Source organism: Clostridium sp., from assembly GCF_016650035.1.
Classification (GTDB): domain Bacteria; phylum Bacillota; class Clostridia; order Clostridiales; family Clostridiaceae; genus Clostridium_AD.
In genome coordinates this window covers 1-57,671 of the sequence record NZ_JAENWM010000005.1, presented here as the reverse complement: position 1 = coordinate 57,671, position 57,671 = coordinate 1, and the positions used below count along the sequence as shown (strand labels likewise).

63 protein-coding genes and 1 pseudogene are annotated in these 57,671 nt (G+C 30.8%); 47 read left to right on the top strand and 17 right to left on the bottom strand.

From position 1 onward, the window contains the following. Window positions 1-226: 226 nt before the first annotated feature. The 4 genes from JJD95_RS02270 (at window position 227) to JJD95_RS02255 (ending at window position 2,579) form a co-directional block, all read left to right on the top strand. Window positions 227-412, top strand: coding sequence for an alpha/beta-type small acid-soluble spore protein (locus tag JJD95_RS02270; RefSeq protein WP_291639935.1), 186 nt, complete (start codon window positions 227-229; stop codon window positions 410-412). A 302-nt stretch (window positions 413-714) separates the two neighbouring features. Continuing rightward, window positions 715-1,536, top strand: a complete 822-nt coding sequence (locus JJD95_RS02265; RefSeq protein WP_291639932.1) for a 4Fe-4S binding protein — start codon at window positions 715-717, stop codon at window positions 1,534-1,536. 3 nt (window positions 1,537-1,539) lie between these two features. Beyond that, on the top strand, window positions 1,540-2,031 hold the full coding sequence (locus tag JJD95_RS02260) for a hypothetical protein (protein ID WP_291639930.1): 492 nt from the start codon (window positions 1,540-1,542) through the stop codon (window positions 2,029-2,031). 128 nt (window positions 2,032-2,159) lie between these two features. Continuing rightward, entirely contained in the window at window positions 2,160-2,579 is a 420-nt protein-coding gene (locus tag JJD95_RS02255) for a hypothetical protein (protein ID WP_291639928.1), read from the top strand. Window positions 2,580-2,642: 63 nt separating this feature from the next. Here JJD95_RS02255 and JJD95_RS02250 read toward each other — a convergent pair whose 3' ends face one another. Beyond that, window positions 2,643-4,022 (bottom strand): APC family permease, encoded by a 1,380-nt coding sequence (locus tag JJD95_RS02250; protein WP_291639926.1) that lies wholly within the window; start codon window positions 4,020-4,022, stop codon window positions 2,643-2,645. Between the two features lie 262 nt (window positions 4,023-4,284). Between JJD95_RS02250 and JJD95_RS02245 the strand changes: the two genes are divergently transcribed. Beyond that, window positions 4,285-4,725 (top strand): hypothetical protein, encoded by a 441-nt coding sequence (locus JJD95_RS02245; RefSeq protein ID WP_291639924.1) that lies wholly within the window; start codon window positions 4,285-4,287, stop codon window positions 4,723-4,725. Between the two features lie 110 nt (window positions 4,726-4,835). On the opposite strand, the gene JJD95_RS02240 is transcribed toward JJD95_RS02245, so the two are convergent. Further along, window positions 4,836-5,048, bottom strand: a complete 213-nt coding sequence (locus JJD95_RS02240) for a hypothetical protein (protein WP_291639923.1) — start codon at window positions 5,046-5,048, stop codon at window positions 4,836-4,838. Between the two features lie 43 nt (window positions 5,049-5,091). Continuing rightward, on the bottom strand, window positions 5,092-6,588 hold the full coding sequence (hydG, locus tag JJD95_RS02235) for a [FeFe] hydrogenase H-cluster radical SAM maturase HydG (protein WP_291639922.1): 1,497 nt from the start codon (window positions 6,586-6,588) through the stop codon (window positions 5,092-5,094). A 375-nt stretch (window positions 6,589-6,963) separates the two neighbouring features. Here hydG and JJD95_RS02230 point away from each other — a divergent pair, with 375 nt between their 5' ends. From JJD95_RS02230 to JJD95_RS02215, 4 genes are all read left to right on the top strand, one after another. Then, a complete protein-coding gene (locus tag JJD95_RS02230) occupies window positions 6,964-7,212 on the top strand; it encodes a TM1266 family iron-only hydrogenase system putative regulator (protein ID WP_291639920.1) in 249 nt (82 codons plus the stop codon). Window positions 7,213-7,363: 151 nt separating this feature from the next. Then, entirely contained in the window at window positions 7,364-7,534 is a 171-nt protein-coding gene (locus JJD95_RS02225) for a hypothetical protein (RefSeq protein ID WP_291639918.1), read from the top strand. Between the two features lie 97 nt (window positions 7,535-7,631). Next, window positions 7,632-9,059, top strand: coding sequence for a cation:proton antiporter (locus tag JJD95_RS02220; protein WP_291639916.1), 1,428 nt, complete (start codon window positions 7,632-7,634; stop codon window positions 9,057-9,059). 17 nt (window positions 9,060-9,076) lie between these two features. Beyond that, window positions 9,077-10,777 carry an ABC-ATPase domain-containing protein gene (locus JJD95_RS02215; protein WP_291639914.1) on the top strand — a complete coding sequence of 567 codons (1,701 nt, stop codon included), beginning with the start codon at window positions 9,077-9,079 and terminating at the stop codon, window positions 10,775-10,777. 89 nt (window positions 10,778-10,866) lie between these two features. Here the strand turns inward: JJD95_RS02215 and JJD95_RS02210 are convergent, their stop codons facing one another. Then, window positions 10,867-11,376 carry a hypothetical protein gene (locus JJD95_RS02210; protein WP_291639913.1) on the bottom strand — a complete coding sequence of 170 codons (510 nt, stop codon included), beginning with the start codon at window positions 11,374-11,376 and terminating at the stop codon, window positions 10,867-10,869. Window positions 11,377-11,519: 143 nt separating this feature from the next. Between JJD95_RS02210 and JJD95_RS02205 the strand changes: the two genes are divergently transcribed. Beyond that, complete coding sequence (locus JJD95_RS02205) at window positions 11,520-11,942, top strand: thioesterase family protein (RefSeq protein ID WP_291639911.1); 423 nt, start codon at window positions 11,520-11,522, stop codon at window positions 11,940-11,942. 103 nt (window positions 11,943-12,045) lie between these two features. On the opposite strand, the gene JJD95_RS02200 is transcribed toward JJD95_RS02205, so the two are convergent. After that, window positions 12,046-12,927: an aldose 1-epimerase family protein gene (locus JJD95_RS02200; protein WP_291639909.1), complete on the bottom strand. Its 882-nt coding sequence runs from the start codon at window positions 12,925-12,927 to the stop codon at window positions 12,046-12,048. A 277-nt stretch (window positions 12,928-13,204) separates the two neighbouring features. On the opposite strand from JJD95_RS02200, the gene JJD95_RS02195 reads away from it, so the two are divergent. The 11 genes and pseudogenes from JJD95_RS02195 (at window position 13,205) to JJD95_RS02145 (ending at window position 20,871) form a co-directional block, all read left to right on the top strand. Continuing rightward, window positions 13,205-13,336 carry a hypothetical protein gene (locus JJD95_RS02195; protein ID WP_291639907.1) on the top strand — a complete coding sequence of 44 codons (132 nt, stop codon included), beginning with the start codon at window positions 13,205-13,207 and terminating at the stop codon, window positions 13,334-13,336. 20 nt (window positions 13,337-13,356) lie between these two features. After that, a complete protein-coding gene (locus JJD95_RS02190) occupies window positions 13,357-14,175 on the top strand; it encodes a Cof-type HAD-IIB family hydrolase (protein WP_291639905.1) in 819 nt (272 codons plus the stop codon). A 153-nt stretch (window positions 14,176-14,328) separates the two neighbouring features. Beyond that, window positions 14,329-14,598 carry a hypothetical protein gene (locus JJD95_RS02185; RefSeq protein WP_291639903.1) on the top strand — a complete coding sequence of 90 codons (270 nt, stop codon included), beginning with the start codon at window positions 14,329-14,331 and terminating at the stop codon, window positions 14,596-14,598. A gap of 189 nt (window positions 14,599-14,787) precedes the next feature. Continuing rightward, window positions 14,788-15,084: a metallophosphoesterase gene (locus JJD95_RS02180; protein WP_291639901.1), complete on the top strand. Its 297-nt coding sequence runs from the start codon at window positions 14,788-14,790 to the stop codon at window positions 15,082-15,084. Window positions 15,085-15,106: 22 nt separating this feature from the next. Continuing rightward, the gene (locus tag JJD95_RS02175) at window positions 15,107-15,628 is read left to right on the top strand and encodes a metallophosphoesterase (RefSeq protein ID WP_367114771.1); all 522 of its coding nucleotides are present in this window, start codon (window positions 15,107-15,109) and stop codon (window positions 15,626-15,628) included. Between the two features lie 65 nt (window positions 15,629-15,693). Further along, window positions 15,694-16,740, top strand: coding sequence for an inorganic phosphate transporter (locus tag JJD95_RS02170; RefSeq protein WP_291639897.1), 1,047 nt, complete (start codon window positions 15,694-15,696; stop codon window positions 16,738-16,740). A gap of 12 nt (window positions 16,741-16,752) precedes the next feature. After that, a complete protein-coding gene (locus JJD95_RS02165) occupies window positions 16,753-17,376 on the top strand; it encodes a DUF47 domain-containing protein (protein WP_291639895.1) in 624 nt (207 codons plus the stop codon). Window positions 17,377-17,547: 171 nt separating this feature from the next. After that, on the top strand, window positions 17,548-19,080 hold the full coding sequence (locus JJD95_RS02160) for an MBL fold metallo-hydrolase (RefSeq protein ID WP_291639893.1): 1,533 nt from the start codon (window positions 17,548-17,550) through the stop codon (window positions 19,078-19,080). Between the two features lie 184 nt (window positions 19,081-19,264). Continuing rightward, the gene (locus tag JJD95_RS02155) at window positions 19,265-19,960 is read left to right on the top strand and encodes a LysM peptidoglycan-binding domain-containing protein (protein WP_291639891.1); all 696 of its coding nucleotides are present in this window, start codon (window positions 19,265-19,267) and stop codon (window positions 19,958-19,960) included. Window positions 19,961-19,989: 29 nt separating this feature from the next. Then, window positions 19,990-20,517: pseudogene (locus tag JJD95_RS02150) on the top strand (LysM peptidoglycan-binding domain-containing protein); the annotation flags it as partial. Next, entirely contained in the window at window positions 20,518-20,871 is a 354-nt protein-coding gene (locus JJD95_RS02145) for a L,D-transpeptidase (RefSeq protein ID WP_291639973.1), read from the top strand. Window positions 20,872-20,953: 82 nt separating this feature from the next. On the opposite strand, the gene JJD95_RS02140 is transcribed toward JJD95_RS02145, so the two are convergent. Next, window positions 20,954-21,640, bottom strand: coding sequence for a HesA/MoeB/ThiF family protein (locus JJD95_RS02140; protein WP_291639889.1), 687 nt, complete (start codon window positions 21,638-21,640; stop codon window positions 20,954-20,956). Between the two features lie 246 nt (window positions 21,641-21,886). Here JJD95_RS02140 and JJD95_RS02135 point away from each other — a divergent pair, with 246 nt between their 5' ends. The 9 genes from JJD95_RS02135 (at window position 21,887) to JJD95_RS02095 (ending at window position 26,707) form a co-directional block, all read left to right on the top strand. Further along, window positions 21,887-22,459 (top strand): sigma-70 family RNA polymerase sigma factor, encoded by a 573-nt coding sequence (locus JJD95_RS02135; protein WP_291639887.1) that lies wholly within the window; start codon window positions 21,887-21,889, stop codon window positions 22,457-22,459. Next, window positions 22,449-22,754 carry a hypothetical protein gene (locus tag JJD95_RS02130; protein ID WP_291639885.1) on the top strand — a complete coding sequence of 102 codons (306 nt, stop codon included), beginning with the start codon at window positions 22,449-22,451 and terminating at the stop codon, window positions 22,752-22,754. Before JJD95_RS02135 ends, JJD95_RS02130 begins: the two co-directional genes overlap by 11 nt. Window positions 22,755-22,767: 13 nt before the next feature. Further along, entirely contained in the window at window positions 22,768-23,244 is a 477-nt protein-coding gene (locus tag JJD95_RS02125) for a zinc ribbon domain-containing protein (RefSeq protein ID WP_291639883.1), read from the top strand. 88 nt (window positions 23,245-23,332) lie between these two features. Next, window positions 23,333-23,488 carry a lmo0937 family membrane protein gene (locus tag JJD95_RS02120; RefSeq protein ID WP_291639881.1) on the top strand — a complete coding sequence of 52 codons (156 nt, stop codon included), beginning with the start codon at window positions 23,333-23,335 and terminating at the stop codon, window positions 23,486-23,488. Window positions 23,489-23,670: 182 nt separating this feature from the next. Beyond that, on the top strand, window positions 23,671-23,997 hold the full coding sequence (locus JJD95_RS02115) for a hypothetical protein (protein ID WP_291639879.1): 327 nt from the start codon (window positions 23,671-23,673) through the stop codon (window positions 23,995-23,997). Window positions 23,998-24,318: 321 nt separating this feature from the next. Beyond that, a complete protein-coding gene (locus JJD95_RS02110) occupies window positions 24,319-24,849 on the top strand; it encodes a YbhB/YbcL family Raf kinase inhibitor-like protein (RefSeq protein WP_291639877.1) in 531 nt (176 codons plus the stop codon). Between the two features lie 166 nt (window positions 24,850-25,015). Continuing rightward, window positions 25,016-25,369, top strand: a complete 354-nt coding sequence (locus JJD95_RS02105) for a hypothetical protein (protein WP_291639875.1) — start codon at window positions 25,016-25,018, stop codon at window positions 25,367-25,369. Between the two features lie 44 nt (window positions 25,370-25,413). Further along, window positions 25,414-26,085 carry a DUF421 domain-containing protein gene (locus JJD95_RS02100; protein WP_291639873.1) on the top strand — a complete coding sequence of 224 codons (672 nt, stop codon included), beginning with the start codon at window positions 25,414-25,416 and terminating at the stop codon, window positions 26,083-26,085. 157 nt (window positions 26,086-26,242) lie between these two features. Next, a complete protein-coding gene (locus JJD95_RS02095) occupies window positions 26,243-26,707 on the top strand; it encodes an Lrp/AsnC ligand binding domain-containing protein (RefSeq protein WP_291639872.1) in 465 nt (154 codons plus the stop codon). A gap of 78 nt (window positions 26,708-26,785) precedes the next feature. Here the strand turns inward: JJD95_RS02095 and JJD95_RS02090 are convergent, their stop codons facing one another. Further along, a complete protein-coding gene (locus tag JJD95_RS02090; protein WP_291639870.1) occupies window positions 26,786-28,429 on the bottom strand; it encodes an ammonium transporter in 1,644 nt (547 codons plus the stop codon). A gap of 327 nt (window positions 28,430-28,756) precedes the next feature. Between JJD95_RS02090 and JJD95_RS02085 the strand changes: the two genes are divergently transcribed. The 4 genes from JJD95_RS02085 (at window position 28,757) to JJD95_RS02070 (ending at window position 33,421) form a co-directional block, all read left to right on the top strand. Continuing rightward, complete coding sequence (locus JJD95_RS02085) at window positions 28,757-29,677, top strand: DMT family transporter (RefSeq protein ID WP_291639868.1); 921 nt, start codon at window positions 28,757-28,759, stop codon at window positions 29,675-29,677. A 138-nt stretch (window positions 29,678-29,815) separates the two neighbouring features. Further along, on the top strand, window positions 29,816-30,505 hold the full coding sequence (locus JJD95_RS02080) for a response regulator transcription factor (protein ID WP_291639866.1): 690 nt from the start codon (window positions 29,816-29,818) through the stop codon (window positions 30,503-30,505). Between the two features lie 4 nt (window positions 30,506-30,509). Continuing rightward, a complete protein-coding gene (locus JJD95_RS02075) occupies window positions 30,510-31,898 on the top strand; it encodes an ATP-binding protein (protein WP_291639864.1) in 1,389 nt (462 codons plus the stop codon). Window positions 31,899-31,936: 38 nt separating this feature from the next. Then, window positions 31,937-33,421, top strand: a complete 1,485-nt coding sequence (locus JJD95_RS02070; RefSeq protein ID WP_291639862.1) for a hypothetical protein — start codon at window positions 31,937-31,939, stop codon at window positions 33,419-33,421. Window positions 33,422-33,456: 35 nt separating this feature from the next. On the opposite strand, the gene JJD95_RS02065 is transcribed toward JJD95_RS02070, so the two are convergent. Then, entirely contained in the window at window positions 33,457-34,392 is a 936-nt protein-coding gene (locus JJD95_RS02065; RefSeq protein WP_291639860.1) for a polysaccharide deacetylase family protein, read from the bottom strand. 350 nt (window positions 34,393-34,742) lie between these two features. On the opposite strand from JJD95_RS02065, the gene JJD95_RS02060 reads away from it, so the two are divergent. The 4 genes from JJD95_RS02060 (at window position 34,743) to JJD95_RS02045 (ending at window position 37,963) form a co-directional block, all read left to right on the top strand. Further along, a complete protein-coding gene (locus JJD95_RS02060; protein ID WP_291639858.1) occupies window positions 34,743-36,089 on the top strand; it encodes an MATE family efflux transporter in 1,347 nt (448 codons plus the stop codon). Window positions 36,090-36,183: 94 nt separating this feature from the next. Next, window positions 36,184-36,672 (top strand): RNA polymerase sigma factor, encoded by a 489-nt coding sequence (locus tag JJD95_RS02055; RefSeq protein ID WP_291639856.1) that lies wholly within the window; start codon window positions 36,184-36,186, stop codon window positions 36,670-36,672. Continuing rightward, window positions 36,669-37,199 carry a zf-HC2 domain-containing protein gene (locus tag JJD95_RS02050; protein ID WP_291639854.1) on the top strand — a complete coding sequence of 177 codons (531 nt, stop codon included), beginning with the start codon at window positions 36,669-36,671 and terminating at the stop codon, window positions 37,197-37,199. Before JJD95_RS02055 ends, JJD95_RS02050 begins: the two co-directional genes overlap by 4 nt. A 5-nt stretch (window positions 37,200-37,204) precedes the next feature. Continuing rightward, on the top strand, window positions 37,205-37,963 hold the full coding sequence (locus tag JJD95_RS02045; protein WP_291639852.1) for a hypothetical protein: 759 nt from the start codon (window positions 37,205-37,207) through the stop codon (window positions 37,961-37,963). Between the two features lie 124 nt (window positions 37,964-38,087). On the opposite strand, the gene JJD95_RS02040 is transcribed toward JJD95_RS02045, so the two are convergent. The 3 genes from JJD95_RS02040 to JJD95_RS02030 all read right to left on the bottom strand — a co-directional run bounded on the left by JJD95_RS02040 (window position 38,088) and on the right by JJD95_RS02030 (window position 40,826). Further along, window positions 38,088-38,618, bottom strand: coding sequence for a GNAT family N-acetyltransferase (locus tag JJD95_RS02040; protein ID WP_291639850.1), 531 nt, complete (start codon window positions 38,616-38,618; stop codon window positions 38,088-38,090). Between the two features lie 45 nt (window positions 38,619-38,663). Beyond that, the gene (locus JJD95_RS02035; protein ID WP_291639848.1) at window positions 38,664-39,428 is read right to left on the bottom strand and encodes a DUF975 family protein; all 765 of its coding nucleotides are present in this window, start codon (window positions 39,426-39,428) and stop codon (window positions 38,664-38,666) included. Window positions 39,429-39,539: 111 nt separating this feature from the next. Continuing rightward, window positions 39,540-40,826: a L,D-transpeptidase family protein gene (locus tag JJD95_RS02030; RefSeq protein WP_291639847.1), complete on the bottom strand. Its 1,287-nt coding sequence runs from the start codon at window positions 40,824-40,826 to the stop codon at window positions 39,540-39,542. Window positions 40,827-41,314: 488 nt separating this feature from the next. Here JJD95_RS02030 and JJD95_RS02025 point away from each other — a divergent pair, with 488 nt between their 5' ends. From JJD95_RS02025 to JJD95_RS01995, 7 genes are all read left to right on the top strand, one after another. Continuing rightward, window positions 41,315-42,094, top strand: coding sequence for a hypothetical protein (locus JJD95_RS02025; RefSeq protein WP_291639845.1), 780 nt, complete (start codon window positions 41,315-41,317; stop codon window positions 42,092-42,094). A 17-nt stretch (window positions 42,095-42,111) separates the two neighbouring features. Beyond that, complete coding sequence (locus JJD95_RS02020; RefSeq protein WP_291639843.1) at window positions 42,112-42,588, top strand: YbaK/EbsC family protein; 477 nt, start codon at window positions 42,112-42,114, stop codon at window positions 42,586-42,588. Between the two features lie 222 nt (window positions 42,589-42,810). Then, the gene (locus JJD95_RS02015; protein ID WP_291639971.1) at window positions 42,811-44,109 is read left to right on the top strand and encodes an FAD-dependent oxidoreductase; all 1,299 of its coding nucleotides are present in this window, start codon (window positions 42,811-42,813) and stop codon (window positions 44,107-44,109) included. Window positions 44,110-44,254: 145 nt separating this feature from the next. Continuing rightward, window positions 44,255-44,941, top strand: a complete 687-nt coding sequence (locus JJD95_RS02010) for an ABC transporter ATP-binding protein (protein WP_291639841.1) — start codon at window positions 44,255-44,257, stop codon at window positions 44,939-44,941. A gap of 15 nt (window positions 44,942-44,956) precedes the next feature. Continuing rightward, the gene (locus JJD95_RS02005; RefSeq protein ID WP_291639839.1) at window positions 44,957-47,461 is read left to right on the top strand and encodes an ABC transporter permease; all 2,505 of its coding nucleotides are present in this window, start codon (window positions 44,957-44,959) and stop codon (window positions 47,459-47,461) included. 115 nt (window positions 47,462-47,576) lie between these two features. Beyond that, window positions 47,577-48,287 carry a response regulator transcription factor gene (locus tag JJD95_RS02000; protein ID WP_291639837.1) on the top strand — a complete coding sequence of 237 codons (711 nt, stop codon included), beginning with the start codon at window positions 47,577-47,579 and terminating at the stop codon, window positions 48,285-48,287. Next, window positions 48,284-49,525: a HAMP domain-containing sensor histidine kinase gene (locus tag JJD95_RS01995; protein ID WP_291639835.1), complete on the top strand. Its 1,242-nt coding sequence runs from the start codon at window positions 48,284-48,286 to the stop codon at window positions 49,523-49,525. Before JJD95_RS02000 ends, JJD95_RS01995 begins: the two co-directional genes overlap by 4 nt. A gap of 33 nt (window positions 49,526-49,558) precedes the next feature. On the opposite strand, the gene JJD95_RS01990 is transcribed toward JJD95_RS01995, so the two are convergent. Further along, window positions 49,559-50,812: an MFS transporter gene (locus tag JJD95_RS01990; protein ID WP_291639833.1), complete on the bottom strand. Its 1,254-nt coding sequence runs from the start codon at window positions 50,810-50,812 to the stop codon at window positions 49,559-49,561. Window positions 50,813-51,002: 190 nt separating this feature from the next. Here JJD95_RS01990 and JJD95_RS01985 point away from each other — a divergent pair, with 190 nt between their 5' ends. After that, the gene (locus tag JJD95_RS01985; protein ID WP_291639832.1) at window positions 51,003-51,821 is read left to right on the top strand and encodes an EFR1 family ferrodoxin; all 819 of its coding nucleotides are present in this window, start codon (window positions 51,003-51,005) and stop codon (window positions 51,819-51,821) included. Here the strand turns inward: JJD95_RS01985 and JJD95_RS01980 are convergent. Beyond that, the gene (locus tag JJD95_RS01980) at window positions 51,814-53,418 is read right to left on the bottom strand and encodes an amidohydrolase family protein (RefSeq protein ID WP_291639830.1); all 1,605 of its coding nucleotides are present in this window, start codon (window positions 53,416-53,418) and stop codon (window positions 51,814-51,816) included. The genes JJD95_RS01985 and JJD95_RS01980 overlap by 8 nt on opposite strands. 161 nt (window positions 53,419-53,579) lie before the next feature. Here JJD95_RS01980 and JJD95_RS01975 point away from each other — a divergent pair, with 161 nt between their 5' ends. Further along, window positions 53,580-55,145 carry a tetratricopeptide repeat protein gene (locus JJD95_RS01975; RefSeq protein ID WP_291639828.1) on the top strand — a complete coding sequence of 522 codons (1,566 nt, stop codon included), beginning with the start codon at window positions 53,580-53,582 and terminating at the stop codon, window positions 55,143-55,145. A gap of 1 nt (window position 55,146) precedes the next feature. Here the strand turns inward: JJD95_RS01975 and JJD95_RS01970 are convergent, their stop codons facing one another. The 4 genes from JJD95_RS01970 to JJD95_RS01955 form a co-directional block, all read right to left on the bottom strand. Continuing rightward, window positions 55,147-55,875, bottom strand: a complete 729-nt coding sequence (locus JJD95_RS01970; RefSeq protein WP_291639826.1) for a flavodoxin family protein — start codon at window positions 55,873-55,875, stop codon at window positions 55,147-55,149. 43 nt (window positions 55,876-55,918) lie between these two features. Further along, on the bottom strand, window positions 55,919-56,560 hold the full coding sequence (locus JJD95_RS01965; RefSeq protein ID WP_291639824.1) for a hypothetical protein: 642 nt from the start codon (window positions 56,558-56,560) through the stop codon (window positions 55,919-55,921). 97 nt (window positions 56,561-56,657) lie between these two features. Next, entirely contained in the window at window positions 56,658-57,335 is a 678-nt protein-coding gene (locus JJD95_RS01960) for a DUF1048 domain-containing protein (protein WP_291639822.1), read from the bottom strand. Further along, window positions 57,328-57,546: a PadR family transcriptional regulator gene (locus JJD95_RS01955; protein WP_291639820.1), complete on the bottom strand. Its 219-nt coding sequence runs from the start codon at window positions 57,544-57,546 to the stop codon at window positions 57,328-57,330. Before JJD95_RS01955 ends, JJD95_RS01960 begins: the two co-directional genes overlap by 8 nt. Window positions 57,547-57,671: the final 125 nt, after the last annotated feature.

The following is a 57,671-nucleotide window of genomic DNA, read 5'->3' as shown; positions in this document are numbered from 1 at the left end:
TTTTACCATTAGCAATCATTAATCTAATATTAGCACTAAAAATAAGAAATATAAAGAATAGTGATGGCGAAAATATAACCTTTATTTTTTTATAGAAATAATTAGGGATATATTATAAAAATGAACTATTAAACCAAAAATAAGCCAGCATAGTTATCTTGAATTTGAACATCATAATAAAGCAAGGATATATTACACAAACAAAATAAAAAAGGAGGAATTTATTATGGCAAATAAAACTTTAGTTCCACAAGCAAAAGAAGGTTTAAACAAATTCAAAATGGAATCTGCTAAAGAAGTAGGAGTTAATCTTAAAGATGGTTATAATGGAGATCTAACTTCAAGAGAAGCAGGTTCAATAGGTGGAAATATGGTTAAGAAAATGGTAGAAAGTTACGAAAAAAACTTATAATAAATATAATAGAAATAGAGGGCACAGTACATACTGTGTCCTTTAGCTATTTATAGGATTTTGTTTTTTGTCATCTTACCATTCCATGGTGAACAGGGTTACGTGAGAAGGATAATTATAAAAAATCGTAAAAGGGATTCCTATAAAAGGGAATCCCTTAAAACATATCTTGGTTAAAATAGTTTACCAAGGATATTCTTCAAAGAGTTAATATCACAATTTTATCACAAATATATCATATATCCAACAAATATGCTTGTTATAATGAACCCATAAGAATTAAAGGAAAGGAGACCACGTATATGAAAAACAAAACATTTAAGGTTAGAAAATGGGTTCAAATATTTTTCTTCGCACTTATTGCTTTTATCGCTATTAATCATACCCTTATTGAGAATGGAGGAGGTATAGCTTTACTCTCCAGCGCTTCACTACATGCACTATGTCCATTTGGTGGAGTTGTAACAATATATCAATACTTTAGTGATGGAACTTTTATAAAGAAAATTCATGAGTCCTCATTTATTCTAATGATCATTGGATTTATTCTTGCTGTAGGGTTTGGTCCTTTGTTTTGCGGATGGATATGTCCATTTGGAACTTTCCAAGAATGGATAGCAAAAATAGGAAAGAAACTTTTTGGTAAAAAATATAACAAATTTATACCATACAAATACGATAAATATTTAAGATATTTAAGATATATAGTTTTAGCTCGTGTGCTTTATATGACTGCAATATCAGCCGAAATAGTTTTTGCAGATGTGGATCCATATTTTGCATTATTTAATTTCTGGACAAGCGAAGTTTCAGTAGCTAGTATAATTATTCTATTATTAGTTATGATTTCTTCCCTATTTGTTGAAAGACCTTGGTGTAAATATGTTTGTCCTTATGGTGCTTTACTTGGAATAACTAATCTATTTAGAAGCTTTAAAATTAGAACAAACAAGAATACCTGTATATCCTGCAAGGCTTGCGACAATATTTGTCCGATGAATATTAAAGTATCGGAACATGAAGTTATCCTTGATCATCAATGTATTTCATGTATGCAATGTAGCTCTGAAAATGCTTGTCCTATAGCAGATACAGTAAATTTATCTACAAAGGGAGGTAAATAAGTTATGAAGATAAAAACTTATGTTTTACCTTTAGTAATTATTGTTGTATTATTTGGTGGAATAGCAGTAACCAAGGCTTTTGGATTATGGAAAACAGAATCCACAAAGGTTCCGAGTACTATAAAATCTGGAGAAGCTATGGGTGAATATAATCCTTCTGACATTAGAGGTTCTTATACATTTAAAGATATTAGTAGCTCTTTCAAGATTCCAGTAGAGATACTTGGGGAAGCTTTTGCTATTAAATCTTCAGATTTAAACAGTTTTAAAGTAAAAGATCTTGAAACAATCTACGGAAGTTTAAAAGATTCTGGTACAGAAATAGGCACATCCTCAGTAAGGATGTTCGTTGCTTATTATCTAAGCATTCCCTATGAGATTACAGGAGAGGAATCATACCTTCCAAAAGCTGCGGTAGATATTCTAAAATCAAAGGTGAAACTTAGTGATGAGAGGCTAAAATATTTAGATAGTCATTCAGTAGAAATAAAATAAATAGAAAACCAACCTCATTTATAGCAACAATAGTAAGAATTATTGCACGATTTGTAAAATAGTAATACAATAATATTAAATTAATCTATTTAAAGATTAGAGAAATATTTTTAGAAAGGTGTGATATTATGTGTAATAAGCCAATAAGTCCTAAGTTAATAGGTTTTTTTCTACTTATCCCATCTGTATTGATTTTTATAGGGGTGCTTTTAGCAACTTTTATTCTACCGTCTTTTGGTTTTGTCTCAGGTGTTAGTTTTATTAATATGATTCCTTTTCTTATTTTGATGCTTTTTTTCTTTGCTTTTTCCAGTGTTTGTATATATATTTCTATTTTATATTTCAAAAATAAGCCATATAAAGAAAATAAATCATTAGGCTTAATTTTTGTTGTTTTTGGTATAGGATATTTTATTTATAGTAGCCTATCTTGTTTGATTAGTAATCTTACTGGTAATGTAGGGGGTTATGCAGGTGTTGTTATTGCTTTTTTAATTTTATTAATCATAGTACCTATTGGGTTAGGTTTGAAAAACGGTTACAAATAAATCTTAGATTTTTATAATAATAAAAGGGATTCCCTGGCATGGGAATCCCTTAAAACATATTAATTATTGTACAACCTCAGTTGTGGTAACAGAAACTTTAAATTTTTGTTTGTTAATCATAGCACCAATAGCCATAACAATTGCAAAGATAATTAGATATGCAACAACTGCCATTCCATGTGAAAAACAAGCAGCAATTATCATAAATACGCATCCTACTAATGAAATAATAGGCATTACGAATCTTTTAAATGAACTTAAATCCTTTTCTTTTTTCATTACCATAATAAAAATAGGAATATATAATGCATAAATAGTAACTATAGGTAATTCTGATGAATCAAAACAAAAGAATCCAAACCATGGTGTTGTTAAGTTAGCGCCATAGAAGAATAATAACCATATACCACAAAGAAGTAGTCCAAGTATAGATGAATTTGTTGGCATATTAGTCTCACTATCTATTTGTTTGAATATTTTTGGTTTTGGTCCAAAACCCCTTGCTGCTAGTGAATAGATACCACGGGTACATCCCAGCATTAATCCATTTAGTGTTCCGAGGCAAGAAATAATAACAAATACAAATATTAGAGACCCACCTGCAGAGGAGAATATTTTTTGAAATGCTAATTTAGCACCAGATTCTCCACCTTTCATCATAACTTCATTTGTTACAGCTCCAGCTAGCCCTATATAGTATAAAATATAAACAGTCATGATTATAAAAGTTCCTCCAACAAGGGCAAGTGGAAGATTTTTCTTTGCATCTTTTAATTCAGCATTGATACTTGTAGCAATAATCCAACCCTCATAGGCAAAGGCTGTTGCAACAACTGCTTTAAATAATGCATTGCCAGTAGGTACTTTTTCTACTACTGTTGTAAAATTAATCATAGTCATACCACTATTGATACCAGCGATTGTCCCAATTATAGCCATTGAAATCAGTGGGACAAGTTTTATAATAGTTGTACTAACTTGAAATTTACCAGCTAAAACTGGTGATAATGCGTTTAAAGCATAGCTACCTATTAAGTATAGACAGGCAATAGTCATACACTCTCCACCTGTAATTGAAAATCCCAATAATACGCAGGTATATCTAGCTGAAACCCATGCTAAAACAGCTGTCAATGTTGGATAGTAAATTGTTGCCATAAACCAGCCCACATAATATCCATATTTCTCACCCATAGCAGCTTCTGCATAATCTACTATGCCATTTACTTTCTCGTATTTAGTTGCCATTACAGCAAAAGTATAGGCACAAGAAATCATAATAATACCGCCAATAACCCAAGCTAAAATACCCAGTTTAAGATCCCCACCAGTTACAGTTAACACTTTTTCTGCCTTGAAAAAAACGCCGCTGCCTATTACGATGCCAACAACCATTGCTATTGCAGTAATTAGCCCGTACTTTTTTTCTAATTCTGTTTTCATAATAATACCATTCCTTTCATAATTTATAGAAAACTTATTACACTATTATACTTTACTGCTTTAAAATGATAAAATCAATGCTTTTATTACAAAATATATATTTTGTAATAGATCACTATAAAAACCAGTAATATATTGAATATAATGGTATAATTTACTTATGAGATTTTTTTTATGGATATAAATGAAATTAATATTAAGTTAAATAATAAAGGCTTTATCACTAGAACTTCCAAAATAAGTGTAAGAGGTGGAATAGAATATGGTATTAAACTGTATTGAAAGAAAAATGACATTACACGAATTCAAAGTTTTAAATAAACAGGTATTATGGGAAAAAGGACGAATATTTATTAAACAAGATAGAGGTAATGATTTAAATAAAAGTCCCTATTTTAATTTTAATATTGAGATATTTAACTGTGTTTTTAATTCGGATGGACTTAAATTTCAAATTCAAGGTGGTTGTCCAGGTGTTTATATAGATATCGTATTTGATATTTTGAAAGGAGTTAAATTGCCTAGTTTAAAAGCACCAGAATTTAATTTTAAATTTATATTTAATGCCAATCCAGATTCTTTTTCATACTCATTATACTTTGATGACATGTGTATCATATATAATATAGACCCAAGTAAATTTGAAAAGATTTTGGATGATTTAAAATCTAGTGTTATTAAAGAAAGACAAATGGTGTACTGATTTCATAAAACAACTTAAGATATTTTAAAACCAGAAGAAGAAAAATGTACAAAAAAATTTGTTGGAAAAGGAGGATAGAAGAAACTGTTTTCAATTTCTTCTATCCTTCTTTACATTGAAATTTTGACTTGCGCTGCAGTATCATCATCACAATCGATAATTAATCCATAATTATCGTTAATTTTTATTTTTTGATTACCATGTATAAAATTTCCAACTTCATATACATAAGACCATCTTTGCCCAGTTATCTTACATAGAGTTAGATTAACATTGAATTTCTTATGAATTTTATCAGTGAGATCTTTATAATTATTAAGCATATATATTCTCCTTAATTACTATAATATAAGTCTAAAATATTTTTTATATAAATAAATCTCTTTCACCTTTTGAAATTCTTTTGTAATAATCTGTCATTATATTAGTTAAATTATGTTTTTTGTAAAAATCCATAGTGCTTATTTCTTCTAATTCCTTTAATATAAGTTTTTCACCTATTATTTTAGTTTCTTCACTTGCATAATCATCTAAATATTCTCTGAAAGTAAGGACGGCATTCAGTTTACAGAACTTGCCTTCTTCAGTTTTTTTAAGAAGTGTCATTATCTTTTGGCCAGTTCTACCACATCTATATCCAGATGTACAGAATGAAGTTATTTTTCCCATTTCGGCTAATTCTCGAACAACTTCATCAAGACTTCTAGGATCGCCTATTGTAAATTGTTGTTTTCTTTCTAATTCTTCTTTAGTATCGGCACTATATTCACCAATTCCAATTTTTGTTGAAGCATCTGTTTGAGTACAACCTATTTGTATTACTTCTTTTTTAATTTTAGCTTCTTCTCTAGCAGTGATTATTAAACCAGTATAAGGTACAGAAAGTCTTAAAACAGCAACAAGTTTTTTAAAATCTTTATCACTTACTGCATATTTTGAATTTCTACTAAGATCTGATCCGGCTGCGGGTGTCATTCGTGGGAAAGATATAGTATGTGGGCCAATTCCAAATCTTTTCTCTAAATCTGCAGTATGATATAAAAGACCCATAACTTCAAATTTCCAATCATAAATACCAAATAATGCACCTATTGCAATATCATCAATTCCAGCATCCATAGCTCTATGAAGAGCATAAAGTCTCCATCTATAATTTGATTTAGGACCACTTTTATGCACCTCACTATATGATTTTTTATGATAAGTTTCTTGAAAAACCTGATAAGTTCCTATACCAACTTCATGAAGCTTTTTTAAATCATTTATGCACATAGGAGCAGCATTAATATTTATTCTTCTGATCCTATTTGTTTTTCCACTTTTAGATTTTTTTTCTACTTTGTAAATCTCTTTAATAGTTTCTGCAATGTAGTTTGCATCAGTTTTAGGATGTTCACCGTATACTACAATCATTCTTTTATGACCTTGATCAATTACTGCCTCAGCTTCTTTTCTAACTTCATCCATGTTTAAAACTTTTCTAACTTCTTCTTTGTTTTCTTTACGAAAACCACAATATTCACAGTTGTTTACACATGAATTCCCGCAATAAAGAGGGGCGAAGAAAACGATTCTATTATCGTAAACTTTTCTTTTTACCTCTGCAGCAGCTAAATACATTTCTTCTAAAAGAGAATCATCTTTTACATTTAAAAGTGCAGCACTTTCATCAAAACTCAATCTTTCAATATTTAAAGATTTGTTGATAATTTTTCTGATCTCATCTTTCGAATAATCGATATTTGCCTTTAGTTTTTTCTCGATTTCATTTTCATCAATAAAATCTTTACCGTCGATTAAGTAATCATCGATTTCATTTTGTTTAATTACATTTTCTACCCAAGTCTTTTCATTAATATTCATTTTAAGTTCCCCCCTAAAAATAAAAAATTCCTTCTTATAAATAAGAAGGATTTGTGTTTGTAAAACAAAAAAAGTTTTACGGACGATTTGCACAAATTCCTATCATATAAGATTGCTCTACAATGTAAGGTTTTTAATTATGAGTTTTAGATAATTTAAGAATGCTCTCAAAAAAATCTAATTAGATATTTTTTTAACAATTTAATTATATCAAATTTATTAAATCTTTACAAGTGAAAATTGTCAAATGTATTGACATAATATATAGGGATTGATAAACTAATTATAAATAAGGAAACCTGATAACATTTTATATGAGAACACAAAAACTTTCTTTTAGTAAAAGGAAGTTTTTTAAATTTGAGGAGGGTGTTTATGAAAAAAATTGCCGTAATTAGTGCAATACTTGAAAAGCCAGAAGCCTGCCAACAAACTTTTAATATGGTGGTTTCTGAGTTTAAGGGAATGATAAGGGGTAGAATGGGAGTTCCATTTCAAGAAGGAATTACTGTGATTTCTATTACTGTAATTGGCAGCCTTGATGAAATAAATAGTTTGACTGGAAAACTTGGGAATATTAACAATGTATCTGTTAAAACTTCTATCGCTAAAATAGAAGTTTAAACTTAATAATTTTCACTCAAAGTATTCTTTCTGGTGTATAATAGATTAGTAAAATAAAAAGCAAACCTTGCAAATATTCATTGCCTATATTGATTTACAATGTAGGCGTTGTAATAAATATAAAAAATTAACAATAAAGAAGGTAAAAAATATGAAAAATGATATAAACAAAAGCATGGAAAAAATGAAAAAAATAATTGAAGAAAGAAATGCAAAATCTTCTTCCCAAAAAAATTCAAAGAGAGCAGCAACATATGGAACACAGAGCTCATCATCAGGTAATGGCGGAGGTTTAGTAGGCAAAAATAACAGGGGACAGTAAATAATTTCGGATTATAGTAAAGTTGACTTAAACGGCTAAAACCCTTAAATTCATTGGGATAAGGCCGTTTAATCTTTTATCATAGGAGGTTTATAACATGGAGAATATAAATTATGATTCATTATTAATCATTTCTATTTTTGCATTTATTACACCATTAATCATTAATTCTATCAAAAAATTTAAAATTCCTTTTGTTGTAGGGGAAATCTTGGTTGGAATCATAATTGGAAAAAGTTTCTTGAACTTAGTGCATGATGATATTTGGATAAATTTTATATCTCATCTTGGACTTGCATATTTGATGTTTTTAAGTGGGTTAGAGTTAGATTTTGATAGAATAAATGTAAAATCTGAAAAGAAAAAAGTTATTCGCAGGATCATAATGTGCATTGGCATGTTTGGAATATCACTTGTAGTGTCATATATATCTTCATCACTTATGCATAAATTTGGTATTATTAAAAATGTACCTTTTATAACTATTTTACTTACAGCGTCAGCACCGGGGCTTCTTGTACCATTTCTAAAAGAAAGGGGGATATTAAACACGGATTATGGTCAAACCATACTCATATTTTCATTAATAAGTGAATTCGTATGTCTAATTTCATTAAGTATAATTTCGTCAACTATGATTAATGGATTAACTTATAAAAGTTTCTTATTTCTTATCTTATTTTTGGCATCTCTTTTAATTTATAAAATTATAAAACGATTTTCACATATATTAGATTTATCAGCAAGTGCTTTTAGCAGACTACACATTGGTGTTCGTGCAGCATTTGCATTAATGTTAGTACTTGTTACAATTTCACAGAAAATTGACACAGAGGTAGTGCTAGGTTCATTTTTAGCAGGAATTATCTTTACATTCATATTAGATAAAGAAAAGGAAGAATTAAAATATGAACTAGATATTATAGGCTATGGGTTTTTAATTCCAATATTTTTTATAATGGTTGGAGTTAACATGGATCTTTCAAGTATTTTTGAAGAGCCTAAATCGCTTTTGTATATTCCAGTATTTTTATTTGTGATTTTTATTGTTAAATTAATACCCTCTCTGTTTATGGCTTTTGGGTTTGGATATAACAAAGCTATCGCGGGTGGAGTTATACTATCCTCACAGCTAAGTGTATTAATAGTTGGTGCACAAATGGCTTTTAATCTAGGAATAATGAAGTCGTCAATATATTCAGCATTTGTATTGATTGTTTTAATATCATGTATATTATTTCCTATTTGTTTTGACAAAATATTTAGATATGAGAATATAGATAAAGTAGAGAATAACATAAAGAATAAAATAGCGATTATGGAGATTATACCTTTAAATCCTTTAATTTATAATAAAACTCTAAAAAAATTAAGATTTTCAACTGATTTTAGAATATTTGAAATAATTAGGGATGGAGTTGAAATTCTTCCAGATGGGGATACAAAAATATTAAAGGGAGATAGATTAATAATAGCAGGGTTAACTTCCAATATGGATGAAACACTTAGAATATTAAATGGATAATAGGAGGGGATGAACAGTTGAAAAATTCAGATGCATTAAAAAAAGAATTAGATAGAATTGATGGAAAAAGCTATAGGCTTTATAAGGATTTAGCAGGGGAATATGATTTTGAAGATTATATACTTAGCATAGATCATGTTCAGGGGGATCCCTTTGCATCACCATCAAGAATTAGAGTAATAGTTAACCAAAATATTGCTGAATTCCCAAAAGAACTTTTTGATAATAAAAACAAAAATACTGCAGTAGCTGATTACTTAACAAGAGAGTTTTATTCTAATATAAATAGGTGTAGCACAAAGGTTTTTGGATCTGGAAAGAGTGGACTCATTGCCATAAGTCGATGCCCACAGGAAATTTTAACTAGAACTTCAATAATAATAGATAATGATAAAATAGAGGCAAGATTCTATGTTGGTTTTCCTGCAAGAGGAAGAAGTGTTCTGTCAAGAGAACTTGAGAAAATTTTATATAATGTGATACCAAACATTGTGGAGAATACTTTAATATATAAAAATATTAATTGTGAAAAGTTATTAAATAGAGTAAAACTAGTTGAAGATCAAGAATATATTAGAGCTGAGCTTAAGAATAGAGGACTGGTTGCATTTGTAGCTAATGGAGCCATGTTACCTAGAGAAAGTGGTGTATCTACAAAGGCATTAAAAGGTGGTAAAGTATTTGTTTCACCAAAGGAATTAGAAGTAGAGTTTAATACAAAGACCCAGGGTACAATTTGCGGCATGGGTCTTTCAACTGGTATAACTCTTATAGTAGGTGGAGGATTCCATGGTAAATCTACGTTATTGAAAGCTTTAGAGCTTGGAGTTTATAATCATATTGAAGGTGATGGTAGAGAGTTTGTTATAACGGATGAATCAGCTTTAAAAATAAGAGCAGAAGATAATAGGTGTGTAACTAAAACGGATATATCGCTATTTATAAATAACTTACCTAATGGTCGTGACACTGTAGAATTCTATACGGAAAATGCCAGTGGTAGTACATCGCAAGCGGCAAATATTATAGAGGGAATAGGAAGTAGCGCTAAGGTGTTATTAATAGATGAAGATACCTCGGCAACTAATTTTATGATGAGAGATGACTTAATGCAAAAATTAGTTTGCACGGAAAAGGAACCAATTACACCGTTTATTGAAATAGTTAGACCACTATATAAGCAAAAGGGTATTTCAACAATAATAGTAGTAGGAAGTTCAGGCGACTTTTTTGACATAGCAGATTCTGTTATACAAATGGATAATTATGAAGCTGTGGACGTGACAATAGAGGCTAAAAAGCTAAGTCACGGCCATATTATAAAAAGAATTAATGATAGAAATTTAAAAATAGATATTACATTTAATAGAGTAGTTAAAGCTGGAACTATTAAGTCAGGAGAAAAAGGCGTTAAAGTAAAAGCAATAGGACTAGATACACTTAGCATAAATAGAGAGGATATTAATCTTAGGGCTGTGGAACAAATAGTTGATACTGAACAAGTAAATGCCATAGGTTCTATTATGAAATGGGCGGAAGCGAGTATTATGAATAGGGGCTTAAGTTTTGAAAATATGGTGGATAATATAATTTGTGAAATTGAGAAAAATGGGCTTATATCTATGGAACGAGTAAAAGGTGGAAGCGGCAGTTTAGCGCTACCTAGGAAACAAGAAATAATGGCAGCATATAATAGGTACAGAAACTTAAAAATGTAGCAATCTTAGCCGTCCACATTCCAAAGCACCCCTGGGGTGCTTTTTTTTATATGTATGTAAAAACAAGCTATTTATAATATTTAAAATTTTTAAATTCCCTTAAATCTGCTTTGAAGAATATATTTTTGTACTGTTTCATTTACTTTTGATCTTAATTCTTCTTTTACGATAAATTCAAAACTGTAATCCGTTTTGAAAAATGTATCAACTTCAAAGTGAATAGTAGTTGGTGATATCCAACTATAACTTTGAACTTTACACCATTTATAAAAGTGTCCAGAGCCATATATCCCATTTTCTCTTATTTCTGAACGATGTAAATCCCGTATTATATTAGAAATTGAAATTTTAATCCATAATATAGACAATAAAATAGAAAAAATATAACCGCTTTGCATATAGTTTAAATACCCTAGTATACTCCCGCTGATAATTATCGCAACCCCAAATATAACCGAAAATATAGCCCGAAATCTACTTTTATTTGCGTTTATAATAATTTTACCATGATGGCTTACTATATATAGTTTTTTTAATGTTATTAAAAAAGCAAAAATATCAACAATAATAATTATTTTTGTCAAAGTATCCATATCCATTCATATCCCCTCCGAAAAAGCTATTTCTTTAATAACAATTCCACTTAAATTGTAACATGTTTTCTATATTTTTGAAATACAACTTATTACGATATATGCTATGATATAGTTATTGAAAAAATTTTTAGGAAGAAGGCTTAAATATGTATGTAAGTGAAAATACAATAGTTGTTCGGTATGCGGAAACAGATAAGATGAGTATAGTTTACCACGCTAACTATCTAGTATACTTTGAAGTGGGAAGAACAGAATTTATAAAAAAAATTGGTATGAGTTATTCTGACATGGAAAAAATCGGAATAATGATACCAGTGATTGAAAGTAATTGTAAATATATTCAAGGGGCAAAATATGACGATAAATTAATAATTAAAACATGGATAGAGGAATTGACTCCAGTAAAGGTAATCTTCAATTATTCGGTTATTAGAGAAAATGATGGTATAGAAATCGCTAAAGGGAGTACAAAACATGCCTTCGTTGATAACGACTTTAAGATAGTTAATTTGAAGAAAAAGCACCCAGACATACTAAAAAAATTACAATTATTAAATGTGGCTATTTAAATATTCTAAAAGACCAATAAAGTGAGAAAAACAAAAACACCCACAAGAACTGTCATCAGAATTAACATTCTTGCGGGTATAAGAACCAATTCAGTAAAAATAATTATGATATAGTTATTTCATAACTAGCGTTAAATTCTTCACCAATTTCTATTTTATTTACGCCGAGTTTGTTTTTAAAAACCTTTGTAGTGTCCATTAAATCTGCTATGCCATACCAAGGTTCAATACATATAAATGGAGCCATTGTGCTAGTTTCTTTATAAAAGGGTGACCATATGCCAACGAAGGGGAAGTCTTTTAAAGAAATTGTAAGAGCTATGTCATTATTCCTAGATTTTAATGCTACTTCATCAATTCCACTATAAACCAAAGCGTCATTCACGAATAATTCGGGTTTTATAAATATATCTTTAGGTACTTTAACTTTATTTTTCTCTTTTATATATGGAATTTGAAAGGTGTATTTTTCAACATCTTTATCAGTTTTAAAAGCTAAATAATAATCTTCTAGGTCTTCTCCACTATTAAAGGGTACATTAAAAGCAGGATGAGCTCCTATTGAAAAATACATAGTTTTGGAATCATTATTTTTAACATTCCAAACTACTTCGATACTATTCTCTTTTAATTTATAAGAAATTAGTAATTCGAAATTATATGGAAACTTTTTTGTTGTCTCTTCATTAGCAATCAGAGAATACGTTATACTGCTTGTACTTTCATTAATCAATTTAAAAGTACAATCTCTTGCAAAGCCGTGCTGATTCATATTATAAATTTGATCTTCTATTATTGTCTCATTGTCTTTAAGTCTCCCTACAATAGGGAATAATACAGGAGATTTTCTCCCCCAATATTTTGAATCACCACTCCATAGGAAATCTATATTATGCTTTTTTGAAAATAACTTGTTTAGTTCTGCTCCATGTTCATTAATTTCTATAATTAAATTACTGTTTTCTAATTTATTGATAACTAGCACCTCTTTCTATGTATTAAGTTTATGAATTACATTGGTTGTTTTAATATAAATATTATGGCATCCTTAGGATTCTTTATGGTCTTGTTATTCATATTATACCATTTGATTTCATTGATGCGACAAAACACTTCTAAATGTAGTATATTTTCATATTATTATAATGTTTATGGATGATCAATTCTAAAATCAATGTAAATTTAAGAAAAAAAAGTTATAAATATGTGGAATCAAAATGTTATCCGCAATATAATGAACATATGTGCAAGATGTTGCAAAAATGGCTTATAGGAGTATTCATTTAAATAAGGATCTAGTAGCTATTGACAGTACTCTTCTGGACAAGTATTTTCTAAGAAAACATGGTAAAAATGCATACTATGGCCAAAACAAGGAACATAGTAATAAATAATAAAGATATGGGAGATTAATATGAGTTACAAACTAGTAGTTACGGATATGGATGGAACTTTTTTAAATAGTAAAGATGAAATTTCTGTTGAGAATTTAAAAATTGTTAAAGAATTAAATGAAAGAGGGATTTTATTTTCTATAGCTACTGGAAGATTGGATACAATGATTAAACCGTATCTGAGGCAAATAGGAAATAATACCCCAGTTATCTCTTGTAATGGTGCTTTAGTTAGAAATGTTATTAAGGGTGAGTTCTACAATGCACAGATTATAAAAAAAATAGACTTTACAAAAGTTATAGATATATGCAAATTAAATAATCTTACATTTGCTGTGTATTGTGAGTATACAGTTTATAGTGAAAGTATAGAAGGAAGAATGAAGTATTTTGAAAAGCGTAATGAGAGTCTATGCGAGGAAGAAAAGGTTGCTATAAAAATCGTTGACAATATCTATACAGACTTAGATGAAAAAGTATATAAAATTTTAGTTAGCAATGATGATTCTGAACTTCTTGAACGAGTTAAAGGTGAAATAAATAAAATTTCTGGTATAGAGGCTGTTAAATCATCTACGAATTTGCTAGATATTATGTCAGAGGGGGTTTCTAAAGGCAATGCTTTAAGGAATTTAGCAGAGATGCTGAAAATAAAAAGAGAAGAAATTATTGCTATAGGGGATAATCATAATGATATAAGCATGCTTGAATATGCAGGGTATGCTATTGCAGTAGGAAATGCAGAGCAGGTCGTAAAAGATATAGCAGATTTAGTAACAGTTTCAAATGATGAAGATGGCGTTGCCAAAGCACTCAGAGATGTACTTAAAATACCATAATAGCTTATTTTTTGATGTTGGAATGTTTACGTAGTAAAATCAATATAAATAATTAAGAGGATTAATGGGGGAGGGGGAACTAAAATTAGTGCTGGATTTCAAGTCGCTTTAGCTATATTGGCTTTTTTCTTAGTTTTAATAGGGCGTGTTCTAGTGAGTCACACTAAAAATGATAAATACTTTAAATTAATGTATATCGCATTAGGAATTCTTATTTATTTAGAATTTAAGGTAAATATAAATACGCTTAAGGCTATGGATGCACTGACTGATATTCTTATATGGATTACAATTGCTGTTCCAACAATATATTTTGCAATTAAAAAAGATGTAAGTAAACTTTCTACGGTATTAGTTATTCCTGTAATATTCATATTAATTGGGTTAATTTATACATTTGGGAATTTAATAAATAATATATAGCGAACAAATCCTCTTAGCTTTAAGAGGATTTGTTTATTTGTCTTAGATTATAGCAGATATAAGTTTATAATAATTATGGTATGATGTTAATATATTACATGACAAAATAAATAAGTTTTGTTACTATTGCAACGGATTTGTGTTTAAAAGTTCTTCAGTAGTTATAGAGTTTAGCAAAGGGGAGAATGTATGACTAATGTATTTCATATTTTAATATATTTATTTCTTTTATTTTTATTGTGGATGCTAATTGAGGCTCAAGTTTTTAGAGTCAGAAAAACTAGAATTAAAAATGTTAAGATACCAAAGTGTTTTAACAATTTTAAAATTGTTTTTATATCAGACATACACTATGGAAGATTTTTCATGGCCAAGAGATTGATAAAGGTAGTCAATAGAATTAATAAATTAGAGCCGGATATTGTAATAATAGGTGGGGATTACTTAGATATTTCAGTGAAAAGTAATAAGGATGTAAGTAAGTAAGTATTTAGAAGAAAGCTTTGTAATACTAAGGAAATTAGAATCTAAGTTAGGAGTTTTTACAGTGCTAGGGAATCATGATTATTTTAACAGAAGGGAATCCTTACTAAATGAAATAAATTCAAGTTATTTTAAGCTACTTAAAAATACAAAGGTATCTCTTAATATTGAGAAAGATAGTATACAACTAATAGGAATGGATGATTTAGTTAAAGGAAATCAAAAGGTTAATTTACTTAAAGAAAGTAGCGATGTGTTTACTATTGCTATATCACATAATCCGGATTTTTTTAGTGATTATAAAAACCTGATTAATTATGACTTAGGAATCTCAGGACATACTCATGGTGGTCAAGTAACTTTTTTTGGATTATACGCACCTCATACATCTTCAAAATATGGTCAAAAGTACTCGAAGAAAATAGTTCATGAGAAAAATAGAAATATAGTATTAACCAATGGCATAGGTAATGGAACTTTGCCTATAAGATTTTTTGCTGTTCCAGAAATTGTTGAAATTAGTTTAGAATGGGCAGATCGTTCATAAAAAGAATTGAGTTGCAATAGAATGAGAATATATATGGTATATTATTAGTATTAGGATGTGATGATATGATACCCATCAGTATTACCATGATTTTAATAAGTGTGATTGTAATTGCACTTATTTTTGCTTTATCAAATGGACTTCATGATGCAAGCTCTGTAGTGGCAACTTTTATCATTTCCGGAGCAGCGACACCAAAGCAAGCTATTGGTGTTGCATCAGTTTTTGGCCTTTTAGGTGCAATTTTTGGAGGAAGCGCGGTAGCAGATACTATTTCTAATGTAATAGATCTACCAGCGAATCCCTTCTTGCTTAAGATACTTCTAGCTGCAATGCTTGGAGCAGTAATATGGAATCTAGTTACCTGGAAATTGGGGCTACCTTCAAGCTCTACCCATGCTTTAATTGGTGGAATTATAGGAGCAGTTTGGGTTTCTTCAGGAAATACTCATGTATTATGGGGCTTTAAGCAATTTATTGGATCAAATCACCAAATTACAGGGATTGTAAAGGTAGTTGCGGCACTAGTTATTTCGCCGCTTTTGGGGTTTATTGTTGCTTTTATTCTACAAAAAATAAGCAAGGTTCTACTTAGAAATGCTAAATTTACTGTAAATAAATCCCTTAAAAAAATACAATGGGTGACTGCAGCAATTCTTGCATATAGCCACGGAGCTAATGATACTCAAAAAATATTTAGAATAATAACATTAGCATTAGTGGCAGGAGGAAGTGTAACTGTGCAGGGTATTCCAGTTTGGGTGCGGATTTCTGGTGGAACGGTTATGTTTATTGGAACAATGCTTGGAGGATGGAGTATAATTAAAACTATCGGGAGAGGAATATATACAGTGGGACCAATTCATAGCACTAATTCTCAATTAGCCTCATTAGGTTCAGTTTTCATAGCTACTATAATTGGGGCTCCTGTATCTACAACTCATGTGGTAGTGGGGAGTGTTATTGGTGTAGGTGCAGCAGATGAATATAAAATGGTACATTGGGGTATTACAAAAGAAATTCTTATTGCTTGGATTATTACAATACCACTAACTGCAATTGTTTCTGCTGTTGTATATCAATTATTAAATTTAATTTTTAAAATAATATAGTGGAGGTAAAATATGGACAAAGGAAGTATTATGGATAGGTTTTTCCCAGATAAATATGATTTTTATGAAATGTTATACAATCAAGCAGAAATAAATGCTTTCGGGGTAGATATGCTACAAAAATGGCTGAGTAGTGGATCTGATGAAGAAAAGCAAAATCTACTTTTGTATGTTAAAGATGCTGATGAAGCTAGAATGAGTATGGAAAGCAAATTAATAGAAGCTTTTACTACTCCGTTTGATAGGGCTGATATATATTCTTTTTCTATTGCAATGGATAAGATAATAAAATATACCAAATCAACCTTACTCTCTATGGAAACTTTTGAAGTAGCACCAGATGATATCATAACCTTAATGGTTTCTAAACTAAAAGAAGGTACAGACTTTCTTTTAGAATCAATAAATATACTGAAAAATAATCCGATTAAGTCACAAGAATATATAATTAAAATGAGAGCTACTCATACTGAAGTAGAGAAGCTTTATAGAGATGGAATGACCGTTATATTTAAAACAAGCGATCCAATGAATGCAATAAAATATAGAGAAGTATACCATCACATAAAAGATGCCTCCCTGAATTTAGAAGATACTGTAGATGTATTCCATAGGATAGTTGTAAGGCTTATATAAAAAACCACAAACAAAGGATAGATAGTCTAATAATCAAGCTATGTTTATTATCATATTTCTGTTATAATAGAAAGAAATATCTGAATAATTTGAAAGTTTTAGACGAAATTTAGTGTAATTCTTTTAAACAGTATATAAAGCACCTATTACATGATGAACAGGAGGATTATTATGAAAATTCAATTCTATGGAGCAGCAAAAACTGTTACAGGTTCATGCCACATTTTACACATAAATGGAAAGACTGTTTTGCTTGATTGTGGTTTATATCAGGGCAAAGGTGAAAAAGAATTTGGAAATGAGGAATTTGATTTTAATCCAAAAGAGATAGACTATGTTATTTTATCACATGCACATATAGATCATAGTGGAAGAATACCACTACTTTACAAGATGGGGTTTAAGGGAGAGATTTTATCCACTGAAGCAACAATGGATTTATGCAGTATTATGCTTCCTGACAGTGGACATATTCATGAATCTGAGATGGAGTGGAAAAACAGAAAAAGAAAACGCCAGGGATTAAAAGCTATAGAACCACTATATACAGTTAAATGGGCTGAACGATCTCTTGATCTTTTTAGAGCATTTCCCTATGATGAGATAATAGAGGTTTTTGATGGGCTAAAAATAAGATTTAGAGATGCGGGACATCTTTTGGGGTCTGCTATTATTGAATTATATATGACAGAAGAAAATAAAGAAGAAGTAAAGCTTGTGTACAGTGGTGATTTGGGCAATATTAATAAGGCAATTATAAAGGATCCAACCATCATTAATTATACAGATTACCTGATAATAGAGACTACTTACGGTAATAGAGTTCATCCTGAGATTCGTGAAAATTTAAAGGAGTTATTAAAAATAATTAAGGAGACCTTTGCAAGAGGGGGAAATGTTATTATACCTTCATTTGCAGTTGGGAGGACTCAGGAGATTTTATACGAATTAAATAAATATGTAGAAAATGAAGATTTGAAGGATATTAAGGTTTATATCGATAGTCCTTTAGCTATTCGAGCAACAAAGATATTTGAAAGCCATGATGAGGATTATGATAAAGAGGCTAAAGAACTTGTAATGAAAGGGGATTATCCATTTAGATTTGATGGTTTGAATTTCTCAGTTTCCTCAAATGATTCGATGGAATTAAATAAAATTGAGAGCAATGCAATAATTATTTCTGCAAGTGGTATGTGTGATGCAGGCAGGATTAAACATCATCTTAAGCACAATTTATGGAGACCAGAATCATCGCTTGTTTTTGTAGGATATCAAGCAGAAGGCACCTTGGGGCGATATATACGAGATGGTGCAAAAACAGTTAAAATATTTGGAGAACAAATTGCTGTTAAAGCTCATATTTATAACCTAGAGGGATTATCAGGACACGCTGATAGAAACGGGTTATTCAATTGGATAGAAAGCTTTATGGAAAAACCAAAGGAAATTCTTCTTGTTCATGGGGATAAAGAAGCACAGGAGAGCTTTCAAGAATTATTGGATTCTAATGACTATAGTTCTAGAATTGTTGAAAGTGGAGAGGAATTTTATATTAACGAAAAAACCGATAAAAATGATGAAAATCTAAGGAACAAATTAATAAAACACATTAAGTCAATAAACAATATTGAAAGGCTAGATAAGAAAAAACTGCTTGATGGTTTAAAAGATTTTATTTACGATGAAACGGAATCTGAATAATATTTTAAAATAAAAAACGTAATATAAAAAAGTGATAAATAAAAAACAACCTCATTAAGAGGTTGTTTATTTTTATTAGAACAATTTAAATCTATAATAAATAAAATAAAGCATGCAAATATCGTAACATATTTAATAGGTATAGAATATTATGGAAATATATTCATTTTTGGGAGTGATAACTATGACTTATCGAAATCCTAATAACCAGTGTCCCGCTGGATCAGTACCTTATATAGTTAGAGAGAAGGATACTTTGGGAAATATAGCATTCTTCTATAACACTACTGTACAAGACATACTGAAGTTTAACCCTGGCATAGACCCAAATGCATTGCTAATAGGGCAACTAATATGCGTCCCTTTAATGTTTCAAATGTATCCTTCTTGTCCCACAACTAATTACTATGTTGTGGTAGATGAAGATACCCTCTATTCAATTGCTAACGGCTTTAATATTACAGTTCAGCAGCTGTTGTACTCAAACTATGGAATTGACCCTGATGATTTGTATAAAGATCAGGTATTATGTATACCTGTTGCACCACTTCTTGTTAACGTTGAAATCGATGTAGGTAAAAGGAGGCTTGTAGTATATCAAAACGGTAATGTGTTCAAAATATACATAATCGGGATTGAAAATCCTACTACTCCAATTCCCAGAGGTACTTTTAAAGTAGTGAATAAGCAAGTAGATCCTGGGGTAGAACGAGGTGCAAGATGGATTGGACTTTCTGAACCCGGGTTAGGTATACAAGGTACAAATAATCCACAGTTTATTAAAAACATTTCAGAAGGTCGTAGTATAGTATTGTCCAACAAGGATATAAGTGAACTTTTTAATCTTATACCTGTAGTTACAACTGTAAAAATACTGTGATGGTTTTTATTTAATATTTTAATTTCGAGGTGAGTTATATAAATTATGAAGATTCAAATCGTCAATGTCCTACCGGTGCATCGGCTTACGTAGTTCAAAATGGTGATATGTTGTATAAAATTGCAAGCAAATTCAATACAACAGTCGCTGCTATTGTTTCATTAAACCCTGGCATTAATACCGAAAGTTTAAGAATAGGGCAGGTAATTTGTATACCACTAACTAAGATACAGGATCCTATATGTCCTATCGGTACGTCTCCCTATGAAATAAAAACAAGAGACACAATAGCTGGAATTGCCAATAGATTTAATACTACAATAGAAGCAATTCTATTAGTAAATCCAGGCATTGTACCTAAAAATTTAAGGATAGGGCAGGTTATCTGTATATCACAGGAAAAAACGCAGCAAACAGTATGCCCGATGTTTAACTCCTATGTTATTCGCAAAGGAGAAACTTTTGGGTCAATTGCAAAGTTATTCAATCTCTCTCTCCTGAGCTTATTAAATGCAAATCCTACTGTAGTTCCTGAAAATTTGTATGAAGGACTAGTTATATGTGTTCCTGTTGCTCCAAGTATTTATAGTATTGCTATAAATACTATAACGAAAAACCTTACCTTATATCGAAATAAAAAGTTATTCAAGGTATATCCCGTTGCTGTGGGTAAACCTACAACACCTACTCCTATGGGAACTTTTACTGTGGTTAACAAACAGCTTAACCCTGGTGGGCCTTTTGGGTCGAGATGGATGGGTTTGTCAAAACCTCATTACGGTATACACGGCACAAATAATCCAGCTTCCATAGGTACAGCTGCCTCAAACGGCTGTGTGAGAATGTATGCTAGTGATGTAGAGGACCTTTTCAACTATGTGAATGTAGGTACTGTAGTTGAGATATTCTAGCAAGTTTCTTTCAAAAAATACACATTCTGCTTCAACATCCAGTATTATGATCACAGGGGGTAGGCCTGTGATTTTTTTATACCTAATCAAATAATTTAACAACTTCGTATTCTTGCATAAGCGTATCAATAAATAACATCTTTTTGCTTAAAATTTCGCCTCTGCCAATAAGTAGTTTTACTATTTCACTAACCTGTATAGAGGCAACTAAAGCTGGTGTAAAGGAGGGATTACCTAACTTATCCTCTATACCTTTTAGAGGTTTTCCAGCATAAAAACGGCTTAAGGTTTTATCACCAGGTAGAACTGTTGTAACTTGTCCATACCATCCGGCTATAGAACCATGTACCATTGGTATATTAAGCTCCTCACAGATTTCTTCTAAAGTTAATCTTGTTTCCATATTATCTAATGCATCCACAACAATATTTACATCCTTTAAGATATTTCGCCCATTTAAGCTTGTAAATTTTTCAACTATTGCATCCACTTTAACAAGAGGATTAACATCCGCCATACGATTCTTTGCGATAATAGCTTTTTTAAATCCTAAGGATTTATTGTCAGAAAGTATCTGTCTGTTTAAATTTGATTCATCAAACACGTCATAATCTACCACAATAATGTGTCCTATTCCAAGTCGACCTAACATTTCTACTGCATATCCGCCTAAACCTCCAGAACCTACTACGCATACGGTATAATCCTTCAGTTTTTCATTTTCATCAATTGATAAAGTAGTTATATTTTTTTTATATCTATCTAACAATTTATCATCACCCCTTCGTGTAAATATTTAGAATGCTACAATAAATTATATCATTAAATATATTGTAGCATTTATCATAGAAACTGTAATCAATTATATAAACTCTATAATGCTATAATTGTAAAAAAAACATAAAAAATGTATTGAAATATTCATATGAAGTTGTAGAATTAAAGTGGATTTGGATAAGGGTTAGTGAACCTTTTATATGTTCATGCGTAGTAAATAGTGAAAGGGGGCAAGATTTTGGATGATAATTCTATTTGGATAATTTATAATATTGATAAAAATCAAGGTCTTGACCTATTTATAGTAAAATATAAGACTCCCCTGTATAAGCTTTGTATAAATCTGCATAGAAACAATACTAATGCTGAAGATCTATTTCAAGATACTTGGATAAAAGCTTTTAAATATATGAATGACTTTGACAGAAGTAAGAATTTTCAGCCTTGGCTCTTTACAATTGCTATTAATCTATATAAGGATAATTATAGAAAAATTAAGCGGTGGTTTTCAAAATCTATAGATTTCTTTGATACTAGCGATAAAAACATTGTAATGGATAATGTAAGGGCAACTACTTATCTTCCTGAGGAGTCATATGATAATTGCCAAAATAAAAAACAGTTACAAAATGGTATTGTTAATTTAAAAGATGAATACAGAATGGTAGTTATATTATTTTACTTCAATGAACTAAAGCAAAAAGAAATTTCGGAAATTCTTAAAATACCTGAAGGAACTGTAAAATCCAGATTAAATAAAGCTAAAAAGTTATTAAAAAAATATATGGAGGATAATAACTATGGAAGATAAATATTTAGAAGAGCTTCTCTTTGAATTAGGTAATGAGGATATTAATATCCCTAAAAATTTAATTCGAAATACTAAAGAAAAAATAAATATCAAACACTTTTTACTAATAATATGCATATCAGTTTTTTTAAATGTTATTTCAATTATAGCTTTAATTATTATTGTATATTTTAAGTTTAATTTAAAAGGCGTTATAACCTTATATATTTTATGGAGTTTTATTTCAAGCTTATCAATAGTACCAGTAATACTTGTTAAAGAACAGTTCGAACTAAAATTGACAACCATTAATTAAAGGGGTGATTTAAATGAAAAATTCAAAAAAAATATTTTTCGTTATTTTAACAGTATTTTGTTTATTATTTTTATCAAGTGTGGCCTTATGTATATTTGGTATAGCATCAGATTATGGGAATGGAAACCAAAAAATTTCTAAAATAATAGATATTCTTATTTTGTTTCCTTTAGCATTTGTACTAATCATTGGAATAATCTATAGAGTTGGTCGTTTTGTATTTAAGGATTCAAAGCAAAGAGGTATGGATCCTTGGCTTTGGACTACTGTGGCAATATTTGTTCCAAATTTTATTGGTTTAATAATTTATCTAGTAGTAAGAAATTCCTACACTAAAAAAATCTGCTTAACTTGTGGAAAGCCTGTAGATGACCATTTTATGGTTTGTCCTTTCTGCGGATATAAGTTGAAAGATAATTGTGCTTCTTGTGGATGTGCAGTAGATTCAGAATGGAATATTTGTCCTAAATGTGCATCTAAATTAAAATGAGTAATGCGAATACAAAATGAAATTTTGGTCATTATAATATTTAAAGAGATTTATTTAAACAAACACATTATGAAAGGTAGTGTTTTATATGGGCTTTTTAAGTTGGATAGGCGGAATAGTATTGTTTTTCTGGGTCTTGGGGCTTGTATTTAGCGTTGGTGGCCTTATGATCCATTGGTTACTTGTAATAGCTGCGATAGTGTTCATCGTTAGTATGATTACAGGAAAAAGTAGAAGAACCTAGAAAGCTATTCTACAAAACTAAGAGCCAATTAGGCTCTTTTTTATCTTTGTTCGCAAAAGAAGACTCCGTTTTCTATAGAGGTCAATGAATTTTGTAGCTGAATTATTTTAATATAGTTTAATATTATGGCTGCAATTATCGTATAATATAATAAAGACTATTTAATAAAGGTGGTGAATATTTTGAGAATGGAAATAAATTCTTCTACGAGAATATATAAAGATAAACTCAACGGTGAAAATTTTAATAACTTACTGAATATATTATACATAGGTAACGAAGCGAAATTTAAGGCTTATTCAATCTTAGCCTATAACCATGAGGAAAGCCTTACCCAAAGTATTCATTTAACTATAAAAAATATGTTTAATCTTAATACTTATTATACGAATTATGCTGTTAGTGAAGCCAACTGGAATAAGACTTCAAATACAGAACTTAATAAAATATATATCAACGATTTGAAACAGAATATTCGTCATAGAGAAAAATCCCCTCATAGCTTATAATTACCTTGAAATCTAAGGCTGCTACACAGTAAAGGTACTTACGTAATAGGGGCGCATTAATTATAGGCTACACTAGAAAACAGTTATACTTATAGCTTATCGAAAGATTAGCTTGTTTAGATTACTAAATAAGCTCTATGTTATAAAGGTACTGTTTCTTACAGTTCTTAGTTCAATGAGAATTGGACTGCTTTTAGCGGTTTACAATCGCCCACTTCTATAAGTGGTGCGTATGTTGAATTAAAGGGAAGTGTATTTAATTGTAGAAATAGATATTTATAAGTGTATAATTCAACTAAAATTAGCTAGGAGGAAATGATTATGACTAATGATTTATTTGCAACGCTTTCAAAGGCATCAATCTTTCAAGTTACAAGTACAGATGTTATAGATGGACAACCATTTGATATAGCTCAGTATTCAGGAATAGCTGGTGTAAAAGATGGGCAGGATCTCTCACCACAGTTGTATTGGCACGGTGCTCCAAAAGGAACAAAGAGCTATGCAGTAACTGTATATGATCCAGATGCACCAACTGGGTCTGGATTCTGGCATTGGGCAGTTGCGAATATTCCTGCAACGGTTACCGAACTTAAAACTGGATCAGGGGATGATATGGGCTTAGATTTGCCTAGAGGTGCAATTCAATTGCATAATGATGCAAGTATAGCACGTTTTATGGGAGCAGCTCCCCCACATGGGCATGGAAAACATAGGTATGTAATTGTTATTCACGCACTAGATATTGAGGATATAGGAGTATCTATTAATGCAACACCAGCAGCACTTGGATTCCAAATGTTTAGTCACACACTTGGGCGTGCGGTTCTGACTGCTACTGCTGAGCTATAAGAGAAAACCAGTAAAAAAACTACCGAAATATATTTATATATATTTCGGTAGTTTTTTTCATAATGAAGATTTAGTTGATTTATTTTCTACTAGTTTAATAATCATACTTTATGTGAATAATAAAAATGATTAGATGGAGGTGATTATTATAAAAAATAAAAATGATATGAGACTTGCCATTGCAATAACATGGGTAATATCTTTTGCTTTCATGTGGATTGTATTTAATGCCCTTTTGCCTGAAAATGAATTTAACATGAAATTAGATCAAATTGAGAAAAGTGTAGAAATAAAAGATTGGAAACAGGCTAAAAAATCAATGGAGGAATTAAAAAAAATTTATGATAAAAATGTCATATTAATTCAAACAAATAATGCAACAGAAATTTTAACGACATTTGAGTTTGCAATAGGACAGCTAGATATTTCAATACAACATGAGCAAAATGCAGCTCTTGAATATATTGGAGGACTGAAATCTTCACTTGACTTTGTTATGAAGGCGTTTTCTGGGCCTTGATGTAGCGTATATCTAGATTAAGTATAAATATTTGGAGGAAAAATATGAATGATTTTTTAGCTTTTAGTATAAGAGTTATTATAGTTTTTTATTTTACGTATCTTTGTACTAGGGCTTTAACTAAAAAAGCTATGGCACAAATGACTGCCTACGAGTTAGCAGGGATTATGATACTGGCAAACGTTGCTGCTGAACCTCTTGTAGACAAGGTTACGGTAAAGTCAGTTTATGGTGCTGGATTAATAGTAGGCTTAATGTTTATAAGTTCACGATTGGCACTAAAAAATAAACTTACACCTATATTAGAACATACTCCAACTATTATTATTAATAAAGGAATACTTGATATGAATGCATTGAATAATTTAGGGCTAAGTTTAAATCAGTTAGAAGGACTTCTCAGACAGCAGGGATACGATAAAATATCTGATTTAGATACAGTTATAATGGAACCTCAGGGGAATATTTCTGTTTTTCCTAAAGCTGAAAACAAACCCGTTACATTAAAGGATATGAATAAGAAAGCATACACTCAAGGAATTACTATACCACTAATAATGGACGGTAATATTTTATATAGTAACCTTAAGCATATACAAAGAACTAAAGATTGGCTTTTACAAGAGCTAGATAAGCTGGGAATATCAGACTATAAGAGTGATGTAGGAATAGCGGAACTTGATACGAATTGGAAGCTAAATGTTTTAAAAAAATAATCGGCATACATTAAAAAAATTCTGATGAACATGTTGTCTTGTTATAAATCTATGGATTTTTTGCTAATTTGATAAATTAATTGTTATAATGATATAAAGTATATAATATTATTGAGTTTTTTTTGTTATTTATATTAATTTATTGGGAGATGATGTTATGGGATTAACTATTCCAGGCCTAGATGATTTAGATTATCAAATATTAAATGTTTTAATTGAAGACTCTAGGACACCTTATCTTGAAATTGCAAGACGATTTCATGTAAGTGGAGGCACAATTCACGTTAGAATGAACAAAATGCAAGAAATGGGATTAATAAAAGGTGCACGACTTATATTAGACACAAACAAACTTGGATATGACGTATGTTGCTTTGTTGGAATCTTTCTTGATAAAGCATCTTCATACCCTGAAGTACTAGAACAATTGAAAGAAATAAAAGAAATAGTGGAGTTACATTATACTACAGGTGGATATTCTATTTTTATTAAAATAATCTGTAAGAGCATTCCTAGTCTCCAGGATTTGCTAATGAATAGGCTTCAAGTAATTTTAGGAATTCAAAGGACAGATACTTTTATTACCTTGTCACAACCTATAGATAGGAATATATCACTTTGATTTAAATTATAGAAGCTGACACCACTTTAAAATGATGTCAGCTTCTGCTAGTTCAAAATAACTTTGATTTTTTTATAACTATTTTATAGCATCAAAATCTTCTTCATCAGTCCTGATTTTTATAACCTTTGCTACATTAAATACAAATATTTTACCATCACCGATATTCCCAGTGTATAAAGCCCTTTTAGCTGTTTTAATAACTAAGTCTAGTGGTACTTCGGCAATCGCTATTTCTACCTTTAGCTTTGGATGTAATTTCATTTCAAGTTTAACACCTCTGTAGAATTCTGTATAACCATTCTGCATCCCACACCCCTTAGCATTCATTACTGTCATACCTGATATACCAATCTTCTCCATATAATCTTTAAATGTATCAAATTTGTCTGGGTTCATTACTGCAACTACTTGTCTAACCAATCCATCTGAAACTTCATCGCCATTCTCAATGCTAACTGGTATTGCTTCAGATAACGGTACACTAAATTCTGCTGTAATCGGCATAAAGTCAGCATAAGAACTTAGTAATCCATGTTCTTCAATATCAAGACCTGCGATTTCTTCCTCTCTAGATACTCTAAGACCAACAGTAGCTTTAATTGCATTAAATACAATTGTCATAGTAATTGCAACCCAAGCGATTACAGCTACAACTCCAATTAATTGAACTCCAAGGAAACTAGCACCATGACCATAGAATAATCCTTGATCTAATGAGAATAACCCTACTAATAAAGTACCTGAAGCACCGCATAGTCCATGAACTCCAATAGCACCCACTGGATCATCAATTTTCAAAGTTTTATCTATAAATTCAATACCAAATACAACTATGAATCCTGCAATAAGACCTATGAATGCTGCACCTATTGGTGATACAACATCACACCCGGCAGTTATTGCAACGAGCCCTGCAAGCGCTCCATTAAGTGTCATTGAAACATCTGGTTTTTTATAACGAATCCAAGTTATAAACATTACTACTGTAGTAGATACCGCTGCTGCTATATTTGTAGTAACAAATATTTTACTCATTAAGAATATAGTATCATCACCAGTCGCAGCTAATGTAGATCCCCCGTTGAATCCAAACCAAGCAAACCAAAGAATGAATACTCCCAGTGCTCCAAGAGTTAAACTATGACCTTGAATAGCCTTTGAATTTCCTTTTTTATCATACTTACCAATACGAGCTCCAAGAATCTTAGCTCCAACAAGAGCTGCAACTCCACCGACCATGTGTACCGTAGTAGACCCTGCAAAGTCATGGAAGCCTAGTTGTGATAACCATCCACCACCCCATATCCAGTGACCTGAAACAGGATAAATAACTGCACTAAGTACCGCAGAATATATTAAATATGATTTAAATTTCGTTCTTTCTGCCATTGCTCCAGAGACTATTGTTGCAGCTGTTGCACAAAATACCGTTTGAAAAATCAAAAATGCATATGTTGGTATAGTTGATGAATAATCACCTTGCACAAAAAAATCTAATGTACCAATAATTCCATATTTACTTGCTCCAAACATAAGACCAAATCCTAAAACCCAAAACCCTATTGTTCCGAGTGCAAAGTCCATTATGTTTTTCATTATAATGTTTCCAGCGTTTTTCGCCCTGGTAAAACCTGTTTCTACCATTGCAAAACCTGCTTGCATGAAGAATACTAAAACTGTTGCTAATAAGACCCAAATGGTATCTACTGATGAATACATAAAATTTCCCCCTTAATATTTAATTTATATTTACAATTTATCCGTTGATAATATGATAATATATTTAAAGTATTATTGCAATATGTTTAAGGAAAATTAATAAAGTTTATCATTTAAACAATAGAGTGTCGTTTACATTATCATAATGTTAAAAACAAAACTTAATTAGCGGCATTTTTTATTGATATCATAATTTAATTTACGATATTAAGGATTTTAGGACCGGTGTGTATTATAATTAGATTAGAAAGGAAGGCAAACAGCCTTCTTTTTCTATGCATCACAAAATATGGTGAGGATGAAAAATGAAAGGGGGAGCTGAACAGTATGACTAAGACATTTAATAAATCATATATGGTTATGATTCTAGCACTTATAAGTTGTTTTTTATGGGGAAGTGCGTTCCCGTCAGTAAAGACAGGGTACAAGCTGTTTTTCATAAGTGGAAGCGATACCTATAAGGTTATACTTTTTGCAGGCGCTAGATTTTTAGTTTCTTCCATTATGATATTTATATTTTGTATTATAACAGGAAGATCTTTAAACGTAAGAAAGAAAGACATATCTAAGATAGTCCTTTTAGGACTTTTACAAACTTCACTTCAGTATATATTCTTTTACATAGGTCTCTCAAATACCAGTGGTACGAAGGGTGCTATACTGGCGTCTACAAGTACATTTTTTAGTGTTATTATAGCCCATTTTTTTTATGAAGAGGATAAGCTTAGTTTTCGAATAATAGTTGGAGTTGTGCTTGGATTTATAGGTGTAGCTATTGTAAATATCAATGGTAGGGGAATTCAAGGTGGATTTTCACTTTCTGGAGATGGGTTTATAATAATTTCTAGTTTGGTAGGAGCCTTAGCTAGTATATACACGAAAAAGATTGCAAAGGATATACCAATCTTTGTGATTACAGGGTATCAGCTATTAATTGGGTCTATATTATTAATATCCACAGGATTTCTGGGAGGAGCAAGGGGACTTGATTTTAGTCCTAAAGGAGCAGTACTTCTTTTATACCTGGGATTTATATCCGCTGCAGCTTTTTCTATATGGACAGTATTACTTAAATATAATGGAGTAGGAAGGGTAACTATATATAAATTTTCTATACCACTATTTGGTGTGTTTTTATCCTATGTTTTCCTTGGGGAAAGAGTCATTGGATTTAAAGTTATCATAGCTGTTATTTTAGTTATAGCTGGCATAATAATTATTAACACAGAACCCAAAATTAGCAATTGATAGTTGTATTAAGAGATTACAAAATAATTACAATATTACTGCTTTCAATACTTCATAGGCCTATTATGTTATAATCAAATTAATAATATAGAAAGCAAAATGCATTAGAATATTGAGTTCTATGTATGAGGTGAAATTATGAAAAAAAAAGTACTTCTTATAGAAGATGAGGAATCAATTAGAGGTTTTATTAAAATTAATTTTCAAAGGAATGATTTTCTAGTATTTGAAGCCGTATCTGGGGAAGAAGGGATAGAAAAAGTAAATGAGGAAAAACCTGATTTAATAATTTTAGATATTACTCTTCCTGGTATGGATGGATTTAAAACCTGTGAAATTCTAAGAAATAGTTTTCCGGATTTGGGCATTATCATGCTTACGGCTAGAGGCCAAGATATGGATAAAATCATGGGCCTTGAGTATGGTGCTGATGATTATATGGTAAAACCATTTAATCCACTAGAACTTATTGCAAGAGCAAATGCCCTACTTAGACGAATGAATAATAGCGAAGATAAAAATCCTGAACAATTAATATCAGGGTGCTTTATCATAGATACTGATTCAATGAAGGTATATAAAAATCATCAAATTCTAGATTTAACTCCTAAAGAATACTTGCTTTTGAAGACCTTCATGGAAAATGAAGAAAAAGCGTTTAGTAGAGATGATTTATTAAACACAGTATGGAGTTATGATTACTTTGGGGACACTAAAATTGTAGATGTTAATATACGACGTCTTAGAGAAAAAATTGAAACTACCCCTTCTAAACCTGAGTATATAGAAACAGTATGGGGTTTTGGGTATAGATGGAAAAAGAGGTGATATTTTGAGAGGTATAAGAGCCAGACTTATTTGGAGTTATCTATTAGTGATAGTTTTCACTGTAATCACCTTAGAAATTGTTCTTACTGTTTCTGTAGGTAAATATTACTACAAGAACATGGAGTCACTCCTTTCAAAACAAATTAAGAGCTCAGTTGATTTTTATAACAATAATTTTGCTTCATCTAGTTTAAAGGAAAATGTGGAGAATAACGCGGATATTTTTTGGAAAAATACCTCCGCAGAGGTCCAAATAATTGATAACTCAGGAATGATGCTAATGGATTCCATTGGTAATTTTGATTATAAGCCCATCCAAGATGATGATGTTAAGAAAGCATTGCAAGGTGAACTTGGAACTTTTATTAAGAAAGATAAGGCTACAAAAGAAAATTTTATGTACGTTTCTTACCCCTTAAAATCCTATAATAAAATAGAGGGTGTTTTACGTTTCGTTACGCCTTTATCTGAGGTAGATGCACTTATACGTAAAATAATATTTCTTTTCTTAGGAGTTGGAACGTTGGTTATTGTGATTTCTGGTGCTTCTAGTATATTCATTTCCAATACTATTGTTGGGCCATTAGAGGAAGTGAAAAACCTGGCTAAGAAATTTGCATCTGGAAACTTCACTGAAAGACTTAAAAAAAGAAGAAATGATGAAATTGGAGAACTATCCGATACATTTAATTTTATGGCAGAAGAAATACAAAAAAATCAAAAATTAAAAAATGAGTTTATTGCGTCTGTTTCTCATGAACTTAGGACGCCCCTTACATCTATAAAAGGGTGGGCGGCAACTATTAGGTCTGGAACGTTAGAAGATAAAGAAGAAATTTTAGACGGACTTAATATTATAGAAAAGGAAAGTGATAAACTTACGGAAATGGTGGAAGAGTTGCTAGACTTTTCTAAATTTATATCTGGAAAAGCACCACTTTCAAAAGAATATGTAAACATTCAAAATATTATAGCCTATATAGAAAAACAATTTATGCCAAAGTCCATACCTCGAAGTATTGTGTTTACTTGCAAAACACAAGAAAATTTACCTCCGGTTTTTGCAGATAAAAAAAGGCTAAATCAAGTTATTATTAACATTTTAGATAATGCTTTCAATTTTACAAAAGGAGGGGGTAATGTAACACTCGAAGCATACACTTCCAGTGATAATATTTGCATTATTATAAAGGATAATGGAGTAGGTATTCCAGCAGAAGATTTGCCTAAAGTAACAGAAAGATTTTTTAAAGGAAGAACAAGTATGTCACAAAATGGAATAGGACTCTCTCTCTGTAAAGAAATTATAGAAATGCATAATGGTAAACTTGAGATTTTAAGTGAATACGGAACGGGTACAGAGGTTAGAATATCATTACCGTTAACAACATAAGAAATAATACAATTAAAATGTATAAGAGGTGACTCTAAATGAAAAAAATATTATGTTTATTTTTTATTCTATTTTCTATTATAATTTTTATATGGAGTCAATATGTAGGATTAACTTTAAACGCTCAAGTATTACATAAAAAACTCACTGTATCTCCTCTAGAAGGGAGCTGGATAGTAGAAAAATATGTTTCTATTGATGGTGCTACAATAGATGAGGGAAAGGCAAAACAATTAATTGGACAGGTTGCTTATTTTAGTGGAACTACAGTTGATTTTAATGGTAACACCTCCAAGGAATCTAAATATAAAGTAAAATCTGTGGACACTAGTAGTTACTTTTGGAATGTTATAAAGATAAGTGCTAAATCTTTAGGGATACAAAATGATAATGTTCAAATTATTACCATTAACTCCGATGATATTTTTTATGATGAGTACATAAAGCTTAATGATGTAACTTTGATAAAAAAATATGAGGGCATTTTGCTATATTTTCATAAAGATAAAGAAACTAGTGCCAATCTTACTCATAATAAAGATAAAGAAGATAATACGAAAATTTTAATAAGCAAAGCAGAAAAAGAAATAAGATCTAAGTCAGGACTATTACTTGGACTAAGGTATAAAAACCCTAAAGTAGAAGCTGGAGGGAGCAAATATTTATATAAAACCCTATGGATTAGTTCAGTAAATGATAAAATTATTCCTATTTCTGAAACTAAAGATTTGCTACTTCCAAGGCAAGATGGATTTTGGAAAGTAGGGATAAGTAAGAAAATAGAAAATGGAGTTGCTAAGGGTGTACTTTGGACTTATCCAGTTAATTCAATTGATCCTACTAAACCGATAGATATATATTCAAAGCAAATAAAGTACAGCAAAACAGAAGGCAATATTACTATTAAATTTTTAGGTAGTAATTATGTTTCTACAGAAAATATACAAGGGGTAAATAACAATAATTTAGAAAAAGATTACTCTAATAATCAGCTTAAAATACTTCCAATAGATAATCTAATGGGAGAATCCATAAAACTTACAAGTATACTAGGAAGGGAAATAGAAAAGTCCACTTTGCCAGGTGCAATTTTAGATATATCTAAAAACTTTCAAGAAAAAAGCTTGAAAAATGTGGATGCTAATTGGGGTGTAATAAGAAGAAATGGACGTTGGATACTAAGAGGAAGAATGGAGACCAAAATAAGTAGCGAACATTCACTTGTAGATTTTGATATTTCTTATGCTACACCTAAATCTTTAACTACATATGATAATTTATTTCCTTCTTTTAACATCATAAAAACAAAGGTTCCTAGTGCAGTGGATGCTTATTCTTCGCCTAATAGAGACTTTGTTGTTGTTCTAACTTCTACAAAATTAATGGCTTTTAGTATAGAAGGAAATAACCTCAATGAAAATTTGCTGACTTTGGAGCTTAAAGCAGGAGAAATACCAGTAATGTCACATTGGGCTACTGGTAGTTATGTGGATGATTGGCAAAAGAAAATAAATAAGTACTAAATTTATATGCAGCTAGAGCGTATAAATTTAGTACTCTATTTTATTATTCCAAATTCATATCCTTGATCTATTAAATATTCTATAATTCGAGGTAATGCATAAGCGGTTTGCATTTTACCGTAGGTGTCATGCATCAGTATAATTACTTTTGGTGTTGTTCCAACTTGTTCCTTTAATATGTCGAATAACTCTTTTGAACTTTTATTCCGCCTACCTGCTGCGTCTCTAATTTCAACATTCCAATCTACACTAAACATGTTTTTTTTCGAAAGTCTTGCATTAAGCTCTGGCAAATTTGGATCTTTATAATATGTTCTTGACATATATCCTCCTGGAAGTCTTAAAAGCCTTGTATTAAAATTATTACCAAGGATGTTTTTTAATGTTTTATCGTTTTTATTTACATCCTTCATGAAAACAGGTACATTGACCTTATTGTTTGGGAATAGCATATTGCCTCTATTATGAGAATAAGTATGATTACCTATTGCATGTCCTTCATTAAATTCACGTTTTACTAATTCTTTGCTTTTTTCATTCTTCTCTACATTTTCCCCAAGCAAAAAAAATGTTGCTTTAATGTTATACTGTTTTAAAGTATCTAGTATCATCGGAGTCACGGTAGTAGATGGACCATCATCAAAGGTGAGAAAGGCTGTTTTTTTGCCAGCATTTTTTTCTTTGTAATTTGCTATGGAACTTACTTTTTCAGCATCATAAATATTTTTTTTGCCTTCTTCATGTTCAGGAGCGATTTTTATTGGTTTATTACTGATTTTATTATTTTTTTGTAATCCACCATTAATTGTAGTAGTAACTGCTATAGTTACAGGTTCTGCGTTAACGTCTTCTTCATCAAAAATTTTGACTATTGCGATGGTAACTATTAATATTAAAAAAATACAGCTAAAGAATAATTTTGTTTTTATAGTTTTCTTTTTAATTCTTTTGTTTTTATTGATAATCCCCACTCCCTTAACATCTTATTTGTAAATAACAACTAACAATAGTTATTATAATAACATGGCTATAAGGCTTGTCCATATTTGTAATATTATAAACCTCAATGTAGAATGATGTTATATCTATACATTTATATTACTACTTATATGTATTCCATAGATTACAAAATTGTTACAATTATATAACATATTATCGTTAAATGTTTTGGAAGATAGTAGCGTTTTTGACAACATTCTGAGCATGTGTTATGATTAAAAAGTTCATCGGAGGGTATATAGATAATTATATGCTGGATAAGATGGTTGGGTAAAATCAACTGTCTTACCCAGCATTTTTTTGTTTTTAGGAGGTATACGTTATGGAACAACATAGCAATTTAACAGAGGGAAAGGTTATTCCCACACTATTAAAATTTGCATTACCATTTTTATTAGCCAGTTTGCTTCAGGCACTTTATGGTGCAGCGGATTTGCTAGTTGTTGGTCGATTTTCAAGTTCAGCGCAAGTTTCTGCTGTGGCCACAGGAAGTCAGATTATGCAAACAATCACAGGTGTTATTCTTGGATTAACAACAGGAGGCACCGTTTTAATAGGTCACTATTTAGGAGCAAAAAAATCTAAAGATATTGCAGAGTCAGTTGGAACTATCATTTGTATATTTGGTATTATGGCTGCTATTTTAACTGTGACTATGGTTCTGCTTACAGGGACTATTACAAATTTAATGAATACGCCTATGGCGGCAGTTGAACACACAAAGCAGTATATTCTTATTTGTTCTTATGGTATTCCGTTTATTATCGGTTACAATGCGCTAAGTGGCATTCTAAGAGGACTCGGCAATTCAAAAGCACCATTATTCTTTATAACAGTTGCTTGCATAATTAATATTGTCCTAGATTTAATTTTAGTGGTTGGTTTTCATATGGGAGCATCAGGAGCTGCTATTGCTACTATAGCTGCCCAAACTATTAGCTTCATACTTGGAATATTCTACATAAAAAATACGGGGGTTACCTTAGAATTTAATCGTAGTCATGTTAGAATAGAAGAAAGTAAGGTAAAAAAGATATTTAAGTTAGGATTACCAATTGCATTGCAGGATGGTTTAATTAATATTTCTTTTATAATAATTACAGCAATTATTAATAAAATGGGACTTATTGCATCTGCGTCCGTAGGTGTTGTAGAAAAAATAATTGTATTTACAATGCTTCCAACAATTGCATTTGCTTCAGCCATTGCAGCAATGACAGCTCAGAATATGGGAGCAAGAAAACAAGTAAGAGCAAAACAGTGTTTGTATATAGGAATGGTATGTTCTTTAGCTTTCGGTATAATATTCTATGCATATGTTCAAGTGAATCCAACTTCACTGACATCATTGTTTTCAAAAGATACAGAGGTGATTGAAACAGCTGCATTATATCTAAAATCATATAGCATCGACTGTATCTTGGTATGTTTTGTATTTAGTATGAATTCATTTTTCAGTGGTTGTGGTAATTCTTTATTCCCAATGATTCACAGTCTGATTGCTACCTTTATAATTCGTGTTCCGTTGTCATTTATTTTGAGTGAAATGGAAGGCATGACGCTATACGAAATTGGGTTTGCTTCTCCGTTAGCAACATTTGCATCACTTGTGATGTGTATAATATACATGAAGTCTGGAAAATGGAATAATGATCAAATTATTGATTAAGAAAGTGATATATCGTAATCTCAATTAAAATAGTTTTTTATATATGTAACGTTTTAACAAAAAATGTGGCTAATTATATGAAAGGGGGATTTTAGTGAAGCAAATAGAGAATTTTTATATAACTTATAAGCAGGATGTTTATGTGTATCTGCTTTCACTGACTCATAATCCTATACTTTCAGAAGATTTATTGTCAGAGACTTTTGTGAATTCAATATCATCTATTGGAAACTTTAGGGGGCAATCTTCAGTGAAAACATGGTTGTTTTCTATAGCTAGAAATTTATGGCTTCAAAGCATTAGGAAAGAAAAACATACAGTTGAATATAATGACCTTTTAGAAATTTATGTATCATATAGTATAGTAGAAAAATTGATTAAAAAAGAGTTCGTAAAAAGAATAAAGACTCTATTACTGGCAAAAGATGAGCGTACTCAAAAGATAGTAAACATGCGAGTTGAAGGTTATAGCTACGGTGAAATTGCCAAAGAAGTGAATATATCAGAAAGCTCAGCAAGGGTTGTTGATTTTCGTACAAAAAAATATATTAAATCTAACTTAGAAAAGGAGGGACTATATTGAATATATCTTGCAATGTAATACTGGATTTAATACCGCTTGTAAAAGATGGAGTTGCAAGTGATGATAGCACTATAATAGTGAATAAGCATATTAAAGCTTGCGCCAGCTGTAAATCGGAATTTGAAACTCTTGATGTCATAAACCCGATGCAATCTTCAATAAAAGATAAAAAGGTAATTTTCGCTATGAAACGTAGTATTTTTGTAACACAAATTATTATTCTTATGGCAGGGGGGGTTCTTGGGGTGGCACTCTCAAATTCTATGGGAATGTTTTATAATTTTATGATAATGCCTATATTAGGTGGTGTTTCCGTGGTAGCACTTAAACGTAAATGGTATTTAACTCCTATTGTAATTTTCATAGTTTCTTATTTATGGACAACTATAAGTGAAATAGTGCCAAATGGGTTTGAATGGATTTTTCTATATAGTGGATTATATTACGGTACTATATATACTGTTTTAGTCTTACTTGGGGTTCTCATTGCAATGCTTTTAAAAATTACATTTAAAAAGGAAAGGTGAATATAATGAAAAGTAAAAAGGGGCTAACCTTTAAAATAATTGCGGGAATAATAGCTTTAACGCTTATTGGTTTTATACTTCTGATTACTAATGCTACAGTTGGTAATCCAATTACAAAAGGCATGGCGAATAAGGCTATTAAACAATATGTAGATAAAAACTATTCCTCAATGGACCTTGAAATAGAAGACGCATATTATGAATTTAAGGGTACATCATATATTGGAATGGCTAAATCTAAAACAAGTATTGATACTAAATTCTCGGTCTATTATAAAAACGGTAAAGTTCAATGGGATAATTATGAAAGCAGAGTACTAAGTCTATGGAATACAAGAGAAAGGTTATCCGAGGAATATTCTGCTATTGCAAAAAATATTATTTCCAAAGATCTTGGGTATGATAAAAACACTACCATGATGTATAGTAAGTCAGATAAGGGGGAAGAATCAATGCTCACTTTAACCCTTGATATGAAATTTGACAAAGAATTATTTCTGATTTCAACTGTTGTAATCCGACTTGATTCAAAAGAAAATTCAATGGAAGCAATGGCAAAAATTTTGACGGATGCCCACGAGGCATTTGTAAAGAACGATTGTATTTTTGAAAATTATAGCTTGAGTGTTCAGAACAGTTCAACTAAATATGTATATATAAGTGCAGTTACACCAGCAGACATTGAAAGTGGCAATCTTATAGCGCTACTTGAAAAGGCTAAAACGAATCGATCTGGAGGTGAAATGAGTGTTTTAGTTCATTAGGTAAGGATTAAATAAAATTTAATTGAAAAACCCTAAATTCATCAATAATTTAGGGTTTATAATTATATATTTATCACTTATATTATCAATTTGACTATTTATGATATAAACCATATTATAAAAATCAATACATATAACCTAACATATCTAAGTACCCATCTTTCCAAACTCTGTTTCCGGTTTGCTTAATCATTAACTCTTTAATTATATCTTCTCCGATACCTAATGTTTTATGTTCATCTATTTTAGTCCACTTACATGTGTTATTTACTGATATGAAATCATTTTTTATATAAAATGGTTCAATATCAGTAAATAACAGTAAAAAATCCAAACTATGAGCTGCTGAGAAACTTTCAATTGTTTGCAGTAATATAGAGGCTAGACCATTACCTCTATATTCTTCTTTTATACAAATATCTACAATGCCTAATACCCTTATAATCATACCATTTAAATTCATCACTCTATAGTCCAAGCCTACATGTCCAATCAAAATATCTTTGTCAAATGCTAAATATCTAAAATGAGGTATTTGTTTATAGTATATTCTATCTTCTGGATAGATATATGGAAAACACTCTAGGAGTAAACTTTGTATTCTTTTTTCTAATTCAACATCAATATCATACTCGTTTATTTTTGTAATCTCCATTTTAAAACTCCCTTTAAAAAAAAATAATTTTTTATCCATAAAGAACTAAAAAGTCTGCTTTAATTGAAGTTCCTCATAGCTGCAAAGACCTTGATTCAGAGCATTTTGGCGTAATTCTAGATACAATTCTGCTTTTGTAGCGTTTTCATAAGGCATAACAAATAGTACTCCGACGAAAAATAGTAAGGCACCTAATAAATACCACCCGATAAATGAAAGATCTAATATCCACATATCTAGTTTTTCACCGTCGGTCATTTTATCACTTAATTCTAGTGCGCGTTTGTAATCAATGTTTGGATTGTCAGATAATATATAGGGTACCATTCTGTAAGCATATGTTTTTATAATTCCTGGTATGATAAGTAACAAGAACCAAAGAAAGGTTACAATACTTCTCCAAAGCATGGTTTTTATGATATTAAAATACCTTCCAAAGCCAAAACCATATCCTAAATAATTCAGATTTATATTATTTTGTGCTGATTGCACAAAGTAACGTCTTCCACCTACTTCAATGGGATATCCTAATAGTATACGAAGTGCAAATACAAATACAAATATTGTAATTACAGCCATGAAAGTAATTAAAAGCAGAAATGGGAATATACTAGTAATATTTTCACTAAAAGGATTAAAGCCACTGCTTGGTGTTTTATTACCAAAACTCCAGTTGAAGTTGTTTATGTCAATAGAACTATTATTGGTGCCACCAATAATTGCTAAAACTAAACTAACTATAAATGCATTCCAATAAGAAATTTTTAAAACTGCCTTTGCTCTATTTTTTAAGAGTTCACGAGTCCACATTTTTTATCCCCCAATATAATTTATTCCATTGATATCTATAATCATAACTCATCTTGATTAAAGTAACAATAACGTGTTAAGAAAAATGAGGCGACGGATGCCGCCTCACTATCAATTGTAACAAACAACCGGGATACCTGCCTCGATGTTATTAAAGATTGCTTTTGCTAAATAGTATGGCGAATTTATACAACCATGAGACCCGGATGTCTTATATATATTTCCTCCAAATGAACCTCGCCAATTTGCGTCATGAATTCCTATACCTCCGTTGAAGGGCATCCAAAAGCTAACAGGAGCGGCATAATCTGCACCTCTTAGAACAGCGTCCTTTTGTTTGTATTTTAATTTATAAATGCCGTCTGGTGTTGTATGATTAGAGCTTACATTTCCTGTAACAATATCTCCTTGTGATATTAGAGTGCCATTTTTATAAAACCATAAATGTTGATTTGTAAGATCTATTTCCACATAGGTATTCCCAATATCATTATCACTATGAGAAATTGCAGTTTGAATGTATACTGGTTCTTTTGCTATAATTTGACCTGCTTTTAGGGCAGTAATTAAAGCTTGCGTCTCTTTAACTCTGTTAATGGACCAACCATAATCACCGCCGCCAACATTTATTGTCTTTCCATGTGATGTATTAAAATTTCTCATAGCGCCGATGGTATTATGTTTTTTTGAAAGTACATCTACGTAGTTTTTGACTTCACTCTCATTAAATGTGACTTTAAGATTCTCGTCAACCGTAAGCCACTTATTTATTGTAGAACCATCTAATGTTTCTTTCTGTTCTCCAAAAGTATAGGTGATTTTTGAAAAAGCATATTTGTTAAGTGTGTTTAGAGTATCTATAGTTTTTTGAGATTTTGAAGTATATTGCGGCTTAACATAGCAATTAATTGACTCCAAATCTATTGTAGTTTCCTCTTTAAGGATTGCAGCCGCCACATATTCATATAAAATGTCACTACTTACCTTCGTTCCATCAACTTCACCTACAATTACATAGCCATTATCTGTATACTTAAAGCTAGCATTTTTAGGTTCAACTATGTTACTGCTATCAAAACAAGAAAGCTTATCCAATCGGTCTTTTAATAGTAACTTGTCATATTTAACTCCTTCTGTCATTTGAGAATCTTCTGTATTAAAAACTGCTAAAACCCATTTATAAGGATTCTGTCTATCTTTAAAATTCTTAAATTGCCCATCTGAATTATAACTTAAACCGACTTCATCCCCTCTAATTTGTTCGTTTTTACCTTCTCGTTCTTTTAAATTTATAGTATAAGTATGAAGCTCAGAAGCCAACTTTTCATTTACTACCTTAACATTTTCTCCTGAAACACTAATGCAATTTATTGAAGAACCAAAATAAAAATGATTCATGAAATATATTGCCATCCCAAGATATATAGTAAGTAAAGCCCAAAGAGAAATTATAATCCCTGTAACAATTTTTTTATGTTTTTTTAATGACCTTATTATTGGATTTTCTAATTCACTTCCCGTAATGCTCCCCCTTAATAAAATTAGTGCGTGCCATTTTTGTGGCTACATTTCAATATGTGTTCACATTTCATTTTATGTACCAACTTTCGTATTTAAAACAGTTATTAGTAATATTAATTACAAATACTGGTAAGCAAAAAGTACACTTATGGTTTATAATAAAAACAATATACAGAAGTAATAATTTTGATAGCAGGAGTGAGGTTATAGCACTGTCCAAAAAGGCTGGTATTAACTTAACGGTATCCGATTTGAATTATTGTCTCTAAATGTTATAAAATTTGTTATATTGTTTAATATTTAAAATATATGTTATCATATAGGATGTAAGGAAACTATAATTCATATCAAAAGGGGAAATCGTAGTGAAAAAACGCCACCTATTAGTAATAGCTCTAATAATTAGTTTATTATTTGGGGCATATAATTTTATTGTTTTAAAGGAACAAAAGAAAAACGCAGATGAGTTATTTATATTTTGTTTATCGAATGCACAAGCCAATTTTACGTCAGACTACAGTGAATTTGATGATAATGATATTATTTTTTATTATATGCACACATGTGCTTACTTGCATACAGCTGTATATACCTTTGGTTCCACTTCATATGCGAGTATTGAAAATCATAAGCAATTATCTGATTCAATAAGTGAACTTTTGAGGTATATGGAGGATATTGATAGGGTTGAGAGTAGGTGGAAAGGATTTCCTGAGAATTGGAATCTTATTAATGAATATTTACATTATATAGTTATAAATCCAAACGATAAAAAAAATACTGAAGCACTTTACAAACTTAGTCATAATTTACTTTGTGATCTTCATGATGTTGTAATAAATTATGAAGGCACTAGTCCCAATTGGACTGTAGACTATAAAATTGATGGTAATGAGGAAGCACATGACACTTATTACACAATAAAATACATTGGGAAGGGTGATGACAAGGTAGAGGATGTCAATTACTCAATAGACAGTTCGAACGAAGGAGAAGAGGGCGAATTCACACTAGACAATACTATGGTGCATACTGGAAAATTGAAATTTACTGTAGGAATGCCAAAATCAACTGATAGAGATATTACAATAGATATTGAATGGAATGGAAAGAAAGAAACGTTAATATTAAATAAGTCTAAATAAAGAAAGGATGATAAATTATGTCAATAGAAAAAGTACAAGAGTATTTTAAAAAATGGGGTAAAGATAAAGAGATTTTAGAGTTTGAAACCTCTAGTGCAACAGTCGAACTTGCAGCACAAGCACTAGGTGTTGAGGGAGCAAGAATTGCTAAAACTATCTGTTTTAAAGATGGAGGCGGTGCCATGTTAATAGTTACGGCAGGAGATGCAAAGACAGATAACAGGAAATTTAAGGATGAATTTGGTTTTAAAGCAAAGATGATGTCACCAGATGAAACACTTGAGTACACAGGACATGCAGTAGGTGGAGTATGCCCCTTTGGCATAGAAAATGATGTGCCTGTATTTTTAGATGAATCTCTTAAGAGATTTGAAACTGTTTATCCTGCCTGTGGAAGTAGCAATTCAGCTATTAAACTAACATGCGAGGAACTAGATAAGTATTCACAAAATAAGAGGTGGATAGATGTCGGTAAAGGCTGGGATTTACCATAATATCGAATTTTTAAACTTAAAAAAAATTTATTAGTATTAAATTCATATAAATCGATAACTACTATATATAAGTATTTCTACGTATTTGCAACCATAAATAGAAGCATCTCATTAAAGTAAAATTTAATGAAATGCTTTTTTGTTTAGAGTTCAAAATTTGAGATGAGTAATAAAAGTACAGCTATTGCAATAGAATTTAAAGGAGTCTAAACCTATATATGTATTGTAAGGGAGGTAAATATTTTGAAGGTTATAGTAATTGGTGGTGGATGGGCTGGATGTAGTGCAGCAATCACGGCAAAAAAAGCTGGTGCAGAGGTAGCTTTATATGAAAGAACTGATATGCTTTTAGGTCTTGGTAATGTAGGTGGCATAATGAGAAATAATGGAAGATATACTGCGGCAGAAGAAATGATAGCGCTAGGCACAGGAGAATTAATAAATTTGACTGATCAAAATAGTAAGCATAAAAACATAGATTTTCCAGGGCATAAAAATGCTTGGCTTTGCGATACAAACAAGATTGAACCAGCAGTGGTAAAATATTTAAAAGATATGGACATAGAAGTAAACATGATAGCAAGAGTAGTAGATATTAAAATAGAGGATAGTAAAATTAAAGGAATATATCTATCTGATAAGAGATATGTGGAAGCGGATGTATTTATAGAGACTACAGGTTCTACAGGCCCAATGAATAACTGCACTAAATATGGAAATGGATGTGTAATGTGTGTTTTGAGATGTCCAACTTTTGGTGGAAGGGTAAGCATAAGTAGTAAAGCCGGCATTGAAGACTTAAAAGGTGAAAGGGAAGATGGAGGATATGGTGCTTTCAGTGGCTCTTGTAAACTAGCTAGAGGTTCTTTATCAGCAGACATTGTAAAGACGCTAGATGAAGTAGGTGTGGTCGTTATACAAGTTCCTAAGGAGGATATAAATTTAGATAAACTTAAACTAAAGGTATGTCAGCAGTATGCACTAAAAGAGTTTGCTGAAAATATAATTCTAATAGATACAGGGGATGTAAAACTTATGACCCCATATTACCCATTAGAAAAATTGAGAAAAATAAAAGGGTTAGAAAATGTAAGATATATAGATCCATATTCAGGGGGAATGGGAAATTCCATACGATATGTATCTATAGCCCCAAGAACAGACGACATGAGAGTTGTAGGTATTGATAATCTGTTTTGCGCAGGTGAAAAGTCTGGTTTATTTATAGGCCATGCAGAAGCAATGATAACAGGAGCTTTAGCTGGTCAAAATTCGGTAAGAAACTATCTGGAATTGCCACTTTTGATATTGCCGAGAACACTAGCTGTTGGAGATATTATTGCCTATGCAAATGAAAAAATAAAAACTAAAGAAGGGAGGATAAATAGATATACATTTTCGGGAGCAGAGTACTTTAAGAGAATGCAGGAGATAGGACTTTATATTTTGGATATAGATAAAATTAAGCAAAAGGTAGAGCGTTTAAATTTAACTAATATATTTAATGAAAAATTCATATAAAGTTAGGGAGCAATTCCTATTAGGTTATCTTACAAAACTGTAAGATAACCTTTCGTATTTGTAAGCGTAGTGATATGGAGTGTGAAGGTGGAGAGAAGTATAATATGCTTATAGTGATGAGAAAACAAGAAAAGGGGAGATATAAATGGAAGTTTTAAAGGTTGAAAATTTAAATAAAACTTATGGCAAAGGTGAAAATAAGGTAGAGGCACTTAAAAATATTAATTTATCAGTGGATAAGGGTGAGTTTGTAGCAATAGTGGGAGCATCGGGTTCTGGAAAAAGTACACTTCTTCATTTGCTAGGTGGTTTGGATAGACCAACAGATGGTAATGTAATCATTGATGGGGAAAGCATTTACCATTACAAGGAAGAAAAACTTGCAGTGTTTAGAAGAAGAAAGATAGGTTTTGTATTTCAATTTTATAATCTGTTACCTATATTAGATGTGGAAGAAAATATAGCCCTTCCAGCCTTACTTGATAATGATAAGGTGGATAAAATATATTTAGAAGAGCTTATAAAAGTACTCGGACTTAGCGAGAGAAAAAATCATCTTCCTTCAGAGTTATCAGGTGGGCAACAGCAAAGGGTATCAATTGGTAGAGCAGTTTTTAATAAGCCATCAATAATACTTGCAGATGAGCCCACAGGAAATTTAGACAGTAAAAGTTCAAAGGATGTTATAGAATTATTAAAATTTACAGCTAAAAAATATAATCAGACACTAATACTTATTACCCATGATGTTAATATAGCAGCTATGGCAGATAGAGTTATAACCATTGAAGATGGCGAAATAATTGGTGATAAGTGTTTGAAAGTAAGCTAGGGGGGAGGGGAAAAGATGATAACAAGTTATAAAAAGCTAACAGGGAAATATTTAAAGAGAAATAAAAAAAGAACAATACTTACGATTATAGGGATAATGTTATCTGTTGCTCTTATATCAACAATAGGGCTGTTTTTTAATGGAATACAGGATGCGCAGATACAGGATGCCAGAAATAAGTATGGGTCTGCACATGTACTATTTCAAAAGACAGATGCAAATTTAATATCAAAGATAGTTAACAATCCTAAAGTTTCTAGAAGCGGACTTTATACTGAAAGTGATGATGTAAAATTAGGTGATAAGTTAGTTGTTAACAAAATAACTGCAACAGATAAGGCCTTAGAACTTCTTCCTTATAACGCAAAGATAGGGAGGTTACCGGAAAGTGCAAATGAAGTGGCCGTAGAAAAGTGGGCATTATCTTATATTGATAAAGAAGCTAAAGTAGGAAATAAAATTAAAGTTGCGGATAGTGAATATATCCTTGTAGGGATACTTGAGGACAGTATTCAAAGTCAGATAGACGGCAAAGGAGTAATTTTATTAAAAAATAATAGTATAGATGAAAAAAATGCAACATTATTAGTAGAAATAAGCTCAAAAACAAACTTGAAAGTTGCCCTGCAGGAATTAAGACAGTTACCAAATTCAATTGTGGAAAATGATTATTTGATACAAATGCAAGGAGCAGGAGAATTTGATTCTGGACTTAAAGGCTTATATGTATCTCTTGCAATAATAATTGGAATAGTTTTAATAGCTACAATAGCAGTAATATATAACTCATTTCAAATAAGTATTGTAGAGCGAATTAAACAGTTTGGACTTTTGAGAGCAGTGGGAACTACTCCAAAACAAATTAGAAAAATTGTTCTAAGAGAGGCAACAATACTAGCAATAATTGCCATTCCACTAGGACTCATATGTGGCATTATAGCTATATTTGGAATAGGTATTGCATTTAAATTAATTGGTGTAGATTCAGTTGTACCTATAAAAATTTCCATATCACCTATAGTTTTACTCATAAGTTCAGCAGTGGGGATTGTCTCAATATATCTATCAGCACTAGTGCCGGCATATTTTGCAAGTAGAATTTCACCACTAAGTGCTATAAGTGGTAGAAACTCTATAACAAAGGAAAAAATAAAGAGAAGAAAGAATGTAGTTATTCAAAGAATATTTGGGTTTGAAGGAGCACTGGCTGCTAAAAATATTAAGAGAAATAGAAAAAGATATAGAATAACTGTGTTTTCAATAGTAATAAGTGTAGTGCTATTTGTTACTTTTAAATCCTTTATGGATATGTCACTGAATATATCATCAGATATTAATGAATCCAAGGATATCCATTTTTCAGTTGAAAAGGATAATCGTACATCTGGACTAAATCATAAAACCATAGACAGTAAAATAGAAGATGATATTAAAGCTATGAAATCCGTGGATAAGGTATATAGAGGCTACAATCCATATATTTTCAGTATGGCAATTAATAGTAATAGTGAAGTTAAAGAAATTCAGGATATGGGAAATATATATAAAAAAACAACTTTAGATGGAGTTGAGGAAACTCTTATGGAAAGTTGTATTGTAATTTATGATAAGGAATCTATTGAAGTTTCTAAAAAATATATTGAGTCAGGAAATATTGATATAGAAAAATTAAATAGTGGAAATGGAGTAATCTTGTATAACAAATATAGAGTGCAGAATCAAACTACAGATAAAGAATATTTTGGACCACTAGCAGATATAAAAGTAGGGGATGAAATTGACTTGCAATTTAGGGGAGGTTGGTATGAACCTAATGAAGTAACAACAGAATTCGGTAAAGGCAATGTTCAAAAGGTTGTTGTTATGGCAATTTTTGAAACCTCACCCTTCAACAATATGCAAGTAAATAATAACTTGAATATAATTACAACCGAGGAAATGGCAAAAAAATTAACCGGGGACAATGACATTGGTCCTGTAAAATTAAACATAGTTCTTAAGGATATAAAAACTGAAGATGAAGGGAAAATGGGAATAGAAACTGCCATAAAATCAAGCTCTGATTTAAGGGTAATAAACAATATAGATAGTAATAGGAAATCAAAATCCATATTACTAATGATTAAAATTCTGTTGTATGGATTTGTATTGGTAGTTTCCTTAATAGGTAGTGTTAATATTGTAAATACATTAACAACAAATATTATCCTTAGAAAAAGAGAGTTTGCTACATTAAAATCCATTGGACTAACTCAAAAGGGTTTAAGAAAAATGATTATTCTAGAAGGACTTCTATATGGAATAGTAGGTGCTATATATGGTTCAATAATAGGCTGCGGTATATCCTATCTGATAGGATTATCAATGGGCGCATTTAGAGAGTTCGGGTGGGTGTTTCCAGTCGAGGCCATAGCTATTGCGGGAGTAGCATCTATAGTTATTGGTTATTTATCAGTATTATCACCACTTTCAAGAATTAAGAAAGAAAACCTAATTGAAGCAGTTAGAGAAGATTATTAGCAAAAAAAATTCTCTTTCCCAATTCTCAAGTATATGAAGCTTTAACTTAACGTAGAACTGAGGTATTATTAAGTTGTTAATACTTAACAATACTTTAGAATGAGGTGAAAAAAGCATGAATAGATTATTATTAGTTGAAGATGATGAGTCATTAGCTCTTGGCATAGAATTTTCGCTAAAAGATGGTGGCTACGAAGTTTCTAGAGCATCAACAGTAGAAGGTGGAAAAAACTTATTTCATTTAGAGTTGTTCCATTTGATTTTATTAGACGTTAACTTGCCTGATGGCAATGGATATGAATTATGTAAGTACATAAGGGAGGAAAGTGATGTTCCTATAATATTTCTAACAGCCTGCGATGAAGAGGTTAATATAGTTCAAGGGCTTGAAATAGGTGGAGATGATTATATAACAAAGCCTTTTCGTGTAAGAGAACTTTTATCAAGAATAAATGCACTAATTAGAAGAAGTTCTAAAAATATAATAAACTCTCAAAATATATCAGTAGAAAAAATATTAAAAAGTGGAAATATAATTGTTGATAATATAAAAGGAACAGTAAAGAAAAATGGTGAGGTTATAAATCTTACAGCGCAAGAATACAAGCTTTTACTAATATTTATGAATAGGCCTAATATTTTAATGAAAAGGGATGAGATTCTAGGTGAATTATTAGAAGGTGAAGATCCTTTTTTTGATGAAAACACATTATCTGTTTATATTAAGAGAATTAGAGATAAAATAGAAGATAATCCAAGAGAACCTGGGTATATAGTTAATAAGCGTGGACTGGGGTATAAGTGGAATAAGGATACAATAATATGAAGAAATATTTTATTAATAGTGAACTTAAAATAAGCACAGCTCTTCTTTTGATTTTAATGACTTTATTTTTAATAATTACATCTCTAGCTTTAAAAGTGAATAATGATAACTTAAAAGCTGATTATATAAAAAGCTTAGGAGCAATTGCTGAAAGGGTAGTTTTAGAAAATCCTGAAATGGAGGAGAAAATTATACCTCTTATTACAAAGGAAATTTCTGTGGAAGAAGCTACAAGTGGAAGTGAATTTTTAAAACAATATGGGTTAACACAGGATTTAGAGGATTCGCTTTTCCCATATGTTGGACCAACTATTATTAAAAACAACTACGTAATTATATTTGTTTTTATTCTTATGACCGCAATATTATTTACACTTAACTATTTCCAATATAGTTTTTTCTATAAACGGATAAGAAGATTAACTTGCGCTGCCCAAAAGGTAGTTGAAGGCGATTATGACATAGAAATAAATGAAAATAAAGAAGGGGATTTTTCAAAGCTAGCTATTTCTTTTAATTCTATGAGAGGAATAATAAGGAGTAATTTAAGTGATCTTAGGCGAGAAAAACAATTTTTAGTTGATTTATTATCAGATATATCCCATCAGTTAAAAACTCCACTTTCCTCTGTGATTTTATATAACGATATTATGGTTACAAAGCAGCTGCCTGAAAATCAAAGGTTGGATTTTTTACAAAATAATCAAAATCAACTAGAAAAAATGAACTGGCTCATAAAAAATATACTAAAGCTTGCTAAATTGGACGCCAAGGCTATAGAAATTGTGAAAGAAGAGCAAAGCTTAAATGAAACGATGCAAGATGCAATAGACTCACTGGAGTGCAAGGCCTTTGAGGCAAATGTTAATGTCATTTTTAGTGAAAGTGAAGAGATAGTTTTTAAACACGATAGATTATGGCTTGAGGAGGCAATCATTAATATTATAAAAAATGCTATAGAGCACACGCCACAAGATGGAACCATAAGTTTGGAACTTATGGAAAATGCACTGTATACAAGAATTATAATAGAGGATACAGGAGAAGGCATAATGGAAGCGGACTTGCCTAATATATTTAAGCGTTTTTATAAAGCTAAAACCGTAAGGAAAAGTGAATCCATTGGAATAGGGCTGGCTCTTTCAAAATCAATTATTGAAGCACATAATGGAATGATTGAAGTTCGAAGCGTCATGGGAATAGGAACCAAATTTACTATCACTCTTTTGAAATTCTAATTACATATATTGGTGAAACAAAAAAAGCAAAATCTAATTTAAAGTAGATTTTGCCTGTTTTCTATGTTTAACCCATATTATAAGTAACAATATTAACACAACTGTACAAATACCTGATAATATAAAACAAAATCTAGCTCCATATTTCTCTGCTATAAATCCTGAAAATAGGCTTCCAATTGGAGTGAACCCAGCAAACACAAGCGAATATACGCTCATTACACGTCCCCTGTATTCATCTTCAGAATTTAGTTGTAACGTGGAATTAGCAGTGGTGGAAAAGAACATATTTAATATTCCAGTTATAGATAAACTTAGTGCAGTTAAGTAAAATATGTTACTAAGGCCTGTAAAAATAAGCATTATGCCAATGCCGATAGAGCCTCCTATCATAAGAACTCTGTTTGGAGCCCCTTTACTTTTAAATGTCACAAGAAGTGCTCCAACAAGGGAACCTGCTCCAAGTGCAGATAATAAAACACCATAAGTTTTTGCACCCATATGTAGTACATTTTTAGTGAATACAGGTATTAAAACAGCGTAGTTAAAAACAAAGACTCCCATAATACTAACTAATATCAAAGTTTCGAGTAAAATTGGCTTGTTTTTTATATATTTAAGACCATCCACTATTTCCTTCAATATGCCTTTTTCAGAGGTTTTCATTCTAACATAAGTAACTGCTTCAATATGTACAAGTCCATAGATTACTGCCATAAAGCTAAAACCATTTAATAAAAAACACCAACCTGCTCCAAGGTACCCCATAAGCATAGCTCCAATAGCAGGTCCAATAATTCTTGCTAAGTTAAAAGTGGCAGAATTTAAAGCAATAGCATTCATCAAATCTTCTTTTCCGACTATTTCCATATTAAAAGCTTGCCTAGTTGGCATATCTAAAGTATTGCAAAATCCAAGACACAAAGCTAAAACTATTATGTATTCGTATTTCAAAGTATTGGTAAAAACCAATGCAGATAATGTAAAAGCCAAAAGCATAGAAATCGTCTGAGTGAATATCAGTATTTTTTTCTTTGGAAACTTATCCGTTAGTACCCCAGCAAACAATGAGAAAAAGGTTACGGGTAAAAACTGCATGGTTCCAACAAGCCCAAGTAAAAATGGAGACCCTGTTAAGGAAAGTACAAGCCAAGATTGACCTATGTTTTGTGTCCAAGTACCTATTAAGGAAATACACTGTCCAAACCAAAAATATCTATAATTCTTATGCGTAAGCGCATGAAAGTTTATGTTAATAAATCGCTTGGTAGAAGCAGCTATATTCAATACTATCCTCTCCTAATATAATGCATCGCTTTTAAAATATTTATCAATTTTAATAATAAGGCATTATTGGTTTCAATGCAACTATTATTTATTGATGAGGTGGACAAGAAACTTGCCACTTGCCACTTGCCACGTGGGTGGCACTTATGGTAAGGTAAACTTATGGTAAGGTGAAACGGGAGGGATTGTTATGAATAAGAAAATTAATATGATGTATTTTAGTGCTACTGGTACAACTAGAAAAGTCGTATCTGGTATAGCAAAGAAAATTTCAGAGAATATTGGTATGGATATAGCTATAAACGAGATTGCTTTTACAATTCCAGAAGTTAGAAAAAATCCAGTGTGCTTTACAGAAGAAGATGTTGTCATTATTGGAGTTCCAGTTTATGCAGGAAGAGTGCCTAACGTATTATTAAAGTATTTAAATTCTATTACGGGTAATGCTGCACTTGCAATTCCTGTAGTTGTTTATGGCAACAGAAATTATGATGATGCACTAATAGAATTAAGCGATATACTTGAACTAAATGGGTTTAAAGTTATTGCAGGTGGCGCATTTATTGGCGAACATTCATTTTCGAAAACGCTTGCTAGGAACAGGCCCGATGAAAAAGATATGGACATTGCAGGCGACTTTGCAAATCAGATATATATAAAAATTACAACTCAAGATGAAACTCAAGCTGTAATTATAAAGGGGAATAAGCCTTATAGAAAATATTATAGGCCTGTGACTAAAGAGGGGATACCTGTTGATATCAGAAAGGTTACCCCAAAAACGAATAGCAATTGTAATGATTGTAAACTATGCGTAAGTATTTGCCCTATGGGTTCCATTGATTTTGAGGATGTATCTAAATTAAATGGGATTTGTATTAAATGTGGGGCTTGTATTAAAAAATGTCCAACTAATGCAAAGTATTATGATGATGTAGATTATTTAAGACATAAACATGAATTAGAAGTACAATTTTCTTATCGAAGAGAGCCAGAGCTATTTATATGAGTTTATAAACTTTTCCATAACCATTATTACAAACCATGCTATCCCTTACGGCAACATTACCATTCAGCACTACGTATTTAATCCCTACAGGAGCTTTAGTTGGATTAAAGTAATCCTCAAAACCCATAATTTCCTTTAAATCAAATAAAACTATATCTGCAGTTTTGCCTACAGCTAAAAGTCCTATATCTTTAAGGCCTAAAGTTTTAGCAGGCAAATATGATATCTTATATATAGCCTTCTCAAGAGTAAGAGCCTTTTTGTCTCTAACAAATTTACCTATAAAAAGAGGGAAGTTTCCATAAAGCCTTGGATGTGGATTCCCAGCTGGTATACTATCTGAGCCTACCATTTGAAGTGGATGATTTATTAACTTAATGGTATCCTCTTCTGAAAACACATCTAGTGTTACTACTCCTACCCCAAACTTTTCTGATGCAAGAAGTTGTAATGCAAAATCCACTGCGTCAATATCTAATTCTTTAGCAATGGCACCTACAGTCTTTCCAACATATTTTAAATCTACCTTTTCTTTTACAGATGTTATAAGTATTCCATCCCAGCCAGTAATTAAGCTGTAATTGTCCCATCCCGCATAGTGAGTTTTATGACTTTTAAGCTCTTCTTTAAGAGTTGCAACCATCTCGCTATCTTGAAGTCTTTTAACCATTTCCAGGCTTCCCCCAGCAGTAACCCAAGGTGGTAAAAGTTGAGTCATAAGAGTGCTTCCTGATAAATATAAATGCTCATCAAAGGTTATTTTTATTCCTTTAGCTACCGCACTTTCTATGTAACTTATAAGCGTTTCAGCGTCGCATCCCAAATCTTTCGAGTTATAAGACCTCATGTGTGATATGTGAAGACGTACCTTAGACTGCCCAGCTATATAAATTATTTCCTCTAGAGCATTTATTATAGTATCGTCATGGTTTCTAAGATGAATCATAACAATTCCATTATATTTTGCTATGACTTTGCATATATCTATTAACTCGTCTTTTGTACTGAAAATTCCAGGCAAGTATTGAAGACCTAAAGACATGCCAAACGCACCAGCTTTCATAGCATTCTCTGCTATTTCACACATGGATTTAATTTCCTCTGTAGTTGGTGTTTTACTATCAAAGCCCATAATGCTTGTCCTAATTGCTCCATGTGAAATTAGAGCTGTATAATTATTTTTCAGTCCTTTTTTAGATATTTCATTAGTATAGTCATACATACTAGAAAAATTCCATTTGAAGCCTGGATCACCAACGACTCCTCTTATATAGTTTTTCCATAAATTTTTTTCATCTTCAATACAAGGAACAACTCCTAAACCGCATTGGCCTACAAGCTCTGTTGTTACCCCTTGCATCAACTTTAAATTTTGAATGTTCTCTTCCATAAAAGGTACTAAATCGTTATGACTGTGCACATCAATGAACCCTGGAGAAACTATTAGGCCGTTGGCATCAATAACATCTAAAGCTTCTTCATCTATATTACTTTCGATTTTAACTATATTTCCATCCCTTATGCCTAAATCACTGTGATAAGATGAATTACCTGTACCGTCTATAATGAATCCGTTTTTTATTAAAATATCTAACATTTTTATCAACTTCCTTTAGGTTAAATCTATTAACTTAATTCAATTATACAGTATTTGAATGCAATTATTCAAATATAAGATAATTATATACAAATTGTTATACATTTTTTATATAAGGTAATACATGGTATAATAATATAAAAATTACGGGGGGGATTAAATTGTCAAAAAATGCAGTTATACTTGAAGCTGAAAGCCAATTATCGGAGTCTATGTTATGGAGTCTACAGAAAGATTTTTTTGCAAAACAAGGCCCGGAGGCCTGGACTAAGGGGATAGTACCTCAGTATATAACCACCAATCCTTATATAGCAAATTTGTATGCAAAAACTATATTTGGGTACTGTAGGGACTATGTTACAAGGACGGATATGGATAAAAACTCTACTATATACATAATGGAGCTTGCTTCAGGGGTAGGTAGATTTACCTATACCTTTCTTAAAAGATTTTTACATCTAATAGAAAATTCTTCTCTTAAAGGGCTGAAATTTAAATATATAGTAACTGATTTTTCTGAGAAGAATATCGAATATTGGCAGAATCATAGCTTTTTAAAGCCCTATTTTGATTGTGGAGTATTGGACTGTGCAACCTTTGATATATCTAAAGATGATCAGCTTAAGTTAAGACACAGTGGAGAAGTTTTGTCTAGTGGAAATCTTAAAAATCCTTTGATTTTAATTGCTAATTATACCTTTGACAGCCTTCCTCAAGACACCTTTTATGTGAATGAGGGAGAAATTTATGAAGGCTTGATTACAATAACTTCTCCTGAGATTAAAGTTAACACCGCAGATAAATCTATACTAGCAGGTTTAGATTATTACTATACAGATAACCAAATCCAAGGTAGTAATTATTATGAAGATGATGATATTAATAATATACTTCTATATTATAAAAATCATTTGGAAGATACATCTTTTTCATTGCCCATAATGGCCATGCGCTGTATATCTAGATTAAGAACATTATTTAATGATGATATAATTCTAATTTCTGCGGATAAAGGTTATAAAAGTGAAAAAGAAATGCTCAAGAATTCTCATCCGTTTTTATCAAAACATGGTTGTATTTCTATGACAGTTAACTTTCATTCAATGGAACAATATTTTAAAAATATTGGTGGAAGGGCCCTACATAGTATATATGATCATGAAAATATAAACATGTCACTGTTTTTATTTAGCAATAGTTCTCATGATTTTATAGAAACTACAATGGCCTATAAGGAAATTATTGAAAGTATAGGACCCGATGATTTTTATATTTTGAAAAAAGCAGTTGTTCCTCTAAGCGAATCTTTAGAAACAAAACAGATACTAACCTTTCTTCGCTTTACAGTTTGGGATGCAAGAACATTTCAAGAAGTCTATAACATATTGACTGAAAGAATGGATACTGAAGAAGAGTTCCCCGTAGAGGAACTAGTTATAGTAATGAACAAAGTTTGGGACAATTATTTTCCTATAGGCGAAGAAGGGGATTTAGCATACTATATAGGCTTATTATTTAGTTATGTTGGTTATGATACTGACGCACTAAGATTTTTTGAATATTCACTTGAGTTATATGGTGCTAATGCTGAAATTTATTATAAAATTGCAGTTTGTTTTTACAATCTAAGCCAAATTGAAAAAGCTCTAGAGTTTGTAGAAAAATCACTAGAATTAGATCCAATTTTCGATTCGTGTAGAACACTCAAAACTTTGATTACGGGTTAAATTATTTATTTACTACTTTATTTAAAAATTTTCCAAAGCTTGTGGCTATTAATTTGTTAAAGATATTTATTCTGCATTTAAAATAATATACATCAGCAAACCATCCTTTTTCACTCCAATACTCGGTGTCCAGGCCTACTAGTTTATAGGCAAGTACTTTTTGAACTTGAAAATTTATTAGGGAATTTAATGAGGGCTTATAATTTTCCTTATTCCTACTAAGATGTTCAATAAAAATCTCGCATTCACTTTGCGAGATTTTATTATTTATAGTTCTAATATTTCTACCAATTCTACCAGCATTAAATCCACCCCATTGAACTACAATTCTCTGTAAATATTTTAAAGTGGATTTAAGACCAGAACCTTTGGTTGTGGATATTACAAGAATGGGTTTGCCATAAATTTGGGGGCGATGAAACCAACTGCAGGTTCTATCAACAAATGTCTTTAGCTTTCCAGATACATTTTCCATATAAACTGGCGAAGTTAAAATTAGTCCATCACACAATCTGATTTTCTCCATTATATTTTCTACCTGATCATCTAATACGCATCCACCTTTAACCAAACAATGCTCACAGCCAATACAAGCTTTAATATCATAATCAAAGAGATTTATTATTTCTATATTAATATTGTGACTTCTCAATATTTCACTAACCTGAGAAATTAGGCCGTAAGTATTCATTTTTCTGCTGCTTGAATTTATTGCTAGTACTTTTAGCATTATAAGTACATCCCCCTCATTTTTATTATGGAACTAGTGTAATTTAATTTTTCATTTCTTTAATCTCATCTAGCATTAATAGATTTAATCTATTTATTTCTTTTCTTTTTTTCATTCTTTCTTTTATTAATTTACTTCTATAATCTATTTCAATTAATTCAACCTCCGATTTCATTGAATCGCAAATTTCATATATCTTTTTAAACTGTATCGCTGTTTGCTCAAACTCTTCATCGAAATTAACTATATCCTTATTATCATAAACCATCTTAAGTGATTCTAATTGATATCTTATTGTTGTAGAAAATTGTATAAGAAGTTCATCCGATTTAACTTTAAAAAGATATAATAATAGTTCTGTGTAAATTCTATAAAGAGTGTCATTATCAAAAATATCTAGATTAACTTTACTGTAACCTAAACTAACTTTTAAATCTATGTGAAGTAGTTTCCTTATTGTATTAGTATAACTTTCTGAAGCATGTAATCCATAAAGTGTTGTGCTATTTTCTACCTTTTTAAAGAATTTACTTATTTCTTCAAAACTTACAAATAGTCTTATTTCACTATCCGTTCTTATTAATCTAACCTGCTTTGTATCTTTAGAAATGTCTCCATTACTTAGAAATAAGTTGCCTTCTGTAGCACCTCTTATATCACTTACACACATCCACGTATCTGACAATTAAAAATCACCTCCTGGGTTTGTATTTTATAATTTTATGATTTCATATACATGTATTATAACTTGTTTCTTTAAATTTTATCAATATACATACTCGTTATTTTTCTGATAAATAATTACCCCAAAAATATAAACCACAACCAATAATAAGAACTATAAATATATTTAATCTAAATAATAATATTTTATCAAAAAATACCATGCAAGCAAAAGGTATACTAATCCATAGACATGCTATTGCCCAAAGTTTTAAAAACTCTTTTATTTTACCACTCTTAACAGGTAGCTTAAAACAAGTTTTTTTGGTGTAAAAGAAAATAACAATGATAATAAGAGATATTAGTAAATACTGAAAAATAGTTCCCAAACTAAAGTTCAGATTAAACGTGAAATCGTTAAATCCATATTTTATAATTATAATTAAATTCTGTGAAATATAATTAATAATTGATAGTATTATTATAATACTCCCTGCGTACATTACATAATCACTACAACGTGATAGATATTTATAGCTTGATTTATAGGTATTTACAATCTCCTCACAGTAATGTCTAATATCAGATGTCCCTAATACATTTTCAATACTTACACCTTGATTTTCTGCATTTAAAAAGCTGTCTAGTATTTGTTGAAGAAATTCTTCCGCATCTTTTATTTTTATATTAGACATTCTTATATAGACTACAATGTCGGTAAATATAATTTTGTTCTCTTCAGATAAGTTTTCAGATGCTTTATTTAATTGTTTTATTAGTGATTTTGTTTTAGTCATTTAATTCATCCCCCAATATCTTATTAACTGATTTCGAAATTTTATCCCAGGATCTACAAAAAACTAAAAATTCATCTTTACCTAGATTAGTAAGTGAATAGTATTTTCGTTTTGGGCCCAGCGGAGAGTCTCTGCTAATTGATGATAACAAACCATTTTTTTCTAGTCTAATTAGCAATGGATATAAAGTTCCTTCAGTGTAGTGCGTCAAAATATAGCTTTATATAACTGCATTCCTAAGTCAAATTATAACTATAATACTAATAATTATCTAGTTATTAATTGCTTTTTTGATAAGCACATTATTTCTATGACAAAAGCTCCTAACGACTTGAC

Coding starts and splice junctions, on each gene's coding strand:
- JJD95_RS02270 (WP_291639935.1), top strand. CDS start 227: ATGGCAAATAAAACTTTAGTTCCACAAGCAAAAGAAGGTTTAAACAAA.
- JJD95_RS02265 (WP_291639932.1), top strand. CDS start 715: ATGAAAAACAAAACATTTAAGGTTAGAAAATGGGTTCAAATATTTTTC.
- JJD95_RS02260 (WP_291639930.1), top strand. CDS start 1,540: ATGAAGATAAAAACTTATGTTTTACCTTTAGTAATTATTGTTGTATTA.
- JJD95_RS02255 (WP_291639928.1), top strand. CDS start 2,160: ATGTGTAATAAGCCAATAAGTCCTAAGTTAATAGGTTTTTTTCTACTT.
- JJD95_RS02250 (WP_291639926.1), bottom strand. CDS start 4,022: ATGAAAACAGAATTAGAAAAAAAGTACGGGCTAATTACTGCAATAGCA.
- JJD95_RS02245 (WP_291639924.1), top strand. CDS start 4,285: ATGGTATTAAACTGTATTGAAAGAAAAATGACATTACACGAATTCAAA.
- JJD95_RS02240 (WP_291639923.1), bottom strand. CDS start 5,048: ATGCTTAATAATTATAAAGATCTCACTGATAAAATTCATAAGAAATTC.
- hydG (WP_291639922.1), bottom strand. CDS start 6,588: ATGAATATTAATGAAAAGACTTGGGTAGAAAATGTAATTAAACAAAAT.
- JJD95_RS02230 (WP_291639920.1), top strand. CDS start 6,964: ATGAAAAAAATTGCCGTAATTAGTGCAATACTTGAAAAGCCAGAAGCC.
- JJD95_RS02225 (WP_291639918.1), top strand. CDS start 7,364: ATGAAAAATGATATAAACAAAAGCATGGAAAAAATGAAAAAAATAATT.
- JJD95_RS02220 (WP_291639916.1), top strand. CDS start 7,632: ATGGAGAATATAAATTATGATTCATTATTAATCATTTCTATTTTTGCA.
- JJD95_RS02210 (WP_291639913.1), bottom strand. CDS start 11,376: ATGGATATGGATACTTTGACAAAAATAATTATTATTGTTGATATTTTT.
- JJD95_RS02205 (WP_291639911.1), top strand. CDS start 11,520: ATGTATGTAAGTGAAAATACAATAGTTGTTCGGTATGCGGAAACAGAT.
- JJD95_RS02195 (WP_291639907.1), top strand. CDS start 13,205: ATGGCTTATAGGAGTATTCATTTAAATAAGGATCTAGTAGCTATTGAC.
- JJD95_RS02190 (WP_291639905.1), top strand. CDS start 13,357: ATGAGTTACAAACTAGTAGTTACGGATATGGATGGAACTTTTTTAAAT.
- JJD95_RS02180 (WP_291639901.1), top strand. CDS start 14,788: ATGACTAATGTATTTCATATTTTAATATATTTATTTCTTTTATTTTTA.
- JJD95_RS02170 (WP_291639897.1), top strand. CDS start 15,694: ATGATACCCATCAGTATTACCATGATTTTAATAAGTGTGATTGTAATT.
- JJD95_RS02165 (WP_291639895.1), top strand. CDS start 16,753: ATGGACAAAGGAAGTATTATGGATAGGTTTTTCCCAGATAAATATGAT.
- JJD95_RS02160 (WP_291639893.1), top strand. CDS start 17,548: ATGAAAATTCAATTCTATGGAGCAGCAAAAACTGTTACAGGTTCATGC.
- JJD95_RS02155 (WP_291639891.1), top strand. CDS start 19,265: ATGACTTATCGAAATCCTAATAACCAGTGTCCCGCTGGATCAGTACCT.
- JJD95_RS02130 (WP_291639885.1), top strand. CDS start 22,449: ATGGAAGATAAATATTTAGAAGAGCTTCTCTTTGAATTAGGTAATGAG.
- JJD95_RS02125 (WP_291639883.1), top strand. CDS start 22,768: ATGAAAAATTCAAAAAAAATATTTTTCGTTATTTTAACAGTATTTTGT.
- JJD95_RS02120 (WP_291639881.1), top strand. CDS start 23,333: ATGGGCTTTTTAAGTTGGATAGGCGGAATAGTATTGTTTTTCTGGGTC.
- JJD95_RS02110 (WP_291639877.1), top strand. CDS start 24,319: ATGACTAATGATTTATTTGCAACGCTTTCAAAGGCATCAATCTTTCAA.
- JJD95_RS02105 (WP_291639875.1), top strand. CDS start 25,016: ATGAGACTTGCCATTGCAATAACATGGGTAATATCTTTTGCTTTCATG.
- JJD95_RS02100 (WP_291639873.1), top strand. CDS start 25,414: ATGAATGATTTTTTAGCTTTTAGTATAAGAGTTATTATAGTTTTTTAT.
- JJD95_RS02095 (WP_291639872.1), top strand. CDS start 26,243: ATGGGATTAACTATTCCAGGCCTAGATGATTTAGATTATCAAATATTA.
- JJD95_RS02090 (WP_291639870.1), bottom strand. CDS start 28,429: ATGTATTCATCAGTAGATACCATTTGGGTCTTATTAGCAACAGTTTTA.
- JJD95_RS02085 (WP_291639868.1), top strand. CDS start 28,757: ATGACTAAGACATTTAATAAATCATATATGGTTATGATTCTAGCACTT.
- JJD95_RS02080 (WP_291639866.1), top strand. CDS start 29,816: ATGAAAAAAAAAGTACTTCTTATAGAAGATGAGGAATCAATTAGAGGT.
- JJD95_RS02070 (WP_291639862.1), top strand. CDS start 31,937: ATGAAAAAAATATTATGTTTATTTTTTATTCTATTTTCTATTATAATT.
- JJD95_RS02060 (WP_291639858.1), top strand. CDS start 34,743: ATGGAACAACATAGCAATTTAACAGAGGGAAAGGTTATTCCCACACTA.
- JJD95_RS02045 (WP_291639852.1), top strand. CDS start 37,205: ATGAAAAGTAAAAAGGGGCTAACCTTTAAAATAATTGCGGGAATAATA.
- JJD95_RS02040 (WP_291639850.1), bottom strand. CDS start 38,618: ATGGAGATTACAAAAATAAACGAGTATGATATTGATGTTGAATTAGAA.
- JJD95_RS02035 (WP_291639848.1), bottom strand. CDS start 39,428: ATGTGGACTCGTGAACTCTTAAAAAATAGAGCAAAGGCAGTTTTAAAA.
- JJD95_RS02030 (WP_291639847.1), bottom strand. CDS start 40,826: ATGAATCATTTTTATTTTGGTTCTTCAATAAATTGCATTAGTGTTTCA.
- JJD95_RS02020 (WP_291639843.1), top strand. CDS start 42,112: ATGTCAATAGAAAAAGTACAAGAGTATTTTAAAAAATGGGGTAAAGAT.
- JJD95_RS02010 (WP_291639841.1), top strand. CDS start 44,255: ATGGAAGTTTTAAAGGTTGAAAATTTAAATAAAACTTATGGCAAAGGT.
- JJD95_RS02005 (WP_291639839.1), top strand. CDS start 44,957: ATGATAACAAGTTATAAAAAGCTAACAGGGAAATATTTAAAGAGAAAT.
- JJD95_RS02000 (WP_291639837.1), top strand. CDS start 47,577: ATGAATAGATTATTATTAGTTGAAGATGATGAGTCATTAGCTCTTGGC.
- JJD95_RS01995 (WP_291639835.1), top strand. CDS start 48,284: ATGAAGAAATATTTTATTAATAGTGAACTTAAAATAAGCACAGCTCTT.
- JJD95_RS01985 (WP_291639832.1), top strand. CDS start 51,003: ATGAATAAGAAAATTAATATGATGTATTTTAGTGCTACTGGTACAACT.
- JJD95_RS01980 (WP_291639830.1), bottom strand. CDS start 53,418: ATGTTAGATATTTTAATAAAAAACGGATTCATTATAGACGGTACAGGT.
- JJD95_RS01970 (WP_291639826.1), bottom strand. CDS start 55,875: ATGCTAAAAGTACTAGCAATAAATTCAAGCAGCAGAAAAATGAATACT.
- JJD95_RS01960 (WP_291639822.1), bottom strand. CDS start 57,335: ATGACTAAAACAAAATCACTAATAAAACAATTAAATAAAGCATCTGAA.